46 protein-coding genes and 2 pseudogenes (2 of these 48 only partly in view) are annotated in these 57,671 nt (G+C 69.9%); 26 read left to right on the top strand and 22 right to left on the bottom strand.

The features are described from left to right. Together ACYQ78_RS37455 and ACYQ78_RS37450 are read left to right on the top strand one after the other, a co-directional pair. Window positions 1–7,031 carry the final stretch of a non-ribosomal peptide synthetase gene (locus ACYQ78_RS37455; protein WP_459805736.1) on the top strand. Its footprint begins 13,159 nt before the window's first position, so the window shows 7,031 of its 20,190 coding nt (coding positions 13,160–20,190); its start codon lies beyond the left edge, outside the window; it ends in the stop codon at window positions 7,029–7,031. Beyond that, window positions 7,028–7,225: an MbtH family protein gene (locus ACYQ78_RS37450; protein WP_459805735.1), complete on the top strand. Its 198-nt coding sequence runs from the start codon at window positions 7,028–7,030 to the stop codon at window positions 7,223–7,225. Before ACYQ78_RS37455 ends, ACYQ78_RS37450 begins: the two co-directional genes overlap by 4 nt. Here ACYQ78_RS37450 and ACYQ78_RS37445 read toward each other — a convergent pair. Continuing rightward, the gene (locus ACYQ78_RS37445) at window positions 7,222–8,022 is read right to left on the bottom strand and encodes a DinB family protein (protein WP_459805734.1); all 801 of its coding nucleotides are present in this window, start codon (window positions 8,020–8,022) and stop codon (window positions 7,222–7,224) included. The two genes, ACYQ78_RS37450 and ACYQ78_RS37445, sit on opposite strands and share 4 nt — an antisense overlap. Window positions 8,023–8,080: 58 nt before the next feature. Here ACYQ78_RS37445 and ACYQ78_RS37440 point away from each other — a divergent pair, with 58 nt between their 5' ends. Next, entirely contained in the window at window positions 8,081–11,401 is a 3,321-nt protein-coding gene (locus ACYQ78_RS37440) for a DUF4132 domain-containing protein (protein ID WP_459805733.1), read from the top strand. Window positions 11,402–11,404: 3 nt separating this feature from the next. On the opposite strand, the gene ACYQ78_RS37435 is transcribed toward ACYQ78_RS37440, so the two are convergent. Then, a complete protein-coding gene (locus ACYQ78_RS37435; RefSeq protein WP_459805732.1) occupies window positions 11,405–12,814 on the bottom strand; it encodes an MFS transporter in 1,410 nt (469 codons plus the stop codon). A gap of 171 nt (window positions 12,815–12,985) precedes the next feature. Here ACYQ78_RS37435 and ACYQ78_RS37430 point away from each other — a divergent pair, with 171 nt between their 5' ends. Both ACYQ78_RS37430 and ACYQ78_RS37425 read left to right on the top strand, forming a co-directional pair. After that, entirely contained in the window at window positions 12,986–13,627 is a 642-nt protein-coding gene (locus ACYQ78_RS37430; RefSeq protein ID WP_459805731.1) for a TetR/AcrR family transcriptional regulator, read from the top strand. A gap of 18 nt (window positions 13,628–13,645) precedes the next feature. After that, window positions 13,646–15,391 (top strand): hypothetical protein, encoded by a 1,746-nt coding sequence (locus tag ACYQ78_RS37425; RefSeq protein ID WP_459805730.1) that lies wholly within the window; start codon window positions 13,646–13,648, stop codon window positions 15,389–15,391. 11 nt (window positions 15,392–15,402) lie between these two features. Here the strand turns inward: ACYQ78_RS37425 and ACYQ78_RS37420 are convergent, their stop codons facing one another. After that, complete coding sequence (locus ACYQ78_RS37420) at window positions 15,403–15,759, bottom strand: hypothetical protein (protein WP_459805729.1); 357 nt, start codon at window positions 15,757–15,759, stop codon at window positions 15,403–15,405. Between the two features lie 150 nt (window positions 15,760–15,909). Between ACYQ78_RS37420 and ACYQ78_RS37415 the strand changes: the two genes are divergently transcribed. Continuing rightward, window positions 15,910–17,295, top strand: coding sequence for an Ig-like domain-containing protein (locus ACYQ78_RS37415; protein WP_459805728.1), 1,386 nt, complete (start codon window positions 15,910–15,912; stop codon window positions 17,293–17,295). Window positions 17,296–17,321: 26 nt separating this feature from the next. Here ACYQ78_RS37415 and ACYQ78_RS37410 read toward each other — a convergent pair whose 3' ends face one another. Genes ACYQ78_RS37410 through ACYQ78_RS37400 form a run of 3 tightly spaced genes read right to left on the bottom strand, consistent with a single transcriptional unit; the run spans window position 17,322 to window position 21,499 of the window. Beyond that, window positions 17,322–20,012 (bottom strand): aKG-HExxH-type peptide beta-hydroxylase, encoded by a 2,691-nt coding sequence (locus ACYQ78_RS37410; protein ID WP_459805727.1) that lies wholly within the window; start codon window positions 20,010–20,012, stop codon window positions 17,322–17,324. Then, complete coding sequence (locus ACYQ78_RS37405; protein WP_459805726.1) at window positions 20,012–21,187, bottom strand: FxsB family cyclophane-forming radical SAM/SPASM peptide maturase; 1,176 nt, start codon at window positions 21,185–21,187, stop codon at window positions 20,012–20,014. The genes ACYQ78_RS37410 and ACYQ78_RS37405 overlap by 1 nt, the downstream gene beginning before the upstream one ends. A gap of 3 nt (window positions 21,188–21,190) precedes the next feature. After that, on the bottom strand, window positions 21,191–21,499 hold the full coding sequence (locus ACYQ78_RS37400; RefSeq protein WP_459805725.1) for a hypothetical protein: 309 nt from the start codon (window positions 21,497–21,499) through the stop codon (window positions 21,191–21,193). Window positions 21,500–22,274: 775 nt separating this feature from the next. Between ACYQ78_RS37400 and ACYQ78_RS37395 the strand changes: the two genes are divergently transcribed. Then, the gene (locus ACYQ78_RS37395; protein WP_459805724.1) at window positions 22,275–23,315 is read left to right on the top strand and encodes a DUF4365 domain-containing protein; all 1,041 of its coding nucleotides are present in this window, start codon (window positions 22,275–22,277) and stop codon (window positions 23,313–23,315) included. Here ACYQ78_RS37395 and ACYQ78_RS37390 read toward each other — a convergent pair. Beyond that, window positions 23,286–23,750 carry a hypothetical protein gene (locus tag ACYQ78_RS37390; protein WP_459805723.1) on the bottom strand — a complete coding sequence of 155 codons (465 nt, stop codon included), beginning with the start codon at window positions 23,748–23,750 and terminating at the stop codon, window positions 23,286–23,288. The genes ACYQ78_RS37395 and ACYQ78_RS37390 overlap by 30 nt on opposite strands. Before the next feature lie 281 nt (window positions 23,751–24,031). On the opposite strand from ACYQ78_RS37390, the gene ACYQ78_RS37385 reads away from it, so the two are divergent. Then, the gene (locus ACYQ78_RS37385) at window positions 24,032–24,187 is read left to right on the top strand and encodes a hypothetical protein (protein ID WP_459805722.1); all 156 of its coding nucleotides are present in this window, start codon (window positions 24,032–24,034) and stop codon (window positions 24,185–24,187) included. 537 nt (window positions 24,188–24,724) lie between these two features. On the opposite strand, the gene ACYQ78_RS37380 is transcribed toward ACYQ78_RS37385, so the two are convergent. Further along, a complete protein-coding gene (locus tag ACYQ78_RS37380) occupies window positions 24,725–26,362 on the bottom strand; it encodes an ABC-F family ATP-binding cassette domain-containing protein (RefSeq protein WP_459805721.1) in 1,638 nt (545 codons plus the stop codon). A 369-nt stretch (window positions 26,363–26,731) separates the two neighbouring features. Here ACYQ78_RS37380 and ACYQ78_RS37375 point away from each other — a divergent pair, with 369 nt between their 5' ends. From ACYQ78_RS37375 to ACYQ78_RS37365, 3 genes are all read left to right on the top strand, one after another. Then, window positions 26,732–27,049, top strand: a complete 318-nt coding sequence (locus ACYQ78_RS37375; RefSeq protein ID WP_459805720.1) for an ArsR/SmtB family transcription factor — start codon at window positions 26,732–26,734, stop codon at window positions 27,047–27,049. Continuing rightward, on the top strand, window positions 27,046–27,273 hold the full coding sequence (locus ACYQ78_RS37370; protein WP_459805719.1) for a hypothetical protein: 228 nt from the start codon (window positions 27,046–27,048) through the stop codon (window positions 27,271–27,273). Before ACYQ78_RS37375 ends, ACYQ78_RS37370 begins: the two co-directional genes overlap by 4 nt. A 113-nt stretch (window positions 27,274–27,386) precedes the next feature. Further along, the gene (locus tag ACYQ78_RS37365) at window positions 27,387–29,249 is read left to right on the top strand and encodes a serine hydrolase domain-containing protein (RefSeq protein ID WP_459805718.1); all 1,863 of its coding nucleotides are present in this window, start codon (window positions 27,387–27,389) and stop codon (window positions 29,247–29,249) included. Between the two features lie 70 nt (window positions 29,250–29,319). On the opposite strand, the gene ACYQ78_RS37360 is transcribed toward ACYQ78_RS37365, so the two are convergent. From ACYQ78_RS37360 to ACYQ78_RS37350, 3 genes are read right to left on the bottom strand one after another with little or no spacing between them, the layout of a single operon-like run. After that, complete coding sequence (locus ACYQ78_RS37360) at window positions 29,320–30,432, bottom strand: tetratricopeptide repeat protein (protein ID WP_459805717.1); 1,113 nt, start codon at window positions 30,430–30,432, stop codon at window positions 29,320–29,322. Then, on the bottom strand, window positions 30,422–31,663 hold the full coding sequence (locus ACYQ78_RS37355) for an MFS transporter (protein ID WP_459805716.1): 1,242 nt from the start codon (window positions 31,661–31,663) through the stop codon (window positions 30,422–30,424). The genes ACYQ78_RS37360 and ACYQ78_RS37355 overlap by 11 nt, the downstream gene beginning before the upstream one ends. Next, window positions 31,663–33,120 (bottom strand): NAD(P)/FAD-dependent oxidoreductase, encoded by a 1,458-nt coding sequence (locus tag ACYQ78_RS37350; protein WP_459805715.1) that lies wholly within the window; start codon window positions 33,118–33,120, stop codon window positions 31,663–31,665. Before ACYQ78_RS37350 ends, ACYQ78_RS37355 begins: the two co-directional genes overlap by 1 nt. Window positions 33,121–33,253: 133 nt before the next feature. Between ACYQ78_RS37350 and ACYQ78_RS37345 the strand changes: the two genes are divergently transcribed. The 7 genes from ACYQ78_RS37345 (at window position 33,254) to ACYQ78_RS37315 (ending at window position 41,109) form a co-directional block, all read left to right on the top strand. Continuing rightward, on the top strand, window positions 33,254–33,382 hold the full coding sequence (locus ACYQ78_RS37345) for a hypothetical protein (protein ID WP_459805714.1): 129 nt from the start codon (window positions 33,254–33,256) through the stop codon (window positions 33,380–33,382). A 78-nt stretch (window positions 33,383–33,460) separates the two neighbouring features. Further along, the gene (locus ACYQ78_RS37340) at window positions 33,461–34,411 is read left to right on the top strand and encodes a cupin-like domain-containing protein (protein WP_459805713.1); all 951 of its coding nucleotides are present in this window, start codon (window positions 33,461–33,463) and stop codon (window positions 34,409–34,411) included. Then, the gene (locus ACYQ78_RS37335) at window positions 34,401–35,735 is read left to right on the top strand and encodes an ABC transporter substrate-binding protein (protein ID WP_459805712.1); all 1,335 of its coding nucleotides are present in this window, start codon (window positions 34,401–34,403) and stop codon (window positions 35,733–35,735) included. The genes ACYQ78_RS37340 and ACYQ78_RS37335 overlap by 11 nt, the downstream gene beginning before the upstream one ends. Then, window positions 35,720–36,733 (top strand): HesA/MoeB/ThiF family protein, encoded by a 1,014-nt coding sequence (locus ACYQ78_RS37330; RefSeq protein ID WP_459805711.1) that lies wholly within the window; start codon window positions 35,720–35,722, stop codon window positions 36,731–36,733. Before ACYQ78_RS37335 ends, ACYQ78_RS37330 begins: the two co-directional genes overlap by 16 nt. Then, on the top strand, window positions 36,730–38,109 hold the full coding sequence (locus ACYQ78_RS37325; protein WP_459805710.1) for a hypothetical protein: 1,380 nt from the start codon (window positions 36,730–36,732) through the stop codon (window positions 38,107–38,109). Before ACYQ78_RS37330 ends, ACYQ78_RS37325 begins: the two co-directional genes overlap by 4 nt. Continuing rightward, window positions 38,106–39,449, top strand: a complete 1,344-nt coding sequence (locus ACYQ78_RS37320) for a TldD/PmbA family protein (protein WP_459805709.1) — start codon at window positions 38,106–38,108, stop codon at window positions 39,447–39,449. Before ACYQ78_RS37325 ends, ACYQ78_RS37320 begins: the two co-directional genes overlap by 4 nt. Window positions 39,450–39,489: 40 nt before the next feature. After that, window positions 39,490–41,109: an ABC-F family ATP-binding cassette domain-containing protein gene (locus ACYQ78_RS37315; RefSeq protein ID WP_459805708.1), complete on the top strand. Its 1,620-nt coding sequence runs from the start codon at window positions 39,490–39,492 to the stop codon at window positions 41,107–41,109. 239 nt (window positions 41,110–41,348) lie between these two features. Here the strand turns inward: ACYQ78_RS37315 and ACYQ78_RS37310 are convergent, their stop codons facing one another. Continuing rightward, the gene (locus tag ACYQ78_RS37310; protein WP_459805707.1) at window positions 41,349–42,026 is read right to left on the bottom strand and encodes a TetR/AcrR family transcriptional regulator C-terminal domain-containing protein; all 678 of its coding nucleotides are present in this window, start codon (window positions 42,024–42,026) and stop codon (window positions 41,349–41,351) included. 319 nt (window positions 42,027–42,345) lie between these two features. On the opposite strand from ACYQ78_RS37310, the gene ACYQ78_RS37305 reads away from it, so the two are divergent. Beyond that, window positions 42,346–42,822 carry a DUF6326 family protein gene (locus ACYQ78_RS37305; RefSeq protein WP_459805706.1) on the top strand — a complete coding sequence of 159 codons (477 nt, stop codon included), beginning with the start codon at window positions 42,346–42,348 and terminating at the stop codon, window positions 42,820–42,822. Between the two features lie 445 nt (window positions 42,823–43,267). Here ACYQ78_RS37305 and ACYQ78_RS37300 read toward each other — a convergent pair whose 3' ends face one another. Then, the gene (locus ACYQ78_RS37300; protein ID WP_459805705.1) at window positions 43,268–44,683 is read right to left on the bottom strand and encodes a xylulokinase; all 1,416 of its coding nucleotides are present in this window, start codon (window positions 44,681–44,683) and stop codon (window positions 43,268–43,270) included. Window positions 44,684–45,122: 439 nt separating this feature from the next. On the opposite strand from ACYQ78_RS37300, the gene ACYQ78_RS37295 reads away from it, so the two are divergent. Together ACYQ78_RS37295 and ACYQ78_RS37290 are read left to right on the top strand one after the other, a co-directional pair. Continuing rightward, window positions 45,123–45,353, top strand: coding sequence for a hypothetical protein (locus ACYQ78_RS37295; RefSeq protein ID WP_459805704.1), 231 nt, complete (start codon window positions 45,123–45,125; stop codon window positions 45,351–45,353). Then, a complete protein-coding gene (locus ACYQ78_RS37290; protein WP_459805703.1) occupies window positions 45,334–46,041 on the top strand; it encodes a site-specific integrase in 708 nt (235 codons plus the stop codon). The genes ACYQ78_RS37295 and ACYQ78_RS37290 overlap by 20 nt, the downstream gene beginning before the upstream one ends. A 135-nt stretch (window positions 46,042–46,176) precedes the next feature. Here the strand turns inward: ACYQ78_RS37290 and ACYQ78_RS37285 are convergent. Together ACYQ78_RS37285 and ACYQ78_RS37280 are read right to left on the bottom strand one after the other, a co-directional pair. Then, window positions 46,177–46,344: pseudogene (locus ACYQ78_RS37285) on the bottom strand (STAS domain-containing protein); the annotation flags it as partial. 365 nt (window positions 46,345–46,709) lie between these two features. Then, window positions 46,710–47,570, bottom strand: coding sequence for a DUF4394 domain-containing protein (locus ACYQ78_RS37280; RefSeq protein ID WP_459805702.1), 861 nt, complete (start codon window positions 47,568–47,570; stop codon window positions 46,710–46,712). Window positions 47,571–47,738: 168 nt separating this feature from the next. Between ACYQ78_RS37280 and ACYQ78_RS37275 the strand changes: the two genes are divergently transcribed. Continuing rightward, window positions 47,739–48,059 (top strand): hypothetical protein, encoded by a 321-nt coding sequence (locus ACYQ78_RS37275; RefSeq protein ID WP_459805701.1) that lies wholly within the window; start codon window positions 47,739–47,741, stop codon window positions 48,057–48,059. On the opposite strand, the gene ACYQ78_RS37270 is transcribed toward ACYQ78_RS37275, so the two are convergent. Then, on the bottom strand, window positions 48,056–48,559 hold the full coding sequence (locus ACYQ78_RS37270) for a DUF421 domain-containing protein (protein WP_459805700.1): 504 nt from the start codon (window positions 48,557–48,559) through the stop codon (window positions 48,056–48,058). The two genes, ACYQ78_RS37275 and ACYQ78_RS37270, sit on opposite strands and share 4 nt — an antisense overlap. A gap of 287 nt (window positions 48,560–48,846) precedes the next feature. On the opposite strand from ACYQ78_RS37270, the gene ACYQ78_RS37265 reads away from it, so the two are divergent. Next, on the top strand, window positions 48,847–48,978 hold the full coding sequence (locus ACYQ78_RS37265; protein ID WP_459805699.1) for a hypothetical protein: 132 nt from the start codon (window positions 48,847–48,849) through the stop codon (window positions 48,976–48,978). Here ACYQ78_RS37265 and ACYQ78_RS37260 read toward each other — a convergent pair. Both ACYQ78_RS37260 and ACYQ78_RS37255 read right to left on the bottom strand, forming a co-directional pair. After that, window positions 48,975–49,463 carry a MarR family winged helix-turn-helix transcriptional regulator gene (locus tag ACYQ78_RS37260; RefSeq protein ID WP_459805698.1) on the bottom strand — a complete coding sequence of 163 codons (489 nt, stop codon included), beginning with the start codon at window positions 49,461–49,463 and terminating at the stop codon, window positions 48,975–48,977. The genes ACYQ78_RS37265 and ACYQ78_RS37260 overlap by 4 nt on opposite strands. 46 nt (window positions 49,464–49,509) lie before the next feature. Further along, complete coding sequence (locus ACYQ78_RS37255) at window positions 49,510–49,902, bottom strand: STAS domain-containing protein (protein ID WP_459805697.1); 393 nt, start codon at window positions 49,900–49,902, stop codon at window positions 49,510–49,512. A gap of 198 nt (window positions 49,903–50,100) precedes the next feature. Here ACYQ78_RS37255 and ACYQ78_RS37250 point away from each other — a divergent pair, with 198 nt between their 5' ends. Beyond that, on the top strand, window positions 50,101–50,997 hold the full coding sequence (locus tag ACYQ78_RS37250) for an ABC transporter ATP-binding protein (RefSeq protein ID WP_459805696.1): 897 nt from the start codon (window positions 50,101–50,103) through the stop codon (window positions 50,995–50,997). Continuing rightward, window positions 50,994–52,583 (top strand): ABC transporter permease, encoded by a 1,590-nt coding sequence (locus tag ACYQ78_RS37245; RefSeq protein ID WP_459805695.1) that lies wholly within the window; start codon window positions 50,994–50,996, stop codon window positions 52,581–52,583. The genes ACYQ78_RS37250 and ACYQ78_RS37245 overlap by 4 nt, the downstream gene beginning before the upstream one ends. Here the strand turns inward: ACYQ78_RS37245 and ACYQ78_RS37240 are convergent. Then, on the bottom strand, window positions 52,555–53,838 hold the full coding sequence (locus tag ACYQ78_RS37240; RefSeq protein ID WP_459805694.1) for a glycosyltransferase: 1,284 nt from the start codon (window positions 53,836–53,838) through the stop codon (window positions 52,555–52,557). The genes ACYQ78_RS37245 and ACYQ78_RS37240 overlap by 29 nt on opposite strands. Beyond that, window positions 53,835–54,449: a TetR family transcriptional regulator gene (locus ACYQ78_RS37235; protein ID WP_459805693.1), complete on the bottom strand. Its 615-nt coding sequence runs from the start codon at window positions 54,447–54,449 to the stop codon at window positions 53,835–53,837. Before ACYQ78_RS37235 ends, ACYQ78_RS37240 begins: the two co-directional genes overlap by 4 nt. Before the next feature lie 149 nt (window positions 54,450–54,598). Here ACYQ78_RS37235 and nhaA point away from each other — a divergent pair, with 149 nt between their 5' ends. Continuing rightward, window positions 54,599–56,011 (top strand): Na+/H+ antiporter NhaA, encoded by a 1,413-nt coding sequence (gene nhaA / locus ACYQ78_RS37230; RefSeq protein ID WP_459805692.1) that lies wholly within the window; start codon window positions 54,599–54,601, stop codon window positions 56,009–56,011. Window positions 56,012–56,041: 30 nt separating this feature from the next. Here the strand turns inward: nhaA and ACYQ78_RS37225 are convergent. Then, a pseudogene (locus ACYQ78_RS37225) lies at window positions 56,042–56,413 on the bottom strand (class I SAM-dependent methyltransferase); the annotation flags it as partial. An 89-nt stretch (window positions 56,414–56,502) separates the two neighbouring features. Further along, a protein-coding gene (locus ACYQ78_RS37220) for an ArsB/NhaD family transporter (RefSeq protein WP_459805691.1) crosses the window boundary here: on the bottom strand, window positions 56,503–57,671 show its 3' portion. Its footprint extends 124 nt past the window's final position; only the last 1,169 of its 1,293 coding nucleotides appear in the window; its start codon lies off the right edge, out of view; the stop codon is at window positions 56,503–56,505.

Genomic DNA, 57,671 nt, shown 5'->3' with positions numbered 1-57,671 from the left:
CCGAGGGCGACCTGCGGCGGCACGTCGCCGCCCAGGTGCCCGACCACATGGTCCCTGCGGCGTTCGTCGCGATGGACCACCTGCCGAAGTCGGTCGCCGGCAAGCTCGACCGCCGCGCGCTCCCGGCCCCCGAGCGGAAGGTCTCCGAGTCGCGCAGGCCGCGCGACGCCCGCGAGGAGGTGCTCTGCGCGGTGTTCGCCGACGTGCTCGGCACCGACGTCGGCCCCGACGACGACTTCTTCGCCTTCGGCGGCCACTCGCTGCTCGGCATGCGCCTGGTCAGCCGGATCCGCGCGGTGCTGGGCGCCGAGGTGTCGCTCCGGGCGGTCTTCGACGCCCCGACCCCCGCGCGCCTGGCTCTTCGGCTGGGTGATGGGGTGCGCCCCGGCCCTGTTCCCGTGGATCGGCCGGAGTTCACGAAGCTCTCCTACGCGCAGCGCCGCATGTGGCTGCTCGACCAGATCGACGCCACGAGCGCCTACGAGATCGTCACGGCCTGGCGCCTGGAGGGCGCGCTGAACGTCGAAGCCCTCCAGCAGGCGCTCGACGATGTCGTCGAACGGCACGAGGCGCTGCGGACCGTCTTCCCCGCCAGGGACGGCGAGCCCTACCAGCTCGTCCTCGACAACGTGACCGTGCCGCTCGTGCACGGCCCGGTGACCAGCGGTTTCGCGCTCGACCGCGAGATCCCGATCCGCGCCCACCTGAACGACGGCGTGTTGACGCTGGTCGTCCACCACATCGCCACCGACGAGTGGTCGGACGCGCCGTTCAAGCGCGACCTGGCCCTCGCCTACAACGCGCGGCTCAAGGGCGAGGCTCCGCACTGGACGCCCCTCAAGGTCCAGTACGCCGACTACACCCTCTGGGCCCCCGAAGGCGACACCGCCTACTGGGCCGAGACCCTGCGCGACCTGCCCGACGAGCTCACCCTCCCGGCCGACCGGCCGCGTCCGCTGGAGAGCTCGCATCGGGGAGGACTGGCGGGCTTCACCCTCGACGCCGACCTCGAAGCGAGGATGCGGGAGGTCGCGCGGGCGCAGGGGGTCAGCATGTTCATGCTGGCCCAGGCCGCCGTGGCCGCCCTGCTCCACCGGATGGGGGCGGGGGACGACATCCCGCTCGGCACGCCGATCTCGGGACGTACCGACGAAAGCCTCGAAGACCTCGTCGGGTTCTTCGTGAACTCGCTCGTCCTCCGGACCGACCTGAGCGGCGACCCGACCTTCGCCGACCTGCTCGGCAGGGTGCGGAACACCGCGCTGGCCGCCTACGAACACCAGGACGTGCCGTTCGAGCGGCTCGTCGAGGTGCTCGACCCGCCGAGGTCGCTGGCCCGGCACCCGTTGTTCCAGGTCATGGTCGTCTACCTGACCGGCCAGGCCGGGGCGCCCGCGCTCGACGGCCTCACCGTCACCGAGGTCGAGGTGGCCCAGGACACCGCGAAGTTCGACCTGAGCGTCGACTTCATCGAGCGCGAGAGCGGCATCGAGGGTTGGATCGAGTACAGCGCCGACCTGTTCGACCAGATCACCGCCGACCTCCTCGCCGCCCGCCTCGTGCGGCTCCTGCGCCAGGTGGCCGACGAGCCTTCGATCCTTGTACGTCACCTCGACGTCCACCTCGAAGAACCCCCGGCCTTCACGAGTGTCGAGCTGCCCGCTGTCGGTTTGCCGGAGATGTTCCGTGAGCAGGTCTCCCGCACCCCCGACGCACTCGCCCTGGTCTTCGAGGACACCCGCCTCACCTACGCCGAGTTCGACGCCCGCGTCGAAGAGACGGCCAGGGTGCTGGCCGGGCTGGGCGCGGGCCCGGAGACCGTCGTCGCGGTGGCGCTACCGCGTTCGATCGAACTGGTCACGGCCCTGTACGCCATCCAGCGCGCCGGAGCCGCCTACCTCCCGCTCGACCCCGACCTGCCGGAGGAGCGCAAGCGGTTCATGCTGGCCGAGGCGGACCCGGTGGTCGTCATCGACGGCCCGCTCCCGACCGGCCCGCACGGCGACCTGCCGACGTCCTACCCGGGGCAGAGCCCGGCCTACGTGATCTACACCTCGGGTTCGACGGGCCGCCCGAAGGGCGTCGTCGTCCCGCACGACGGCATCGCGAACCGGCTCCGGTGGATGCAGGCCGAATACGGGCTGACCTCGGAGGATCGCGTCCTGCAGAAGACCCCGGCGAGCTTCGACGTGTCGGTCTGGGAGTTCTTCTGGCCGCTGACCACCGGCGCCGCGCTCGTCGTGGCCCGGCCCGACGGCCACCGCGACCCGGCCTACCTGGCCTCGTTGATCGAACGGGAGGGCGTGACGACGGTCCACTTCGTGCCGTCGATGCTGCGCGCGTTCCTCGACGTCTTCCCGGATGCCGGGGCGCCTGGCCTGAAGCGGGTGCTCTGCTCGGGCGAGGCCCTGCCCGCCGACCTGGCCGCGCGTTTCCGCGAGCGTTCTCCGGCCGAACTGCACAACCTCTACGGCCCCACCGAGGCGTCGGTCGACGTCACGGCGGTGGAGGTCACCCAAGATGAGGTCACCATCGGCCGTCCGATCTGGAACACCCGCACCTACGTGCTCGACCGCTGGCTCCGGCCGGTGCCGCCCGGGGTCGCCGGGGAGCTCTACCTGGCGGGCGTGCAGCTCGCGCGCGGCTATCTCGACCGGCCCGGCCTGACGGCGGAGCGGTTCACCGCCGACCCGTTCACGCCGGGGGAGCGCATGTACCGTACCGGCGACCTGGCCCGCTGGAACCGCGACGGCACGCTCTCCTACCTGGGCCGCACCGACCACCAGGTCAAGATCCGCGGCTTCCGCATCGAGCTGGGCGAGATCGAGGCGGCCATCGGCGGCACCAACGTCGTCGTCGCCCGGGACGACCGCCTGGTCGCCTACGTCGTCGGCGAGCCCCGTGAGCTCGACCTGGCGCGGGTGCTGCCCGAGTACATGGTCCCGGCGGCGGTCGTCTTCCTCGACGCCCTCCCGCTGACCACCAGCGGCAAACTCGACCGCAACGCCCTGCCCGAACCCTCCTTCACCGCGGGTGACGCCCTCCCGGCGACCCCGCGCGAGGAGCTCCTCGCCGGGGTGTTCGCCGACGTGCTCGGCCTGGAGAGGGTCGGCGCCGAAGACGACTTCTTCGCCCTCGGCGGCGACAGCATCGTCGCGATGCGCCTGGTCAGCCGGGCCCGCGCCGCCGGTCTCGCACTGACCCCGCGCGACGTCTTCCGCTTCCGCTCGGTACGCGGCCTCGCCGGCACCGCCTCCTCGGTGGAGTCGGACGAGCGGGCCGTCACCTTCTTCACCCCGGAGGAGCGCGCCGAGTTCGGCCCGGCCATCCTCCCGGTGACCCCGCTCCAGGCCGGCCTGCTCTTCCACGCCTCCTACGACGACGAGGACGTCTACACCGTCCAGGTCGTGTACGAGATCGAAGGCGAGGTCGACGCCGCGCGGCTGCGGATGGCCGGCCAGGCCCTGCTCGACCGCCACGAGAACCTGCGCGCGGGATTCGGCCACCTGGCTTCGGGCCGCCCGGTCGCGGTCATCCCGGAGCGGGTGGACCTGCCGTGGCGGGAGATCGCCCCGGAGGACCTCGACGCGGAACTCGTGGTCGAGCGGAGCCGCTTCCCGGTCGGCGAGCCGCCGCTGCTGCGCCTGATGCTGGCCGGGAACCGCCTGGTCCTCTCCCACCAGCACGTCCTGCTCGACGGCTGGTCGCTCCCCGCGCTGATGGCGGAGTTCACCGCCCTCTACGAGGGCCGCCCGCTGCCGGAGGCCCGCCCGTTCCGCGAGCACCTGGAATGGCTGGCCCGCCAGAACGTGGCCGCTGCCTCCGCCGCGTGGGCCGAGGCCCTCGACGGTGCCGAACCGACCATGCTCGAAGAAGGGGTCCACCGCCCGGCGCCGCCGCAGCTCCACGAGGTGCGCCTCTCCGTGGAGGAGACCGCCAGGTTGACCGCCTACGCGCGGGCCAACGGGCTCACCCTCAACACCGTCGCCCAGGGCGCGTGGGGTCTGCTGCTGGCCCGGGTCACCGGCCGGGACGACGTCGTCTTCGGCGCCACCGTCTCCGGCCGCGACATGCCGGGCTCGGACGCGATGGTCGGCCTGTTCATCACCACCGTCCCCGTGCGGGCCACCCCGCGCGAGGGGGAGCGGATGACGTCGTACCTGACGAGACTCCAGGACCGGCAGGCCGGGCTCATCGAGCACCAGCACCTGGGCCTGGCCGGAATCCAGAAGGCGGCGGGCACCGGCGACCTGTTCGACACCCTGATGGTCTTCGAGTCCTACCCCGACGCCGGAGGCCACGACCGCTTCACCCCGATCGCCCACCACGACGCCACCCACTACCCGCTGACCTGGGCCATCGAGCCCAGCGAGTCGGGCCTGGTGCTGACGGCCGAGTTCCACGGCGACCGCGCCAGAGCCGAACGCATCACCGACGCCCTGGTAGAGATCCTCCGTCAGGCGGCCGACGACCCGATCGTCGGCACCCTCGACGGCCTGGCCCCCGGCGAGCGCTCCCGGCTCCTGGAGCAGGGAACCGGCGCCCGCCTGGAGACCGGCGGCACGATTCCCGAACTGTTCGCCGCCCAGGCCGAGGCGACACCGGGCGAACTCGCCCTGGTCGCGGGCGACCGCTCGTGGACCTTCGCCGAACTCGCCGAGGCCGTCGACACGACCGCGAGGGCGCTGGTCGCCCACGGCGCGGGCCCCGAGAAGATCGTGGCCCTGTCACTCCCGCGCACCGCCGACCACATCATCGCCATCCTGGCGGTGCTGCGCTCGGGCGCCGCCTACCTGCCCATCGACCCCGATCTGCCGCGGGCCCGCGTCGCCGACATGCTCGCCGACGCGTCCCCGGTGCTGGTCCTGGGTTCTCTGGAGGGCCTCGACGGCTCAGGCGAACTTCCGGTCGTGTACGACCCCCGCCACCCCGCCTACGTCATCTACACCTCCGGCTCGACCGGCCGCCCGAAGGGTGTCGTGGTCACCCACGCCAGCCTGGCGAACCTGTTCCACAGCCACAGAGCCGACCTCTACGACCGGACCAAGGCCACGACCGGCCGCGACCGCCTGAGGGTGGGCCACGCCTGGTCGTTCTCCTTCGACGCCTCCTGGCAGCCGCAGCTCTGGCTCATCGACGGCCACGCCCTGTACGTCGCCGACGACGAGACCAGGCGCGACCCGGTCCTGCTGGAGGCGTTCGTCCGCGAGCACGAGATCGACTTCATCGAGGTGACGCCGTCGTTCCTGGCCCAGATGCCGGGCCTGGTCGACGACGGCCCGCTCGCGCTGGTCGGCGTCGGCGGCGAGGCGGTCGCCGACGGCCTGTGGGCCAGGATGCGCAACGGCGTGAACCTCTACGGCCCGACCGAGGCGACGGTCGACGCCCTGGTCGCCCACACCGGCGACAGCGCGACACCTCTGGTCGGCCGCCCCGTGGCCAACACCAGGGCCTACGTCCTGGACGCGGGCCTGCGCCCGGTCGCCCCCCGCGTGACGGGCGAGCTCTACCTGTCGGGCGCGGGCCTGGCGCGCGGCTACCTGAACCGCCCCGCGCTGACCGCCGAACGGTTCGTGGCCGACCCGTTCGCGGCGGGGGAGCGCATGTACCGTACCGGCGACCTGGCCCGCTGGACCCCCGACGGCCGGCTCGACTACCAGGGCCGCGCCGACGACCAGGTCAAGGTCCGCGGCCACCGCGTGGAACCCGGCGAGATCGAGGCGGTGCTGAGCCGCTGGGTCCCGCAGGTGACCGTGCAGGTCCGCGACGGCCGCCTGATCGCCTACGTCGTCGGCGCGACCGAGGGCCTGCGGGAACGGGTGGCCGGGGAACTCCCCGACTACATGGTCCCCAGCGCCTTCGTCCTGCTCGACCGCCTGCCGGTCCTGCCGAACGGCAAGCTGGACCGGACCGCCCTCCCCGCCCCCTCGCTCACGCCGTCGCCGAGCCGCGCGCCGTCGGGCCCCGCCGAGGTCGCCCTGCTCGGCGTGTTCGCGGACGTGCTCAACGTTCCGGGCATCGGCGTCGACGACGACTTCTTCGCCTTCGGCGGGGACAGCCTGGTCGCGATGCGCGTCATCGCCCAGGCCCGCGCCTCCGGCTGGACGGTCACCGCCCGCCAGATCTTCCAGTCGCGCACCGTCGCGGCCCTGGCGGCGGTGGCCCGGCGGGAGGCGATCCCGCTGACCCCGATCATGCGCCGCCTGGTCGACCGGCCGTTCATGGAGTCGTTCTGCCAGTCGGCGGTGATCCGCGTTCCTTCCGGTCTGACGTCTGCGGAGTTCGACAGCCTGCTGCGGAAGGTGGCCGACCACCACCCGATGCTCCGCTCCCACCTGGCCGACGACGGCCTCCACGTCGGCGACTTCGTCACCGGAGACCTGGATCCGCGCGCGGGCCGCATGGTCAAGGTCGACTGGCTGGGCGACCGGGTGCGGTTGTCCATCCACCACCTGGCCGTCGACGCGGTCTCGTGGGGCGTCATCCTCGACGACCTCGCGGCCGTTTGGCGTGGCGAGGCACTGGTGCCGGTCCCGGTCCAGTTCCGTCAGTGGGCCTCGCCCGGCGATGACCTCCCTGCCGTGGGTGTCCATGGCAGGGTCGGTGAGGCGATGCAGTCCGTCACCGTCGTCCCGGCCTTCGACGTCACCGACGCGGTGCTGCTGGACACGCTGCGGACGGCCTTCGGCCGCGACGTGACGATCGAGGTCGAAGGCCACGGCCGCGACGGCGACCGCGACCTGTCGCGTACGGTCGGCTGGTTCACCAGCGTCACCGTCCACGGAGAAGGCGAACCGGAGGTCCTCCTGAACTACCTCGGCCGCTCGTCGGCGGAGGAGGGAGACTGGACCGTCGTCGCCTCGGAGGAAGAGGCCGCCGACCACCCGGACGCCCCCCTGACCCACCCGTACACCATCGACGCCGTCACCATGGACGGCGTGTTCACCGCGACCTGGACGCGCGCCCCCTGGGCGCCCGACCTGGCCGACACATGGCGCGACGCGCTCACCGAGAAGGGAAAAACCGCATGAGCAGCAACCCGTTCGAGAACCCCGACGGCGTGTACATCGTCCTGGTGAACGACGAGGGCCAGCACAGCCTGTGGCCCGAGTTCGCCGACGTGCCCGCGGGCTGGACGGTGAGCTTCGGCCCGGCCGCCCGCCAGGCCTGCCTCGACCACATCGAGGCGACGTGGACGGACATGCGCCCGGCCAGCCTGCGCTAGTTCTCCCTGTCGAGGCCGGGCCCACTTGCGGGCCCGGCCTTCCTTTCGAGCACCGCCAGGTCGCGCTCGGCGAAGCGGCGGTGCTCGCAGTGCTCTCTCATCACCACCCGGAGACAGTCACCGACCGAGTGCGACTCCACGTCACCCGAGGGCATCAACGCGGCGGACCGCGTCTCCCCGAGCTCGTCGTCGGTCAGCACGGCGAGGACTCCGCGCACGCGTGACCGCCGCTCGGCGTGCAGCTCCAGCACCTCGGCGTACGACGGCCGGGCGCCGACGTCGAGGCCCAGGCCCGCCGAGTCTGCGGCGGAGAAGTCCGTGGGCGGCAGGCCGAGCGGGTGATAGGGGGCCGTCTCGCGCAGCACCATGCGGCCCACCCACGTGTCGACGGCGAAGACGAGATGACGCAGCGTCTCGGCGAACGACCACTCGCCGTCGACCCGTTCACCGCGCATCGCCTCGGACAGCCGCCCCGCCCGTATGGCGGTGTCCGCCCAGAGACCTTCGAGGGTGGTCCACATCAGGCGGAGGTCGTCGGCCGTCCGGACGGCGCGCAACGACACCCGCTCCGGATATCGCCGGTCGAGCTCGGCCGCCACGAACGCGGTGACGTCGACGTCGTCGACGACGACCGTGCCCGCCTGACCGTCGAATCCGGAGATCCGCAGATCGTCCACCAGCGAGCCGACGATCCTGACCCCGGTCAGGTCGCATTCGCGGAACGTCGCACCGCGGAAGGCGCTCGTGTGGGTGTACTCCATCGCGCGATTCTCGCCCAGCGGGATTTGTCGGTCCACGTGGCTAGTTTGTCGTTGCCCTCAGCGCGATCACCCCATTCCCCTGCGAGGTACCGGCATGACCACGGAACGGAAGCCGACCTTCGTCGGCGCCGAGAAACTGCGCAAGGGCCACACCGACGACGTTCCGGAGGATGCCTTCACGATGCCGGGGGCCTGGGTGCGCGTCCTCCATCCGCGCCGGGGTGGGGTGAAAGTGCCCGCGCCCAAGGCCGACCCGGCCGCGGCGGCGACGGTCGCCGCCACGCTGGCCACGCATCGGGAGACGATCCTCGCCTGCCTCGCCCTCTGCTCCGACCCGGACATCGCCGCGGAAGGCGCGGCCTATCTGGCGGGAGACCGGGCGGCCACTCCGCTGGGGGCGGCGGCGGTCGTCGAGGTGGTGACCAAGTGTCGCGGCGGGAGCGATGCGGCGACGCTGACCGCGTTCGCCGACGTCTGGCTGGCCGAGCGCGGTCTCGCGTTCGCGGCGGTGGCGGGGGCCGAGCTGAACTCGCTGAGACTCGGGGACCGCCACCACTACCACGCCAGCGATGAATACCCCCTGCCGGTGAACCGGCTGCCCGGGGCGGAGGGCGGCAACCACTGGTGGGGCGGGAACCGGATCGAGCTCCTCCGCCGGATCCGCACCGCCGTCGCCACGGCGTCCGACGCCGACCACGCCGAAGTGGTGGCCGCGCTGGCCCGATGCCGCCGGGGCGAGCCGCAGCATCGGATCGCCGCCTCCTACCTGGCGCCGACCGAGGCCGACTGGGTGGAGGCCGACTGCGAGGAGGCGGTCGGTCTCGGTTCGGGGCTCGCGCTGGGGTTGGTCGCCGCGATCGGCACCCCCGCCCAGGCGGCCATGATCGCGGGCCGGTTCCACCTCTTCTGGGTGACCGGCTCCCTGAGCCTGCCGGCCACGGTCGTCGACGCCATGGGCGAGGAGGCCGTCCCGGTGCTGACCTCCTGGGCCGACACCCCTCAGCGCACCGACCACGAGCGGCGGCTGCTGATGATGCTCGCCGAACTGCCCTACGACACCGCGATGCGGGCGCTGATCGACCGGGTCGGCCGCAGGCACGGCCGCCCGGCGCTCCTGCGGGCGGCGGCCCGGTGGCCACGCAGGGCGATGCGGATGCTGGCCGAGGCGGGCGGCAAGGCCGTGGGCGACCTGCTCCGCGCCCATGTGCTGGCCCACCCCGAGCTGGTCGACGAGGTGGTACGCGAGGTGGGCGGCGCCGCCGCGCACCGGATCGTCGCGATCGAGACCACCGCGGCCATCCCGGCGGCGCCGGCCGCGGCCCTGCCCGAGGTGCTGGTCAATCCGCCGTGGACGCGGCCGAAGAAGGCCCGCGAGCAGGTGGTGATCGGTGATCTGACATGTGTCGACGAGCCCGCCGTGGTGTGGGGTCCGGGGGAGCGGGAGGCGTGGCGGTCCATGGCACCCGACTGGGTCATGGGCAGGGAGCTGAGGTGGAAGAAGATCGCCGCCAACCTCGCCAGGGGTGAGAACCGGAACGGCTGGGCCGACGAGCTGTCCTTCTTCCTGTGCGGGCCGGAGGACCTGGCCCGGACACTCCTCGGCACGTGGAGCCCCGCCCACCTGTACTCCGCCTCCGACTGGATGCGGGCCGTGGTCGCCCGGTTCGAACTCGCCGCCCTCCCCCTCGTGGTCCCCCTCGCCAGGCGGAAACCGGGCCTGGTCGCCCACGCGCTGCTCCCGCTGGCCACTCCCGAGATCGCCGTGCTGATGGCCGAGTGGCTGACCCGCCTGAAGTCGGTGCGGGCGACCGCGCTGGCCTGGCTGACCCGGCACCCCGACGCCGCCGCCCGCGCGCTGGTCCCTCCGGCGCTGGGCAAGCCCGGCCCGGCCCGCCGTCAGGCCGAGCAGGCGCTGTCGGCGCTGGCCACGAACGGCGACCGCGACGCCGTGACCAGGGCGGCGGCGGATCACGGTCCGGCCGCCGAGGCGGCGATCGCGGATCTCCTCGCCGTCGGCCCGCTCGACGCGCTGCCGACCAGGATGCCGGTGTTACCCGAGTGGGCCGACCCCTCGGTCCTGACACCGATCCCGTTGCGCGGTGGTGCCGGGGCGCTCCCGGTCGAGGCGGCCCGCCACGTGCTGACGATGCTGGCGATCTCCCGTCCCGGCGCCCCCTACGCCGGGCTCGCCCCGGTCAAGGCGGCCTGCGACGCACGCGGCCTCGCCGACTTCGGCTGGGCGCTGTTCCAGCGCTGGCAGGCGGCCGGTCATCCGTCCAAGGAGGGCTGGATGATGGACGCGCTCGCCCTGATCGGCGACGACGAGACCGCCCGGAGACTGGCGCCCTTGATCCGCGCCTGGCCCGGCGAGAGCGCCCACCAGCGCGCGGCCACCGGCCTGGACGTCCTGGCCGGGATCGGGAGCGAGGTCGCGCTGATGCACCTCCACGGGATCGCCGAGAAGGTCAGGTTCGCCGGGTTGAAGAACCAGGCCCGGCACCGGATGTCCGAGGTCGCCGCGCGGCTAGGCCTGTCGTCCCAGGAATTGGCCGACCGGCTCGTCCCCGACTTCGGCCTCGCCGCCGACGGCAGCCTGACCCTCGACTACGGCCCCCGGAAGTTCGTCGTCGGCTTCGACGAACGGCTCACGCCCTACGTCGCCGACTCGGCGGGCAAACGGCTGAAGAACCTCCCCAAGCCGGGCGTCAAAGACGACGCGGAGCTCGCCCCCGCCGCCCACCAGCGCTTCACCGGCCTGAAGAAGGACGTCCGCACCGTCGCCGCCGACACCATCCACCGCCTGGAGCGGGCGATGGCCCATCGGCGCCGATGGACCGTCGAGGAGTTCACCCGCCTGTTCGTCGGCCACCCCCTGCTGTGGCACATCACGCGCCGCCTGGTCTGGGGCTACTACTCCGACGACACGCTGGTGGGCACGCTCCGGGTCGCCGAAGACCGCGGTTTCGCCGACGCCGGCGACGAGACACTGACCCTCCCCGCCGGCGTGACCGTCGGGATCGTCCACCCCCTGGAACTGGGCGAGACCCTGAGCACGTGGGCCGAGGTGTTCGCCGACTACGAGATCATCCAGCCGTTCCCGCAGCTCGGCCGCGACGTCTACGACCCCGCCGCCGTCGACGGCGCCGCCTTCACCCGGATCCCGACCGGCCGGGTGATCGGCCTGGAACGGCGCGGCTGGCGGCGGGGTGCGCCTCAGGACGGCGGCTGGCAGGGGTGGATCGAACGCGACGTGCCGGGCGGCGGGGTCGTCACCATCGGCCTCGATCCGGGTGTCGCCATCGGCTACCTCGACATGGAGGAGGAACAGATCGTGATGGTCGAAGAGGGCCACTTCGACGGCCTCGACCCGATCACCGCCTCCGAGATTCTTCGCGAACTCCACTCCGTCCGATAAGGGTCATGCGCGCCGCCGGGTCGAGGGCAGCATCAGGGCGCCGACGAGTCCCAGGAGGCCGACGCCCGCGCAGACCCAGAAGCCGATGGTGAACGCGTCGTCGGTCGGCAGGCCCTGCGGGGTGCTGTTGGAGGTGATCAGGGCGGCGATGACGGCGGTGCCGACGCTGCTGCCGATCGTGCGGGCGATGGCGTTGACGCCGGTGGCCTCGCCGGTCTGCGTCGCGGGGACCGCCTCGATGATGGCGTTGGCCATCGACGCGAAGGAGAAGCCGATGCCGGCGCCGGTCAGCACACCGGAGGCGATCAGCTGCCACAGCTCACTGTGGCCGAGCGCGGGCAGCCCGAACGCGGCCGCGACGAGGACGGCACCGATGAACAGCGGCGGCTTCGGGCCGAAGCGGCGGATCAGGACGCCGGCCAGCGGGCCGAACACGACCATGGAGGCGACCGTCGGGAGCAGCAGCAGGCCGACCTGGGAGACCGACTTGCCGAAGCCGTAGCCGAGGGCCGGCGGGAGCTGCAGCAGGGTGGGCACGAGCAGGAAGGTGCCGAACATGGCGAAGCCCATGATGAGGGCGACCAGGTCGGTGGCCCAGACGCCGCGGATCCGCATCAGGCGCATGTCGACCAGGGGTTCCCGCACCCGCGCCTCGAACAGGACGAACACCACCAGCGCGACGACGCCGAGCACCAGCAGGCCGATCGTCAGGGGGTCGCCCCAGCCCCACGTCTGGCCCTTGCTGATGGCCAGCAGCAGCGAGACGAGCGACACGGCCAGGATGACGGCGCCGAGCATGTCGAGTCTGCCGGGGGTCCGTACGGGCGACTCCTTCATGCCGAAGATCGCGCCGAGCAGGGCGATGACGACCACCGCGAGGGGCAGCCAGAACAGCCAGTGCCACGACAGGTGCTCCACGATCGGCCCGGCGGCGACGATGCCGACACCGGCGCCGACACCGCTGATCGCCGACAGCATGGCGACCGTGGTCGGGACCTTCTCCCGCGGCATCTCGTCGCGGACCATGCCCAGCGACAGCGGCAGGATCGCACCCGCCGCGCCCTGCAGGACCCGGGCCGCGATGAGCACGATCAGGTTCGGCGCGAGCGCGGCCAGCAGGGTGCCGGCCGCCATGATCGACAGCACCGCGATGAGCACCCTGCGCTTGCCGACCATGTCGCCGAGGCGGCCGAGGATCGGCGTCAGCACCGACGCCGACAGCAGGTAGGCGGTGATGATCCAGCTGGCGTCGGCGGTCGTCACCTCCAGGTCGCGGCCGATGACCGTCAGCGCCGGCGACACCAGGGATTGCAGCACCGCGAAGGCCAGGCCGCCGAGCGCGAGATAGAGCACGAGCAGCCCGTTGCCCGAGCGCTCAGGCGCGTCCGGGACGGTCTCGATCGTCTGGGTCATGACATCCTCAGCCTTGGTTGTAAACGTCTGTTTACTTTTTTATTGGCTGCTCGGGCCACAAGTCAACAGTTGCTTACATCACACCCGGCGCCGCCCCGGGCACAAGTCAATGATTGTTTACATCGGGCGACACGAGAGTTACGCTGCGACGACGACCGAAGGAGCGGACGGGTGGACCACGGCCAGGAGCAGCAGGCGGATTGCGGCGAGCCCGCCGCCCCGCGCCACCGCCGCGATGCCGCCCAGACCCGCCGATGCCTGCTCGGCGAGGCGCGCCACCGGTTCGCCCGCTACGGATACTCGACGACCACCGTCCGCGACATCGCCGACGGCGCCGGGGTCAACGTCGCCCTCATCAACCGCTACTTCACCTCGAAGGAGGGCCTGTTCCAGGCCTGCCTCGACGACGCCGTCACCGACCTGCGCCACGACACCTCCGACGCCTCGCTGTCCGAGGTGGCCGCCAAGATCGCCCGCCGCCTCACCGCCCCCGCCGACGAGCCCGCCCTCCTCGACGGCATGCTCCTCCTGCTCCGCACCAGCGGCGACGAACGCGTCGACTCGGTGCGCCGCGACGCCCTGCTGGCCCTCAGCGAACGCCTCACCGTCGCCGCAGGATCGCCCCGCCCGCCCGGCGACGACGCCCTGCTGCGGGCCCAGATGGTCTTGGCCACCGCGCTCGGCATCGCGCTGGTACGCGCGTCGGTCGGCGTCGAGCCGCTCGCCACGGCGACGGAGGAGGAGATCCGGGGGCCGCTGACCGACCTGGTGCGATCCCTGCTCGCGCCCGCGGGCTCCAGGGGGCCTGCATAGCCGATCACCCTTTCTGTGGTGACTTCGGCCGTTATCGTCATGCTCATGCTGAGCGCATACGGCCGGAACGATGTGCTGCTGTCGATGATGGAGTGCCTTCTGGAAGACGGCGCCGATCTGGAACCGGTCAGAGAGGCGTTCGAATCGACGAAGGGTGACTTCACCGCCAAGTTCGCCGCCGCGATCCAGGCCCGTCTGACGCAGCTGGTCGAACCCGAGTTGTTCATCGACGTACCGGAGCGCCCGGCGGATCTTCGCAAATCCGATCTGGAAGCCATCGTGCGGCCCGCGGTCGGCGGCTTTCTCCGCTCGCAGCCGTCCAAGGACGATCTGGTGGATCAGGCGGAACTGATCCGATGGCGGCAGGAACGGCGCCCTGAATGGATTCCGCGCGTGGACCGGCACGGTGAACCGATCCCGGTGCCGCGCCCCGATCCGGCGGAGATCCGGCCTGAACGGCCGCTCACGATCAGCGCTCTCGCCGAACTCAGCGACGTAAAGGTTCTCCTGCCCGCCGAGGACGGGGAGCGGCCGGAACTGTCCATGCCGCCCGGCGGGATCGGAGAATGGGAGGCGGCCCTCTACACGTTCCTGGGCATCACCGGTGAGACGGGCCCGGGAAGAGTCGTGCTGATCGACGCCCAGGCCAACGAGGCGCTGATCCCCGAAGGCCTGGGCCGGTGGTTACCCGAGCAGGTGAAGGCGCTGTCCGCCGCCCAGGACACGGGAGTGGCCAGCGAACTCCTGGCCACCTCGGCGACCCTCGGAGGCCTGACGGTCACGGATGACGTCCACCCGCACGATGAGACGCTCGCCCTGGCCCTGGAGTCGTCGGGCGACTGGCGGTTCAGCCCTCGCTGGCGCTTGAACGCCTGGGACCCGAGCTTCGACGTGCCCATACTGGCCACCGCACGAGCAGCCGTAGCCGGCTGGGCGGGCCAGAATCAGAGCGGCTTGATCGTGTACGTCTACGGCGCCGCCCTCAACGGCATCGAAGGACTGACGGACCGCCCCAGCCCCCTGCACGGCTACCTCCTGTGCATCACCCGCGCCGCCGACGGAACGGACACGGTCGCCTCGGTGCATCGGGTGATCCTTTCGTGCCCGGGAGCAGGCTGGTGTCACGGTGACGGCTGCCCCGAGACCGAGTTCCCGGAGGCCGCCGCGCTCCTCGCCTCGATCGTCTCCATCGGCGAGGTGGCGAGCCTCGCCGACCAGGTCGGCGGTCCGGCCGGAGAGATCCACGAGCGGATGTACGGGACCCACGGCGTCGATCACTACTCCGACCCCGTCATGGACTGCCTGGAAGTCGTGCTGTCCGGCGCCGGGTGGACCGAGCTGGAGCGATCGACCTGGGAAGGCGGCATCGAAGAGCTGCTGGTGCGCCGAGGCGCACACTGCCTGAGCGCGGCCTACGATCCGGTCACCCGCCAGATCCGGCTGGCCGATGGCAAGCCCCAACTTGAGGGCCTGCTCGACAGCCTGGCGGAGGACGGCGTACTCATCGACGATCACGGCAAGGAGGCCATCGACCTGAGCGAGCACGCGGTCGAGCGGTGGGGCACGGCCGTCCTCACCGTGGCGTCCGACCACCTGCGGGGCGCCATCGACGACCTGCCGCAGCTGGCCGACCCGCTTCAGACGGCTCTGCTCGGCCTGCACCCCCACGCGGACGGGACCGTCAAAGCGCCCCAAGCGGGCGATCTCGTGGAGGAACAGCTGACGATGTCGCTGCGTGCCGCCGGGCTGCTCGGCGAAGAATGATCAGAGCCGCTCTACCGCCGCAGACGTCCCAGCCACCGATCGGCGCGCTGGACGAACAGGTGTGCCTCCCGTTCGAGTGATCGCGTCCTGACCCGTTCGAGGGCGGCCCGGACGTCCGTCTCGGTAGCGCCGCGCGCCTGGAGCAGGCGGGCGCGCAGCCCTTCCTGGTAGCGCTCACCATAGGCCTCGAAATAGTGGTCGGCCCGGTCGAGCACCTCGGCGGCCTCGTCAGGGCGGCCCGCCTCCAGCCACATCTCCGCGAGCAGGGCGGTCCAGGTGGCCAGGCCGGACAGCGGCGGGTCGGTCATCCAGGCGGCGACGGTCTCCTCGGCCCGCGCCGCCTCGCCGGCCGGATCGTGTCCCGACACCGCACGGGCCCAGCAGCGTGCCGGCCGTCCCGGTGATCATGCTTGACCCGGTGCGATACGGAGATCGCCGAGATGTCGCCAGCCGTGATTTCATGATCACTTCTAGTAGCGTCCGGGCCGAGTTGATCTATCGGAACGGAGCTTCGTGTGATGTCACAACGGCGTAAGTCCGCCCTCGCCGCAGCCTTGATCACCCTTGCGACCGCGTCGGCGACGCCGGTCATGGCCGCCACGGCGAGCCCCGGCGAGAAGAACACCGTGACCTCGTGTGTACGGCAGGGCCAGGCGAACTACCCGGTGGAGTACTACTGGAAGAACGTCATCGGCATGCGCCTGGGCAACGGCAACGTGGCGGTCGACACCACCCCCGCGTTGTGGGGCGGCCAGGTCGTGCCCGGCTCGACCTTCACCCTGCGCCTGGCCCACAGCACCGCCAGGTGGCCGGCGCTGGTGCGCAGCTACACCACCACCTGGGACGTCTCCTCGCTGGTCGCCAACGCCGACATCGTCAGCCAGTCGGGTGCGGGCACCATCAACGGCAACACCCTGACCATCCCGTCGACCGGCAGCAAGACCGACCCGGCGCCGAAGGTCATCACCTTCCGCGTCAAGCCGGGTACCGTCGGCCGGAGCATGACCATCCGCCCGAGCGGCATCAGCAGCGTCATCGCCGCCCCGGGCCAGCTCGGCGGCAACGCCCCGGCCCCGCCGATCCAGATCGTGAACGGCCAGTCGATCTCGCCGACCACGGCCGTCAACGACTCGGCCACCACCCTCCAGGACAACGCGGTCACCATCCCGGTCCTGGCCAACGACACCGGCTCCGGCGCGACGATCACCGCCGTCGGCAAGCCCGCCCACGGCACCGCGACGATCTCCGGCAACGGCGTCGTCTACACGCCGCCGGCGGGCCTGAGCGGCACCGACACCTTCACCTACACGATCACCACGCCGTGCGGCACCAGCACCGCGACCGTGACCGTCGTGGTCACCTGTGTCAGCAACCCGATCGGCCTGGCCAACAGCAGCTTCGAGTCGCCGGTTGTCGCCTCGGCCCGCTGGGACATCCCCGACGCGTCCACCAACCCGCCCGCCGGATGGCGCACCACCGCCTCCGACGGGTTCCTGGAGATCTGGCGCACCGGATTCCAGGGCGTGCCCTCGGCCGACGGCGACCAGTTCGCCGAGCTCAACGCCACCGAGCCGTCCACGCTCTACCAGGACGTGCCGACCGTGCCCGGCACCGTCATGAGCTGGTCGATCTGGCACCGGGGCCGCGCGGGCACCGACGTCATGCAGGTGCTCATCGGTGCTCCCGGCGCGACCGTGGCGCAGATCCCGACCGGCGCGGCCTCGCCGAACATCTCCACCGACAACACCGCGTGGCGTCAGTACACCGGCACCTACACGGTTCCGGCCGGTCAGACCACGACCCGGTTCTCCTTCCAGGCCGTCTCGTCCGCGGGCGGCGGCGCGTTCGGCAACTTCCTCGACGGCGTGGTCTTCCAGACCCCGCCCTGCCGGCCGATGCGGTAGCCGATCACCGGTGACCGGCCGTCCCTTCAGTGCCCGTCGAACGAGATGACGAAAGGGCACTCCGGGCCGTGCCGGTCACCCCGGGTCGGGTAGCCGCCCACGAAGTCGTCGCCCTGGTAGACGAGCAGCACCTCGCCGTCGACGACGCACCGGTCGCCCGCGCCCAGCAGGCCGAGCAGCGGGTCTTCGGCCTCGACCCGGTAGAGGGATTCGACCCCGTCGTAACGCACGCCGCCGGGCGTGACCTTCTCGCCCTCGAACCCGTACATGCGAAGTTCGGAGACGCACAGGACGGTCTTGCGCAGCGCCCGGTTCACCGCCTCCAGGTAGCCGGGGAGTTCGGCCGCGATCACCTCGCTCAGCCGGGTGGCGTAGCGGATCGTGGCCGGACAGGCGTAGGAGCAGGGCATGTACGGCACCAGGCCGAAGGCGGTGTGCCGCAGGAACGGGTTGCACAGCGGCGACGGGTCGCCCTCGGTGGCGAGCAGGGCGGCGTAGTAGGTGTTGTCGTCGTTCCAGTTGTTGCGGCGGCGGAAGAAGTCCTGACAGCACGGCGGGTAGCCGAGGGCGTCGCCGAACTTGTCGTGGTCGGCGCGGTGCTTGTTGACCACGACGCCGTCGATGATCAGCGGATACCAGCCCACGGCGACCACCCGGTCGAGGGCGTCCCGGTCACGGGCCAGGAACACGTGGGCCTCGGTGCCGGGGCGCAGGGTGGTGGCCAGCGCCGCCCGCGTGGTGGTGAGCTGGGTGGCCGGGACCTGGGCGATCTGCGGTGACGCCCGGTCGAAGCACGCGTCGACGTGGTACATCAGACCCAGATCGCCGACCGCGCGCAGGAACCTCTGCCAGCCCGCGGCCGGGACCCACACGTCCATCGCCGGTTTGAGGCCCGCCGCGACCGCGATCAGCGTGGGAAGCTGCGCGCCGCCGGTGGCGGCGACCATGTCGCGGTAGCGGCTCGTCCACAGCTCCCGGGCGGTCGCCGCGCCGACCATGGGGTGGACGAAGCCCGAGGTCGGCCCGGTCTCGGCGGGCTCGGCCGGTTCCCGTCCCGGCACGGTGATCCGTAACGTCCGGCCGGTGGCCGGCTCACCGGTCTCCATCAGGAGGGGAGTGTTGGCGAGTTCGTACAACGCCTCGTCGTAGCGGCCCAGGTGGCGCAGCGCGAAGGCGTGGCACTGCCGGAAATAGGGGGTGTGGGGGCTGCGCCGGACGCAGGCGGCGTATCCGTCGGCGGCGGCCGGATAGTCGTCGCGGACGTAGGCGAGGTGGGCGGCGGCGAGGTCGGCGACCAGGGAGTCACCCGGTGGCAGCACCAGGTCGGGAGGGGCGGCGCGGACGGCGTCCAGGAGGGAGTCTCCCGCGTACCAGCGGCCGAGGACGGCGTCCAGGGTCCAGTCGGGCGGCAGTCCCAGCGCGGCCATGGTGGCGGGGTCGCCCTCCGCCGGCGGCTCCGGGTGTGCCGTCCGGGTCCGGGTGTGGCTGGCGCGGTGGTCCGCGCAGGCGGCGTCGATCCGTTCGCGGGTCTCGCGCGGGGGGCTCGGCAGGGCGGCGCGCACCTCGTCGAGACGCGCGCGCATGGTGGCGACCAGGACCTGACCTGCGGGGGAGAAGGTGGCGGCGGTCAGGACGTCCAGGCCGGTCTCGACCTGACGTCCGACCTGGTAGGCGCGTTCGACGACGGCGTCGTGGCCGAACGGGTTGGCGTCCCCGAGCAGGGCCGCGTAGAAGTCGAGGACCTGCACGAACGTGTAGACGGCCTGCAGCAGCCCGCTCAGCGGCCGGGGGTCGGTCCGCCAGGGCGAGTAGTGCACGGCCTCGCCCGCGTCGCCCACGATCATGGGGTCGAGGATGAGCAGCGCGTAGAGCTTCTGGTGACCGTATTCGTGGACGAGCGCCTCAAGGGTGGCCATCGGCTGTCCCAGCGACAGGGCGATCAGCCCGGGGGCCTCGTGGAAACTGCCGCTGACGTGCAGCGCCGGGTCGGGCGACACGATCGGCACGATCGCGGTCAGTCCCCCGGACAGCTCCTCGGCGAGTTCGGGCCGGACCGTGCCGACCGTGTCCAGGTGCCGGTCGAGCACCGCGCGCCAGTGCCGCGCCTGTTCCGGGTCGAGATCCGCGAACGTGTACGAGGTCCGCCCGCCCAGCCGCAGATCGGCGTCGAGCCAGTTGAGCTCGGGCCCCGCCGCCAGCCTCGGCACCCGCAGCGGCGACCCCGCCACCCGGCCGCCCGCCACCCGCAGCGTCACCGGCGCGTACGGCTCCGCGCCCCCCAGACTCAGCCGCGCGCCCGGCAGGCTCACCCGCCCGGCGTGATCGGCCCGGACCGTCCCGGTGACCGACCCCGTGCCCGCGAGCACCGACCCGCCCGCCGCGAACCGGGCGAACTCCCGCAGATGAGGCAGCACATGGACCCGGGGGAACCGCTCGGCCGCCCGGCGGACGACCAGGTTCCACGCCACGTCGACCCAGAAGCCCGCGCTCGGGTGGCCCAGCACCCGCCGCTGCACGTCACCGGGCAGGTCGGCGAGCAGGTCGAGCCCCTCGGCGAAACCCGACTCGGCCAGGACGTCCGGAGCCTGCTCCCCGAGCCGCCTCCGGAGCTCCTTCAGGCCGACGAGCGTGTGGTAGTAGCGGGCGGTGAAGATCGCCCGGTTCGCCGACGTCCATCCGGTGGCGGTCACGAACGAGGCCGTCGTCTGCGCGTCCATCATGCTCCCTGTCGTTCGCCCGGGGCTCGTTCTCCCGGCGCCGCGATCCGCAGCAGGTCGTCGTGGACCCGGCCGGTCACCGTCCGGATGAGTTTCATCAGGTCGGCGCAGTAGACCGACGGGTTGGCGAAGCCGTCGGCGTGGGAGTAGCGCTGCGGGAAGTAGCCGCCGCCGCAGATCCGCACCAGGTCACAGGACCGGCAGACCCGCCCCAGCGTGTTCCAGCTCTCCTGCCGCGCCAGCACCATCGGCGAGGTGAGCGCGTCGTCGAAGCTGTGCGTGGCGATGTTCATGCCCAGGTCGCACGCCCCCGGATAGGTGACCTTCAGCGTGTCCACGGCCTGGATGTCGCCGTCGGTCTCCACGACCACGAAGTCGACCGGCTGCAGCCCCCACTCCTCCGAACTGTCGCTGGCCCCCAGATAGAGCGCGATGATGTCGCGGAAACGCCGCAGCCGAATCGGCTGCGGACGCTCGGAATACCAGACGTCGAAGACCCGCAACAGCCAGTCGGCATAAGGAGTGGCCCCCCGGTCACCCGCCTTACCCGGTGGGAGGAGGTCGTGATGGCCGAGCGGCAGCAGGAAATCGATGGACGGCGGATTGAACGACCGGAAATAGGAATACGTCTCCACCGGGTCGTTCGCCAGGTCGATGACCGCGAGAATTCCACCCCACAGATGACGGCCGTCCGGCGCGCTCAATAGTCGCAGACCGTTTTCCAGCCGATCGAACATCGACCGCCCGGCGTGATCGCGTCGATGCCGGTCGTTGGTCGCCCGCGGCCCGTCGATGCTCAGGCCGAACGACATCTCCCATTCCCGGCAGAAATCCTGAACCTCGGTCGTGTACGTGGTCCCGTTGGTCTGCCCGTTCCAGCGGATTTTCACGTCAGGGGCGTTCCGGGTCACCGTCTCACACAATTCACGCAGATATTTCACGCCGAGCATGAGCGGCTCGCCGCCGTGCAGGATGAAATCGACCTGCGGCATCGCATGGGCCACCGCATGCTCGTTGATGCGCGCCCCGAGCAGGGCCGCGGTCTCCATCGACATCCGCCTCGGCTGCCCGCGCCACGATTGGTCGGCGTGCCGGTAGACGTAGCAGTAGTCACAGTCGAGGTTGCACCGGGAGGCGACCTTGCAGATGAACGACTTGAGCGGCTCCGGGGCCACCGGTCAGCGCCCCGACCAGGAGCTGTGCCTGCTGTGCGCGCTGTGCATGCTGAACGAGCTGAAGGAACTGAACGAACTGAAAGAGAAGAAGGAGCTGTGGGAACTGAAAATCTGGCCCAGCCGGGTGCTTTCCGCCGTGGCCTCCAAATCGGCTCCGAAGAGTTCGTTGAGGATCACCCCGAGCGCGGTGCCCTCCAGTTCGTCGACCGACCGTAAATCGATTTCGGGAAGGTCCAGAGGTTCGGGTTGTCCATTACCGCCATTTTCGTCCGTGGCCATTCGTTTCACCTCGAATGCGAGCCCGACGTTCATCGCGATCGTACGGAAAAACCCAAGCCCGGGCCACCCTGAACGGACGACTCCATCGGCTGGATAGAGGCTCCGCCGCCCTTCGGTGTCCGGGTGGAAGTAGTCGCACTTGCGCACCACCGAAGGGGTGAACGGAAACGGAAAACCTCGCTGTCGCCATAACGGCAGTCCGTGCGGTATTCCACGCAGGCCTTGTGGCCTTTTCGTTGTTGTGTGAGGTCCGTCCTGAGAGTTTCTTCTTGTACCTACCGCCGGGCCACGTCTCTGATCAGACGTAGCGAAGCTGGGTCGGATGTGCAAATGTTGGCACATGGCCTGGCGGAGGCGGTCAATTTGGGTCATAAGTGGTAGGGCGCCAGGGATTCGAACCTTGAACCTAAGGATAAAAGTTCGAGGCATTACGGTCGCCCAATGCCGCAGAATGTCGATTTCCATTGGACCGCCAGATTTGCCGCTGTCGAAGTGCTGCTGATGATGTGCGGTGTCGCTCCGTATCGTGTACCAATGAGCAACCGCCGAGCATGCAATCGCTACCCGGCCTGGCTTTACGGAAATACGGCTATGTGGACATGGCTGTCTAAGCTTGAGGGCTTAGGCGCTAGCGGCAGGACCGAGCATGGGCTCGATCAATCTTAATCCGGCATGGCCAACTCTGCCGGGAAGGAGGATTTTCGGGCAATGCAAATCAATGACTTAAACCCAACCATAAACGGCAGGGGTAGAACTGTCGGTATTGCCGTGTATGGTCGGATGCATCGTTTACTTGGGGAGGGGCGACATGGCGCGAATCCGGCCGACTCGTCGCATTGAACGTGCGGGAGTCAACGCCCTTCGAACACTTCTGGAAGAGCGGGATCATCTGGTCCAGGAGATAGACGGCGGCATCGACCACGGCGAAGATCTTTATGTGATATTCACGCGCCATGGAAGAAGAACCGGGCACGTCATCGCAGTTCAGGTGAAGAGTGGCCGAAAATACAAACGGGCAAATGGTTATGCGATCCCTTTGGGGGACCACGCCCACGATTGGAGGCACAGTAAAATTCCGGTCATAGGCGTGGTTTACGATAATGACAACAAGGAGCTATATTGGGTAAATCTGACGAAATTCCTCAAGGAGTACGGGGCGGATATTACCTGGATTCCAATACCTCGCGAAAATGTAATGTCGGATTCCTCGTTGAGAGGCATCGTTGCTGAAATCGAGGCCTTTATCGATCTCGAAGGCATGAGAGTTCGCCGATCATCCGTCCCGGAAGTTCTGCAGGGCGCGGCGCAAGCCCGACGCTCGGAGTCATCGGAAAATCCAGGCGACTCGATCCCGGACGAGCCCAACCCGCTCTTTGAGCCCTTTGCGGATCTCGCCCTTAAGCACGAGAAATCGATCAAGTATGTGATCGGGCGCTCACCCAAGTATCTCCTGCTGTTAATTCTTGGGATGATCATGTCGCTGGAGTGGCCATATCAGGTCAGGTTTGTTCGAACCTACTCCGGACTTGACCCCGTCATCTGGGTAGGCAACATCTACCTGTTCACATATGTCCTCGCCTTGATAATGTTTTTCGAATTCAAGGCTAGGCGTATACCAAGATTTACCGGTTATATTTTCACACTCATCATGTGCAACTTCTATGTGAATCCATTCCTTGTCGGTGACGGCAAGCATGATCCCGACGTTTTTTGGGGTCAAATTTGGATCACTGTTGGCGTATTTCTGCCAGGCCTCGGATACAAACTTGCAATTTTTCATTATGTGCGCGCAGCTCTAGATAGACGGAGACGCAAAGCGCTAAGCCGCGCCCTTGACTCGCCACGTTAGGAGCCCGGAGAAGTTTTCGTGAGGCTTGTGCCACGCCAGATGGGCGCCGACATTGTGCCTGCCGATTATTTCATCCGTCCAGGTCACGACCTTGCAGGCGGCCTTCGATTTCTGAAGAGGAATAGTGCGGCAGGATGACCAGTCATGCTTCTTCGCCTTGCCTGCCTGGCCGTCACGAACACTTTCGCGGCGCTGCGGTTGCTGCCGTTGGGCGATCGAGACAAGGACGTCGAGATGCTCGCCCCGCGTCACCAGCTCACCAATCTCGAACGGCAACTCGGCGTCGGTGCTCGGGTGAGGTTCGCTCCTGAGGATCGAGCGTTCCTCGCCGCTCTCCTGGCGCCGCTTCCCCGCGATGTTCTGCACCGGCTGAGGCTCCTCGTCCGGCCGGATACTGTCGTGCGGTGGCATCGCGATCTGGTGAAACGGGGTCATACTCGTGCCTGCGTGCCGAAGCGGCGTGGGCGCCCGTCCACGATTCCTTCCATCCGCGCCCTCGTCCTGCGTCTGGCCCGGGGAGACTGCCACTGGGGCTATCGGAGGGTCCACGGCGGGCTCACCATGCTTGGCATCACGGTCGCGCCATCCACGATCTGGGAGATCCTCAAGCGGGAAGGTGTCGATCCGGCACCCGACCGGGGGTCGACCACCTGGGCCGACTTCCTGCGCTCCCAAGCCAGGCGCTACTGGCGTTTGACTTCATCGAGACCGTCACCTTGGATGGGCGGCGTCAGTACGTCCTGGCCGTCATCTACCACGCCACCAGACGCATCCGGGTGCTCGGCGCCACCGCACACCCGACCGCGCATTTGGTTGCGCAAGCGTTCGAGAACCTGGTCATGGATCTGGAGTACGCCGGGACCGCTACTTGATCCGCGACCGGGACGGCAAGTTCCCCGCGCTCACGGACCGGACCCTCGCTGAGGCCGGTATCCGGGTGCCACAAATGAACGCGATCATGAAACGGCGGTGCAGTCCTGCCGCCGCGAACTACTCGACCGCTGCCTACTCTGGAACGAACACCACCTGCGGCATGCCCTGCGCGGTTACGACAGTTCTACAACCGGCACCGCGCCCATCAAGCCCTCGCCCAGGCAGCCCTACTGCGTCCTGTCCCGGATCCGATCATCGATCAAGAACGGATCGCGAGCTTGACCATACGCTGGAGGGACCGGCTCAGCGGAATCCTTCACGAGTACTCACATGCCGCTTGAACTGCACGGATGGAGCTTTCGGCAGGTACAGAGCCGACCCGCCTCGGCCATAAGATCGCCGCTTCTACCGTCTGGAACATCCTGAACCGAGCCAGGATCGATCCTGCCCCGCGCCGTGACAGCCCGACGCGGAAACAGTTTCTGACCGCCCACGACGAGCAAATCGTCGCGGTCGATTTCCTGCACGTGTCGTACTCAGATCTCCGTGACCCGCCCTGCACCGACCTGCAGGCGACGGCTCACCTGCACCGCCTCGAGCATGCGCCGATCGTGCGTGACCAGCAGCAGCGTGCCTGGATAGTGCGCGAGCGCCGACTCCAGCTGCTCGATCGCGGGCAGGTCGAGATGGTTGGTCGGCTCGTCGAGCACGAGGAGGTTGACGCCCCGGGCCTGCAACAACGCCAGAGCCGCCCGGGTCCGCTCGCCAGGCGACAGGGTCGCGGCCGGTCGCATCACGTGTGCGGCCTTCAACCCGAACTTGGCCAGCAGCGTACGCACCTCGGCGGGCGGCATCGGCGAGACCAGCGCCCCGAAGGCGTCCAGCAACGGCTCGCCTCCCAGGAAGAGTCCGCGGGCCTGGTCGACCTCTCCGACCACCACGCCGGGGCCGAGCGAGGACTGCCCCTCCTCCAGCGGGAGCCGGCCGAGCAGCGCGGCCAGCAACGTGGACTTGCCCGCGCCGTTGGCCCCGGTGATGGCCACCCGCTCGGCCCAGCCGATCTCCAGATCGACAGGACCGAGTGTGAAGGAGCCACGGCGGGCCAACGCCCCGCGCAGGGTGGCGACGACCGCTCCGGCGCGGGGCGCGGCGGCGATCTCCATCCGCAGCTCCCACTCCTTGCGCGGTTCCTCCGCCACTTCGAGCCGCTCGATCAGCCTCTCCGTCTGCCGGGCCTTGGCTGCCTGCTTCTCGGTCGTCTCGGTCCGGGCGTTCCGCCCGACCTTGTCGTTGTCGTTCATCTTGCGGCGCGTGTTCTTGACGCCCTTTTCCATCCACGCACGCTGGGTACGGGCGCGCGCCTCCAACTGGGCGCGGGTGTCGGCGTACTGTTCGTACTGCTGTCTGGCGTGCGTCCGCGCGACCTCGCGCTCGGCAAGGTAGGCCTGGTAGCCGCCGCCGTACAGCCGAACCTGCTGTTGGGCCAGGTCGAGCTCGAGCACGCTGGTGACGGTCCTGGCGAGGAACTCGCGGTCGTGGCTGACCACGACCGTGCCCGGGCGCAGGCCGGTCACGAACTTCTCCAACCGGTCGAGCCCGTCGAGGTCGAGGTCGTTGGTCGGCTCGTCGAGCAGGAAGAGGTCGTAGCGGCTCAGCAGCAACGAGGCGAGCCCAGCACGGGCCGCCTGGCCTCCGGACAGCGAGGTCATCGGCTGGTCGAGGCCGATCGTGAGGCCCAGGTCGGCGGCCACCTGTGCGGCGCGCTCGTCGAGGTCCGCGCCACCCAGCGAGAGCCAGCGTTCCAGGCCCGTGCTGTAGTCGTCCTCGGCGCCCGGCAGCCCCTCCACCAGCGCCTGCGTGGCGGCGTCGAGGTCGCGCTGCGCCTGTGCGACGCCGGTACGTCGGGCCAGGAACAGGCCGACGGTCTCGCCCGGCCTGCGCTCCGGCTCCTGGGGCAGGTGGCCGACGACCGCCGTGGCCGGGGCGAGGCTGATACCGCCCTGCTCGGGTGCGTCGAGGCCGGCGAGCAGACGCAGCAGCGTCGACTTGCCCGCGCCGTTGACCCCGACCAGCCCGATGACGTCGCCGGGGGCGACGACGAAGTCGAGCCCCGAGAACAGGACCCGCTCCCCGTGCCCGGCCGCGAGATCCTTCACGACGATTGTTGCGCTCATGTCGTGAACGATGGTAGCGGCCATCCATCGGTTGACCGCCCTAGGCGGCGACTCCACCACCCAACCCCGGGGACGAAAGCAACATCAGTCAAGCCGGAGGCCGCCTTCAGCACCACAACACGACCCGGCCTCACCGCGGCATCGGACACCTGTCCCCATCGCAAGCCGATACCGGTCCGCCGACCATGATCGACCTGGCCAACCACCGAGTCCATCGCAAAGCGATCCTCGGAGGGCCCATCACCAGCTGACGCCGCCGCGAATCAGCAGGTCAAGTCTCGAATCCAATGATGGGAGCCCCACAGGTTTGACCCCCGGCGCCGCCACCTGTCATATTGAACTGACAGGTGTCAGCCAGACGTATCTAGGGTGGAAACGCTGACCAGTGAAGAGCTGCTGGCCGTGCTGGCCGCGGTCGGTCATCCGATCCGGCTGAGGATCATCGCCGAGCTCGCCCCGGGCCGCGTGCACGTCAGTGAGCTGGCACGACGGATCGGGGTGTCCCGCGCGCTGCTCTACATGCACCTCGAACGCCTGGAGAAGGCGGGCCTCGTCGAGGGACGCCTGGAGCTGGCCTCCGACGGCAAGGCGATGAAGTATCTCGAGCTCATGCCCTTCGAGCTCATCCTGACGACCGACACCGTCCTCGCGGCTCTCCGCGCGGACCAAGAGGAAGGACCGCAGTGACCGATATCGGGTCCATCGTGATCCCCATCACGGTGATGCTGATTCTGGTCGGTGGCGTCACCGGGTGCGTCGCCTTCTACTTCCGGTTCGAGAGGCATCGCACCGATGTCCTGGCCGGGGAACTGGCGAAGAACCGGGAGCTGGCCGAGCAGATGCACGCCAGGCTCGGTGAGCTGACCGACCGGGTGGCCGCGGTGGAGCAACTCCTGCGCAGCGTCGGCTGACAACCTCCGGGGGCGAGCGCCAACTCGCCCCCGGAGCCGAAGAAACCGCACGACCACGCCTGTGACGGCGTGCCTTTGACGCGTACGTGTCTCCATGGAAAGGAGAGCAGCTCATGCTGCTCGAACGCAAACCAGCCGGCTGGCTGGTCGTTCTGCTCTGCCTGGGGTTCGCCACCCCGCCCGACGCGAAGTCCTTCGTGGACGAGTTCGTCCCCCGGCAGTTGAAGGAACACCAGGTCCCCGGGGCGGCGGTCACCGTGGTCACCAGGGACGGGCCGGTCTTCGCCGCCGGATATGGCGTGGCGGACCTGTCGACCGGACGTCCCGTCGACCCCGCGCGCACCGTCTTCGCTCCCGCGTCCGTCGTCAAACTGATCACCGCGACCGCGGTGATGCAACTCGTCGAACAGGGGCGCGTCGACCTGAACGCCGACGTCAACACCTACCTCACCGACTTCAAGATCGCCGATGCCTTCCCCGGTCGACCGGTCACCATGGCCCACCTGCTCACCCACACGGCGGGCTTCGCCGCCAGTGACTTCGGCACCGGGGCGGCGAGCCCGTCGGAGGTTCACCCGCTGGGCGCCCACCTCGCCGACCACCAGCCGGTCCGGATCCGCCCACCCGGCACGCGCGCGGTCTACTCCAACTACGGAATGGGACTGGCGGGCCATATCGTCGAGCTCCGTTCGGGCCTGCCCTTTCATCGGTACGTGCAGGAGCACATCCTCGACCCGCTCGGCATGACCGACACCACCCTGGCCCAGCCCGAGCCGGAACACATCGCCGAAGCGCTGGCCCCCGGATACCTACTGGTGAATGGCCGTCAGATCCGGGCCACGGGCACGATGTATGGGCACATGCCCCCACACGGTGCCGGATTCCGCTCGACCGCGACCGATATGGCCAAGTTCATGGTGGCCCAGCTGAACGGCGGCGGGGTGATCCTCAAGCCGGAGAGCGTGCGCCTGATGCAGGGGCGGCGGTTCGGCAACGCCGAGGGCACGTCCGGCATGGGGTACGGGTTCCAGGAGTACACCAGGAACGGCCACCGCCTCCTCGTCCACCGAGGCAGCATTCCCGGATATTTCGCCATCCTCGCCCTGCTGCCCGACCAGGGCCTCGGCATCTACGCGTCTTATAACGGCAGCGGAAAGGGCGCCCCCGACTCGGCCTGGGACCTCGTGAACGCCTTCACCGACCGTTTCGCCGCCTCCACCCCGTCATCCGATCCGGTTGCGCCCGCCGCCTCGTTACCGGACCCCGCCGGTTTCGCCGGCACTTACCGATCCACTCTGATCGACGACACCACCGACCTGAGCAAGATCAGCGCCCTCATGAACGTCGTGACCGTCTCCGCGGCCAAGGACGGGACCCTGACGACCACCGGCCCGGTCACGTTCGGAGCGGCGCAGACCCGGCAGTGGACGCAGATCGCACCGGGTCTCTTCCAGGAGAAGAGCGGCCACCGGAGGATCCGGTTCGACGCCGACGGCGTGCTGGCCACCGAGAACCCCGCCGGCCCGCTGAAGCGGCTGGCCTGGTACGAACTGCCCGCCCTGCACCTCGGCGTTCTCGGCCTGAGCCTGTTCGTACTGCTGCTGTCCGCCCTGGCCTGGCCCGTCGTATCCGTCATCGGGTACGTCCGTCGCCGCCCCGCCCGCGCGCCACGCCTGGCCGGGTTGCCCGGCTGGGCCACGGCGGCGCTCGTCGTGGCCTCCGCCGGTGCACTCGCGGCGCTGTTCGCGGACTTCGACGCGAATCAGGCCGCCTACTTCCTCGGCGGGTCCCCGTTGTTCTCCGTCATCCTGACCCTGCCCGTGCTCGCGGCGGTGGCGACCGTCGCGACGGTGGTCGTCGTCGTGTTCGCCTGGCGTCAGGGCTGGTGGAGCAGGCTCGGCCGGATCCACCACACGGCCGTCGCACTCGCCGCAGTGGCCTTCCTCGCCGTGGCGGCCTCCTACAACCTCATCTGAGCCTGACAACGGGGGTTCGGTCGAAGCGGTACCCGGGACGATGTCCGAAACACACGTGGCTGCGGAACCTCTAGGCGCCGGCGCGTTGCTCGCAGTAGGCGGCGAGGTCGGCGTGGCCGGCGTTCCGGTAGGAACGCTCTGCCAGGGCGTAATAGGAGGCGGCCTCCCCGGGTTCGGCGGCGGTCTGTGCCAAACCGAGGAGGGCGTGGGATTCTCCGAGCCCGTTTCCGATCGACCGGTACAGCCGGAGTGACTCCTGGAAGGGCTCTTTCGCGTCGCGCCGGGAACCGGCCGCCAGGCGGGCACCGGCCAGGCCCAGCAGTGCGCCCGCCTGACCGAGGCGGTCGTCGAGATCCCGGTAGGTCTCGTGGGCGGTCACGTAGGCGGCCTGGGCGGCGGCGGGGTCGCCGGTCAGGCGGGCGAGATCGCCCAGGCTCTTGGCCGCGTTCGCCCGGCCGAGCCGGTATCCGATCGCCTCGCAGAGAACCATCGCCTCGTGGTATTCGCGTTCGGCGGTGCCGAAGTCGCCCAGCCGGAGTGCGACATCTCCCAGGCCGAAGGCCGTGTACGCCTGACCGAGGCGGTAGCCGGCGTCGCGGTACACGAGCCGGGCCGCGCGGTAGCCGTCGCGCGCGGCCTCGTGGTCGTCGCGCATGGCGTCGAGGTCGGCGAGCCCCTTGACGGCGTTGGCCTCGCCCAGGGAATCGCCCAGTTCCGCGAACAGGGACCGGGCCCGGCGGTAGTGATCTTCGGCCGTGTCCTTCTCTCCGCGCATCTTGGCGGAGTAGCCGAGCCCTTTGAACGCCTGGGCCTCGCCCGCGCGGTCGGACGAGATCCGGAAGAGTCCGAGGGCGTCCCGGTAGTGGCGGTCGGCGGCCTCGTAGTCGTCGTGGAGGACACAGAGGTCGCCGAGGCCGATGCCCGCGCCGGCACGTTCCGGCACGGTGTCCATGGCGGCGGCCTCGGTGTAGAGGTCACGGGCCGTGGCGTGGTCGCCGAGCATGCGGGTGACGTCGCCCAGGCCCGTGAGGACCTGGGCGAGCCGCGCCGAGACGCCGTGAGGCCGCAGGAGCGTGGCCGCCGTCGTATAGCGGGCGTGTGCCAGGTCGTAACGGCCGTGCAGGTAGTGCTTCGCGGCCTCGTCGATGAGCCCGGCCACGGGTTCGGGCGGTTCAGCGGGCACCGGTGCCGTCCTTGGCCCAGGAGCCTCTGCGCATGGCTGGCAGCCACAGGACGAAGGCCGCGGCCGGCACCAGGGCGTACCAGGCCATCCCGCCGGACGGCCCGAACCGGTCGATCAGCCATCCCATGGCCAGGTAGCCGAGCCCGATCAGCGCGGACTCGATGAAAGTGATCACCGAGAGCAGGCTGGCCCGGAATCGGGAGGGGACCGCCTCGTTGAAGACGTTGTCGATGACGACCGCCGTGATGTCGGGTACGCCGATGACCAGCAGGAAGAGACCCGCGGTGAGCCAGGGGTTGCCGGCCCCGGTCAGGGCCAGGCCGGCGGCCAGGGCCAGGACGGTCAGCGGGACCAGGGCGCGGAGCGGGATCCGCTCGTCGGCACGGACCGCGAGCAGCGGCGTGAATCCGCCGAGGAGGTACGCGGCGGAGATGACCAGCGCCACGACGGCGGTCGGAGCGCCCTGGTCGCTCAGGCTCCCCTGAGTGAAGATGAAGTAGGGAGTGGTCGTGGCGTGCATCAGCCCCGACACGACGACGAGGCTGGCCAGCTGGGGTGTGAGGATCGACAGCAGGGCCCTCCACCGCCCCGACGGTGCGGGGCCGCTCTCCTCTCCGTCTCCGGGTTCGTCGGCGTCCTCGCCACGCATTTCCGGTACGCGGGTCAGCAGGACCGTCGCGGCCAGGAGGAGCGCGCCGCCGGACACCGCGTAGACCAGTTCCCAGGAGAACCGCTGGAGGAAACCACCGGCGGCGATGGCGATCCCCATGCTGGTCGCGCCGAAGGCGGCGTACCGCGACTTGACGCGGAGGTACTCGGTCTTCAGGCCACGCTGCCTGAGCAGGTCGTAGAGAAGCGCGGTCTCGGCGCCGGAGACGCAGGCGAACGCCACGCCCTGCAGGAGGAACAGGCCGAGGAAGACCGGGAAGCCGCCCGGCAGGAGGATCTGCCCCAGGATGCAGAGACCGGAGAGCACCTGCCCGGTCACGATGCTGAACCGGCGGCCGAACCGGTCGGCCAGGAATCCGGTGGGGATCTCCGCGAGGGAACTGGACAGGTAGAGGACGGTCTGGAGCAGCGCGATCTGCGCGGCGGAGAAGCCCTGGTTCGCCAGGTAGAGCACGAAGACGCCGCGTTGCAGCAGCGTGTTGCTGAGGATCGCGTACACGTAGAAGGGCAGGGCGATCCGCCGGGAGACGGCGGCCGGATCGGTCTGAAGAGGGGTGGTCATCAGGCGCTCTGCCCCGCCTGGAGGAGCGACCTGACCCGCAGGTACGCCTCGCGTTCGGCACCGGGCTCGCCGAACGCGCCCGAGACCAGGAAGGGAACGAGGTCAGGAGAGAAACCGAATCGCACGCCGATATCGTCGTACATCCTGGCCATCCCGGGGATGAACATCGCCGGAAGCGCGTCGTGGCGCCACAGCCGGGGCAGCACGAGTGAGGCCTCGAAACCGGTGCACGCCGCCTGGTAGGAGCTCTCTCCCACGCTCTGCTCCACCGACATGGAGCTGATCGGCCGGCGTGTCGGGGCGAACGGGTGGTCGTAGCGGTCGTCGGCGCCGAGCAGGTCGTCGGAGATGATCCGGGCGATCAGCGGGGAGTTGTGGAAGCCGTCCCGGTAGGTTCCCGTGGCGATGTAGAGGCCGTCGAGCGGCCCCCATCCGAGGAGCGGGTAGGTGTCGAGCGATACCGGGCGGTTCCCGATCCGCCACTCGTCGATCTCCGCGAAGGAGAACGAGTGGTTGAGCTGGTCGATCGCGCACTGGAGGAGGAAGTGCGACAGGCCCGCGGAGGTGCGGGTGCGCGGCTCCGGGAAGATCAGGTTGGTGGCGCCCACGTAGTCGCGGCCGTCGGGCATCGGGATCGCGTGCAGGCCGCAGGACCCCGCCCGGGTGACGCTGCGGACGACGTGTTCGAACGGCCGGGCGTTCGGACGGTGGGTGACCAGGGAGATGCCGGCGCCGGCGAACACGGGCTGGACGTCGGCCGGGTCGAGCACCGTGTCGAGGATCGGCGTGGTGAACGCGCCCGCTGCCACCACCACCGTCTCCGCGCTCCAGGTCTCACCGTCGGCGGTCAGCACACCGGTCACCCGGCCGGCCGTCCGGACCAGCGCCTTCACCTCTGCGTCGACGAAGGTGACGCCCCGGGATTCGAGTGCGGCGGCCAGCGCCGAATAGAAGGTGCCGCTTTCCACCGCCCCTTCGCCGGGGAGGAACAGAGCGCGCAGGGGCCGGGCGGACGGAGTGGGATCGAGGCCGACGATCTTCCGGGGATCGACGATTTCGTGCGCCGCCCCGAAATCCTCCGCCGCGGCGATCATCGCGTCGAAGTTCTCCGAGTCGAGGTCGCCGGAAACGGTGTTCTCCAGCACGATCGTGCCGTCTCTGGTCGGCACGGGCGGCAGCTCGGCGGCGCCCCTGACCTGGTCGATCCAGTCGGGCCACAGGCCGAGGGCGGTGCGGCACATGGCGAACTTCGCCCGGGACGCCTCGCTGATCAAAGTGTATTTCGTGACCTCGGCAAAGCAGTTCAGCATTGCGCCGGAGGCGAATGTCCCGGCGCCCGTGTGATGCCTCGGACCCACAATGACAATTCGGGTCGACGGATTTCGCCGAGTTAATTCGAAGGCCGCAGAGAGCGCCAGAATACCATTTCCTGAAAACAGGACATGTGACGAGTTCACTCGTGGAACATAGGTGTCGAAAATTCTAAAGTCAACCCTTGTAGGGCATTGCACTCCCTGGTTAGTTTACTGATGCTGGAACCGTTCCAAGCCGCCACGAGGGCGCTTCTCACCTTTAAGTAAGGAGCTGGACATGGAGCAGGTAACCACCGATCAGAGCACCGTCGCCGCCGAGCAGGTGAGCGACCGCGAGAGCGTGGAGCTGCGCTTCACCGACCTGAGCAGCCCCGACATGGTGGCGGGCCTCGCCCGCCGCTGCTAGGAAAGATCGCCCCCTGCGGTGCGCCGCAGGGGGCGTTTATCCATTTGTGCCGGATGGGGGACATTAGGAGGGTTTTCCTTGGGGATCCCGGCCCGCTCCGTTAGGGTTGCCAAAGTAGGCGACGGCTCACGTTTAGCAGACTTCGACGAACCGGTTCTCTTCCACGGGCTGCAGTCAGAGTGGCCCGCGGTCTCTTCCTGGAATATCGATTTCTTTACGCGGCGTTACGGCGACGCCCTGGTCCCGGTACGCAGCTACCCGCCCGGCTCGGAATACGAATTCAGCATCGAACGAAGTAATCTGGGCGATTACCTGAAATACTGGGGCGAGACCGACCCTGATCCCGGCTTTTCTCGCCGGCGTCTCTACCTGGCCGAGTGGAACTTCACCCGCGACCATCCCGACCTGCTGGACTACTTCCAGATCCCCGAGATCTTCGCGGACGACTGGATCGACCGGCTGCCCGAGCAGGTGAGGTTCGGCCGCATGTGGCTGTTCTTCGGTGAACCGGGCTGCTCCACCGGCCTGCACACCGACACGTTCTCGACCAGCGCCTGGCTCTCCATGATCTTCGGGCGCAAGGTGCTGCGCTTCCTCCACCCCTCCCGTTCGGGCGAACTGGCCAGAGGCGACAGTCTCTGGAGCGAGGACACCCTGTCCCGGGTCCTCCCCGACGGCGACGGCGATCTGCTCTCCGAGGTCGTCCTCGGCCCCGGCGAGACGCTGTACATCCCCGGCGACTGGTACCACGAGGTGCGCAACCTCGACCGCAACCTCATGCTCACCGCCAACTTCGCCGAAGAGCGGCGGCTGCTCTCCTTTCTGGAGAAGTTCGAGTCCCGGCTCACCGAACCGCTGGCGCGTCTTCGCGACCTGCGCAACGAACACGTGCGCAGATGGCGGGAGCGGGAGTGCGGCGACAGCGAGCTCGACCTGCCTGAGTTCCGCGACCGCCAGCTCGTGTGGGTGGACCAGGTGACCTCCGGCCTGACCGACTACCACCGGACGCTGACCGGCCTTGGACACTGACCCGATCAGAGTGGCCTTCGACTCCATGCCGGCCACCCTCGACCGGCCGATGCTGGCCGACCACAGCGGCCTCCAGCTCGCCGCCCTCACGACCCTGCCCCTGATGGCCTCGGACCGGCCCGGCGACCCGCCCGTCGAGGTGGGCGCCGTCGCCCACCCCGCCGACGACGGGCTCCGCTACGGGTTCACGGTCCGTCGGGGACTCCGGGGGCGGGACGGCGGCGCGCTGACCGCCGCCGACTACCGCGACGCGCTGGTGCGCACGGCACGGGGCGGGACCGCCGCCGGATACTGGCTGAGGAACGTCCATCGGGTGGACGTGATCGGCCGGGACGTCCTAGAGATCCACCTCAGGGCCCCCGACTTCGGGTTTCCCGGCCTGCTGGCACTCCCCGGACTGACCCCGGGGCAGGGATTGGACGACGGGGCGGGACGTTACCGGCTGGCCTCGGCCGGTCCTCGCACTCTCGTACTGGAGCCGACGGGCAATCTGGCGGACGGTCGCCTCCGCCGCCGGATCGTCGTCCGCCGGATCAAGAGCCCTGACCTGAACGTGGCGCGCTTCGAGTCCGGCCGGGTCGACGTGACGTCCGACACCGCCTTTCCGTACGCCCGCCTCACGGAGTTCCGGTCGCGGCGGGAGATCCGGGTCCGGCAGATCGGGGTCTTCGTGACGCTGTCCTTCGAAGGCGACCTCGCCGGTGACTCGGGGCTGCCGGTCCGGCGGGCCGTGCTGCGGGCGCTGACGGAACCGGCGCTGGAAGAGCTGCTGCCGGGACCGCTGATGAGGGTGCCGGACTTCCTGCCGACGCCCGGCTTCGAGGCGGCGTACACGCTGGCTTCGAAACGCCGGAACGGCGTGGTGCCCGCCGCGCACCGCCGCGGCAGTGCGGGCGGGATCCACCGCCTCGTGTACGACACCTACTATCCGAACAGGGAGATCGCCATGGCGGTGGCCGGCGTCCTGCGCGAGGCGGGGATCAGGGTCCGCCTGGTGCCGGACAGGTACGAGAACCGGGCCGAGTCCGGAGAGCTCCGGCTGAACCTGTTCCGGGCGATGCGGGGAGACCTGCTGGGGGTCTATCGCGGCCTGGCGTTCCTCGGTCTCGTCCGGGCGACGGGGTTGTTCCCCGCCTTCGAGCGGGTTCTGCGGGAGTTCGACGCGCGCCCGCACGGCGTCGCCGAAGCCCGGAAGGCGGCCGGTGAGCTCGACGCGATGATCGCCGACCGGGCGGTGTGCGTCCCGATCGCCGAGGTACCGGGGGTCTGCCTGGCCCGCGATTCCCGCCTTCCCTGGGAGTGGGCCGGATGCTCACCGAACTGAGGGAGCGATTCCCGCTCGGGCTGATGCTCAGCGAGGAGGTCACCGTGACCTCGGACGCCGACGGCACCTTCACCTTCCACGGCGCCCGCGGGTTCCGGCTGCACGGCGCCGACCGGGGCCTCGCGAGCTGGATCAGGCGGCTGGTCTCCGGTGTCTCCTGGCCCGCCCTCGACGCGACCCCGGATCCACGACCGGAGATCCTGGGGGAACTGGCGGTTCGCGGCATGCTCGTCGCCAAGCCGCCGTCGGTGGAGCCCGGCCAGCTCACCCGCCAGCTCCGCTGGCTCGCGCACCGCAGCCCCCTCCCGGAGGGGGCGCAGGCGATGATCTCCCGGCACCGGGCCGTGATCCTGGGCTGCGGGGGTGTCGGCTGCCTGGCGGCCGCCCATCTGGCCGCGATGGGGGTGGGCGAGCTCGTCCTCGTCGACCACGACGTCGTGGAGATCACGAACTTCAACCGGCAGCTGACCTACCGGCGCGCCGACCTGGGCAGGCCGAAGGCGGAGGCGCTCGGCGACTTCGTCACCGACCGCTATCCGGCCACGGCGGTCTCCAGCCTGAACGTCTTCGTGGACACGCGGGCGGCGCTGGAGGACCACGGCCTGGTGGGCGGTCAGGACACGACGCTGTTCTGCTGCGCCGACCGTCCGGCGGGAGCACTGTCCGCCCTGGTGGCGCGGGCCGCGCGCGAGCGGGGAACCCCTGTGCTCTTCGCGTCGGCCGGGCTCACCGAGGCGGCGGTGGGCCCGCTGCTCACCCCGGACGGCACCGCCCTGTTCGCCGAGGAGATGGACCAGGTGGCTGAGGCCGCCGACCGGTCGGTCGGCGATCCGATCATGGGCGCCTCGCTGGCCCCGGTGAACACGATGGCGGCCGCCTGGATGGTCTTCGCGTGGCTGAACGGCGTGATCCTTCGACGCCCGGAGGAGACGGCCGATCGCAGGCTCGTCCTGGATCTGGACCCTCCGGGGATGCATGAGGAGAGGACCTGGAAGTGAACTCTTTTCCGGTGGACGTACACCACCAGAGCTGGGACGCCCCACTGTCACCGAACGCCCGGGAACTGCGGGACCTCTTCGGTGTCGACACCGCGCTCAAGGGCGTCACCGTGGCCCCGGTCGACCTGCGGCTCGACGGGATCACCCTGATCACCGGTTTCAGCGGCACCGGGAAGTCGAGCCTGCTCAGGGAGCTCCGGCGGGCCGGGCGCGTGCGGACGGCCGACGACCTGCCCGCCATCGCGCCGGACGAACGGGTCATCGACCTGTTCGACGGAGAGGTCCGGCGGAACGTGGCGTGGCTGAGCCGCTTCGGCCTGGGTGAGCCCCGGTTGATGATGTCCAGGCCCGCGCACCTGTCCGAGGGGCAGTTCCACCGGCTGACCCTGGCCCGCCTCGCGCGGTCCGGCGGCGAGGTGATCGCCGTCGACGAGTTCTGCTCGAACCTCGACCGGACGACGGCCCGGGTCATCGCGCACGGATTCCAGAAGGCGTGCCGGACGGTGGGCGTCAGCGCCGTCGTGGCCACCTCCCACGACGACCTCACGGAGTTCCTCTGCCCGGACGACCATGTGCACCTGGACTTCGAAGGCGGCGCCGAGCGGCGGAAACCGCAGGATTCGGGGCTGTCCCGGTGGCTCGCCGAGGAGTTCACGGAAGGACCCGGAACCCGCGCCGACTACGACCGTCTCGCCGCCTACCACTACCGGTCCGACGACGAGCGGTGGATCGACTGGGAGAACCTGGTCACCGAGGTCCGCACGGTCACGGCCGGGGGCAGGATCGCCGCGGTGAAGGTCTTCTGCAGGCCGTTCCCCCTGGCGTTCGAGGTCCTGCCGACCCTCAGGGCGATCAACGACCGGCTGCTCAGCCAGGAGCGGGTGATCGTCCATCCGGCCTTCCGGGGGCTCTCGCTCAACGCCCTGATGTGGCCGGGCGAAGACGGCGCGAAGACGCTGGTGGCGCAGTCGGCGCTGGGGGCGTTCTTCCCCTTCAACCTCCGCGTCGGCTACCGGCGGGTGGACCACCCGTCGGAATCCCCGGCCCCCTCCCAGCTCGCCATGGTGGCCGCCCTGCGGGAGTTCGACCCGGACGCCAACCCCAACTCGGTCGAAGCGATCCGCAAACTGCTCGCGGGTGTCGACGGCGGCCAGGTCGAGAGGCTCCGCGCCCTGGTGACCGAGGCCCTGGTCGACTGCACCTGCCGGCAGATCGAGTTCCTGGCGGGCCTGGCGGATCTCGAAGCCCTGCCCGCCGACCTCGAAGCGGTGCGCGAGATCGTCGGCAGGGCGGTGCGGACGGCCGACCGCGACGGCCTGGCCCTGTTCGTGGAGACCGCGGCGCCGTTCCGGATGGCGGGCTTCGTCCGCCCGTGAAGGCCGAGGCTGACGAATTGTGCCAGTGGCTCGACCGGCTCAGGGACCGGGACGGCGTGACGGTCGAGATCTTCGCCGAGGTCGTCGCGGAGCGCCGGCACCGCCTGTCCGGCGGTGTTCTCACGCGGGACGCGGAAGCGGCCACGGAGGGCTTCGCGATCACGACCGATCGTCGTGGCGAGGTCTCCGGGATCGGCGTCAACGGCCTGTCCGCCGCGCACGTGCGGGGCGGGCTCACGACGGTGTCCGCCAAGAGCGGGGTCGGGGCGCTGGCCTCCCCGGCGGTCATCGGCCTGCTCCGGAACGTCCTCGCCGAATGGAGCGCCGCTCTCGGCGGATTCCCGGCGAGCGAGGAGAAGGCGTGCGCCGACCTGCTGCGCGCGGCGGAGGGCGCGGCCGGATCGGCCCTGAGCGGGTTCGAGGCCGGATACTCCGGATCGCTGAGGCATTTCCTGGTCCTCGGACCGCACGGCTGGCACCGCTCCTGCCCGCAGGAACACCACCTGCTCGAATTCCGGGCCACGGCGGGAGAGGCCCAGGGCTACCGGCGGGTGGGAACGCGCGACGGTTCCCGATGGGGTGACTGGGCCGAGCGCGCCCTGCCGCACGCGGCCGAGGCGGGCGGTATCGCCAGGGCCAAACGCGGCGCTCCCGAGGTGCGGGAACACGTCATGCCGGTCGTGGCGGCGCGAGGCGCCAGCGGAGTGCTCGCCCACGAGCTTCTCGGCCATCCACTGGAGGCCGACGTCGCGTCGAGCGGGGCGGCGGGCGTGACGTGGTCGGCGGGGGACCGGATCTGCCCACTCTCCCTCAACGTGGTCGACGACCCTTTCGTACCGGACGGATGGGGTGGTTTCCCCCACGACGACACCGGTCACCCGGCCACCCGGAGAAGGGTGGTCCACGACGGCGTGGTCGCCGGTCACATCGACGGAGCGGGCAGCCGGAGACGGCAGTCCTTCCAATGGCGCCCCCTCCCGCGGATGAGCAACCTCCGCGTGGAGGCCGGGCCCGACCGCGCCGCCGACCTCCTCGCCGGGGCGGACGGCGGGCTCTACCTGGTCAGGCTCGGCGCGGGCAAGGTGTCCGACGACGGCCGGTTCGCCGTCGGCGTCGCCGAGGCGTTCCGGATCCGCGACGGCGCACCGGCGGAACCGGTGGCCGAGTGCGTGGTCGAGGGCCAGGTGGCCGAGGCGATCGCGCGCATCGAGGGGATCGGCGACGACCCGGCCATGGGGAGCCCCGCGGCGTGCGGGAAGTTCGGCCAGGACGTCCCCGTGGGTGACGGCGGGCCGACACTGCTGATCACGGGACTGACGGTCCGGCCGGGCTCCCTGTGATGTTGCCGCTCTTTCTGAGACTAGGTAAGGATCTCGAGTCATGGGACACCTTGAGGCCTCGCACATCGAGTACTACCTCCCCGACGGGCGCCTGCTGCTGGACGACGTGTCGTTCCGGCTCGGCGAGGGTGCGGTGGCGGCGATGGTCGGAGCCAACGGCGCGGGCAAGACGACGCTGCTGCGGATGCTGTCCGGCGAGCTCCAACCGCACGGCGGCACCATCACCTCAAGCGGCGGCGTGGGGGTGATGCCCCAGTTCGTCGGCTCGGTGCGGGACGAACGGACGGTCCGCGACCTCCTCGTGTCGGTGGCACCGCCGCGCATCCAGGAGGCCGCGGCCGCGGTGGACGACGCGGAACACCGGGTCATGACCGTGGACGACGAGCCCGCGCAGATGGCCTATGCCCAAGCGCTGAGCGACTGGGCCGCGATCCAGGGCTACGAGGTGGAGACGGTCTGGGACATCTGCACCATGGCCGCCTGCGGGATGCCCTACGACAAGGCGCAGTACCGCTCGGTCCGCACCCTGTCGGGCGGAGAGCAGAAGCGGCTGGTGCTGGAGTCCCTGCTGCGCGGCCCCGACAGCGTCCTGCTGCTCGACGAGCCCGACAACTACCTCGACGTACCGGGCAAGCGGTGGCTGGAGGAGCAGCTGACGGCGACCCGCAAGACCGTGCTGTTCATCTCGCACGACCGCGAGCTGCTGGCCCGCGCGGCGCAGCGGATCGTGGCCGTGGAACCGGCGCCCTCCGGCTCCAGCGCCTGGGTGCACGGCGGCGGGTTCGGCACCTTCCACGAGGCGAGAGAGGCCAGGTTCGCCCGTTTCGAGGAGTTGCGCCGCCGCTGGGACGAGAAGCACGCCCAGCTCAAGCGTCTCGTGGTGGACATGCAGCAGTACGCCTCCCGCAGCGAGGAGATGGCCTCCCGCTACCAGGCGGCCAAGACCCGGCTGCGCAAGTTCCAGGAGGCGGGCCCGCCCCCCGAACCGCCCCGCAAGCAGGAGATCCGGATGCGCCTGCGGGGCGGCCGCACCGGCGTGTGCGCCCTCGTGTGCAAGGACCTCGAACTCTCCCGGCTGATGAAGCCGTTCTCGCTGGAGGTGTTCTACGGGGAGCGGGTCGCCGTCCTGGGCTCCAACGGTTCGGGCAAGTCACACTTCCTGCGCCTGCTGGCCGGTGAGGACGTCGCTCACACCGGGACCTGGAAACTCGGAGCCCGCGTGAACCCCGGCCACTTCGCGCAGACCCACGCCCACCCCGAACTGGTGGGCCGCACCCTGACCGGCATCCTGTGGGATGAACACGCCAAGGACCGCGGCGCGGCGATGTCCGCCCTGCGCCGCTACGGCCTCGACCGCCAGGGCGACCAGGCCTTCGAGAAGCTCTCGGGCGGCCAGCAGGCGCGTTTCCAGATCCTGCTCCTGGAACTGGCCGGCACGACCGCTCTCCTCCTGGACGAGCCCACCGACAACCTCGACCTGGAATCGGCCGAGGCCCTTCAGGAGGGCCTGGAATCCTACGAGGGCACCGTGCTGGCGGTCACCCACGACCGCTGGTTCGCCCGCTCCTTCGACAGATACCTCGTCTTCGGCTCGGACGGCCTGGTCCGCGAGACCTCCGAACCCGTCTGGGACGAACGCCGCGTGGAACGCACCCGCTGAACCGCTTGTGGTCGCGCCGGGAGACTTGATCACCGACTGTCGCGGTGCCCGGCTCCGCGGAGAGTCCGAGGAACGGATTCCCGAGACCTACGGGCATCGCGACGGCTGACCACAAGCCTCCGGGCTGTCGCGATGATCTCTATTGCGACAACGGTTCCACCGGCCGGGGTGTCGGTGGGCGTAGGTGGCGGTGTTGTCGAGCCGGTCGCCACGGCCGACGCTCGTGGGCGAATCCGCGCTCACGTAGGCACGCGCAGGGACTCGAGGGCGGCCAGGACGAGGTCCAGGCAGAAGGTGAACTCCTCCGCCGGGTCGTAGCCGGCAGCGGCGAGCTCCGCGGCGGACTCGTTGAGGTAGGGGAACTCGTCGGCAGGGAGCTGGGGCAGGTAGACGCCCTCGGTCATGTCCGCGAACTCATCGGCGGTGTCGAAGGGCAGGCCGGCTTCCTGCAGGGCGAAACCGTAGACGTAGCTGTCGATCAGCCAGTTGGCGTGCGTCGCCATCAGGACCGGGAAGCCGGCCTTCCGCAGGCAGGCGGTGACCGCTTCGCGGTGACGGAGGTTCGCGGGCCCCGGCGACGTCCGCGACTCCATCAGGCCGATCGCCCACGGATGGCGTGCGAGAACCTGCCGGGCGGACACCGCCCGACGTCGCATCGCCGACTGCCAGTCGGTCTCTTCGGGCGGGAGCTCGATCTCCTCGAACACGACGTCGATCATGGCGTCCAGCAGCTCTTCCTTGTTCGCCACGTAGTAGTAGAGCGACATCGCGCCCGCGTCGAGCGCGCCGGCCAGCCGGCGCATGCTCAGCCCGCCGACCCCCTCGTGATCGGCGAGCCGGACCGCCTCGGCCACCACCCGCTCCTTGGTCAGCGCCGCGTCCGACGCCACCTGGCGCTGTCGCTGCCTCGCAGGCATGGGTCTCCTCTTGCTCGCTCGAGCGGCTTGACAATCGTCCAACGCACGGTCATGGTACAGCGTACGAAGTTAGTACAGTGTACGACGTACGCTGTACGAAACAGCCGGAGCCGTGGCTCGGACGTGAGGAGGCTTCTGTGGGAGCTCAAGCGCCGGAGCGCGCCTGGCGACGACGATGCGGGCCGCCGGCCAGCACCGCTACGGCCTGTCTTCAGCGCTCGAGTCGTCCGAGGCGAGGTGCTCGTCCAGGTGGGCGCGGCCTCGGTACATCCCTTACGCCATCCCGGCGGAGAGAACGCTCGTCTAGAAAGAAGAACCGATGACCGTCCGAACGGAAACTCTGAGACCGCTCGACAACCCGCCGGTCCCCGTGCAGGCCAAGCTCGCCGCCGCATGGACCAGCTTCATGTTCCTCTACATCTACGTCGACTACTTCCACCTTCACAAGCCCGGCGTCATCGACAACCTCCGCGCCGGCATCGTCTTCGAGTTCGACATCAGCTCGACGTTGTTGACCATGATGCTCGCGTCCGTGGCGATCCCGGCCCTGATGGTGATGCTCTCGATGACACTGCCCGCCCGGGTGAACCGCACCACGAACCTCGTCGTCGCATCGGTCTACATCCCCTACTCGGTGATCAACGCGGCAGGGGAGACCTGGGACTGGGCCGCCTTCTACGGCCTCTCCATCGGAATCGAGGTGCTGCTCATGGCCTTCATCCTGCGCTCCGCCTGGACATGGCCTCGAACCCCCGCCGTCCCGGCCGGTCCCGCGACGATCGACCTTCGCCAGTAGGTGTCCGTGTAAAGCCCTACGGCGCGAAGCCCGTCGCCGCGGACACCGAGCCGCGCCCGTAGGCCGAACGGCGCCTGACCGACCAGCAGATCTCATCCGACCAACCGCAACGACGAAAAGGGGCACTAGCTCGCCTGACGCACTCTAAGGGGGTGCGCTGTCGAGCTTGTGTCTACCATCGCTGAGGCCGGCTGGCGTGCTCGAGTGGCTGGGGCGCATCCATGCCGAAGTCTCGCCCGGTCGTGAGGGACATTTCCGGGTCGTCACGGGAAAGATCGGCGAGTTGCCTGCGGGCGATTGGCCTCGTACACAGAAGGAGACCTGAAGAGCGTCACTCTCGTGATGGTCGGTCACGAGGAGGCGCGACTCGAACGTCCTCTCAACGCCAAGGTCATGTCCGACGCGGTACAGGAGCGCCGTGATGGTCGACCCAGGGCTGCCGCCGTCAGCTGTTGCGGTCGAGGACGTTCGCGCGGGCCACGGCGTATCTTTCGCGGATCGACGGTACGGCGTCCGCCTCGTGCGTCTCGACCTGCCCGACCGTCCATGACGGTGGTTGCGGCCCGCCCGACAGCACCCAGGCCGCCTGGCGGGCGGCGCCGTCGGCGACGGACTCGCCCAGTGGTGGCACGAGCACGGGGCGGCCGAAGACGGTGGGAGCGATCCGGCGCACCGCCTCTGAGCGGGCGCCGCCGCCGACCAGGATGACCCTGTTGACCGTCGCGCCCTGCGCGATCATCGCGTCCAGCCCGTCGGCGAGTGCGCACAGCATGCCCTCCACCGCCGCGCGGGCCAGGTGGGCGGGGGTAGAGGTCCTCAGGGTCAGGCCGTGGACGGATCCGGTGGCGTGCGGCAGGTTCGGTGTGCGTTCGCCCTCCAGGTAGGGGACCATGACCAGTCCGTCGGCGCCCGGCGGGGCGGACAGTGCCAGCGCCGACAGTTCCGCGTGGTCGACGCGCAGCATGGTCGCGGCCGCGTCCAGCACCCGGGCGGCGTTGAGCGTGCACACCAGCGGCAGGAACCGGCCGGTCATGTCGGCGTATCCGGCCACGATCCCGCTCGGGTCGGCGGCTGGCACGTCGGAGACGGTGGAGACGATGCCGGAGGTGCCGATCGAGACGATCACGTCGCCCGGTTCGGCGCCGACACCCAGTGCCGCCGCGGCGCAGTCACCGGCGCCGGGGCCCAACGGTGCGCCGTTGGGCAGGTGCCCGGCCTGACCGGTCGGCCCGAGCACCCGCGGCAGCAGCACATCGTCGCGGCCGAATGCCAACCCGAGCAGGTCCAGGCGGTATTCACCGGTCGCGGCCGACCAGTAGCCGGTCCCGCTGGCCTCGCTGCGGTCGGTGCGCAGCGCGTCGAGGCCCGGTGCGCCGGACAGCCGCCAGGTGAGCCAGTCGTGCGGCAGGCACACCGCTGCCGTACGGGCGGCGTTGTCCGGTTCCGCCGAGGCGAGCCAGCGCAGCTTGGTGACGGTGAAGCTGGCCACTGGCACCAGGCCGACCGCCTCCGCCCACGCTCGCCGTCCCGCCTCACCGCCACCGAGATCCGAGATCAGGTCGGCGGCGGCACCGGCCGAGCGGGTGTCGTTCCACAGCACGGCGTCCCGGACCACCACGCCGTCGGCATCCAGGCACACCATGCCCTGCATCTGCCCGGCGATCGAGGCGGCCGCCACATCGTCCAGCCCACCGGCCTGTTCGACCGCGTCCGACAGCGCGGCCTCCCACGCGGCCGGTGGGACGGCGGTGCCGACGGGGTGTGGCGCACGACCCTCCCGCACCAGCTCCCCGGTCTCGGCGTCGCGGATGACGACTTTGCACGACTGGGTCGACGAGTCGACCCCGGCGACGAGGGGCACCGGTCCTCCAGGGGTGTCGGGTGCGGGCCAGGTGGCGTGGTTGGTCGATGGCGAGCTGGTGGAGCTGATGAATCCGGAGCCCTCGGCGCCGACCCTGTCTGGCCGACGCTGGGCTCATTTGTTGATCGCCTGAATTATTTCTGCCGTTCCGGATGGTCTGTCAAGATCACGAAACTGTCTGAGGGGGTTCCGATCCCTGGACTCGGTCAGGGTCGCCTGCGGCCCGAGGTTTCGATCGCGGGTTCTGGACGGCTGGCGCTTCACAGGTGCTGCGGCTGACGACATCGAAGTCCGAGCTCCTACGCGAGCCATGGCGTTGCCATCTGATGTGAACCGGACGCTGTCAGTTGGCACACTGGCCGGCAGTAGGCGGACCAAGTCTTCATACGGGCATGCTTACCCGTATGAAGTCACTCCCCGGAGAAGCCGAAGCCGGGGGATGTTCGACGCGATCGAGGAGTTCAACGACGTCATCGTCGCCGAACAGGCCAGCGGCAACCCGACCTGGGTCCCGAAGGTGCGTTACCGGCGGCCGGTCAGAGCCGCCACGATGCACCGCATCCGCGCCACCCCGCGCCACGCCCTCAACGTTGCGATAAAACAGGACCGACTGCTGGACTCCCATCCATCACCCGGCCCAAACCCGTCGTATGGACCGACGAACGAGTGACCCGCCGGCGGGCCGACCACACCACTCGGACCGACCTCGCCCGACGGGCAAGGGCCAGAGTGGACATGATCGGCTGCTACATCTCCACCCTGCGACCTTCACCGGTCATGGTGTGGACACCTGCTCAGACCTCGGCTTTCTTGACCCGCGCCCTTTGCGGGGTCTTCGCCGGGGTGAGGCCGTGGGGCTGCGCCGGCAGGACGTCAATTTCGCCGGCGGCATGGTGGGTGTGCACTGGCAGATCACCCGACTCGGCTGGCAGCCGGTCCAGGGCAAGCCGAAGGCCGACGCCAGCGACCGTGTCATCGCGGTCGACGCCGAGACGATGAAGCTCCTCAAACGCCACCGGGCCAAGCAGACGGGGGAGCGGCCGGCTGCGGACGATGACTGGGTCGACAGCGGGTTCGTCTTCACCGACGAACCAGGCCGGCCACTACACCATCAGCAGGCGACGGACCAGTTCTACTGGCTGGCCTTCGAAGCCGGTCTCCCGCCCGTGCGGCTGCACGACCTTCGCCACGGTTCCGCCTCGCTGATGCTCGCCGCCGGTGTCGAAATGAAGATCGTGCAGGAGACGCTCGGTCACGTTTCCTCGACCTTCACCCGTGACACCTACACCAGCGTCTATCCAGAAGTCGCGGCAGCTCTCTTGGCTGCTCCTGCCTCCACAGTCCGTCCCCGCCGGTAACGCGGGACCGAACAGCACGCGGAGTCTCACGACTGGGTCGATTGCCTGAACGGAGTCCTCGATACAGGTCTGCCTCGAACTCGAGGCGGACCTGCTTCTATTCGGGTACGTGCTCTTCGACCGCACCAGACCGAGCCCGGAGAAGTCCCAGAATCCGACCTCTGAGACCTTCAGGATCAGAGCCGACGTCGCGGGGTCGGTGAGCGCCTCTTGGACGTCGATGTTCAGGGCGGGCGCCGTCGCCCCGTCCACGTCACCGGACAGATGCAGAATGGCCAGACGCTCGTCCGACGAGGTGAACACGATCAGTAACCCTTGCCGAGGCTGCACGGCGTCATCGCTTTCCTGGCATCTGGATCAACGATGAACGGGGTATTCACCGGACGCGAGAATGGACACATGCCCACTGAGGATCCCCGTAGTAGGAGTGGGCCGGGCGCCAGTGTCCGGGAGATCCTCACACAAGAACACGCGTGCACCATCGACCTCGGCACGGAGCTTGTCGGCCTTGTCGTCACACCAGGCCATTGTCGAAATCACCGCTGATGACGTCAGGTGGCCACCAAACCCATCGGGCGCATGCCATGGCTTGAGTCGGCCGCTCGCACGGTAGTGCGATCGGTCAAAGTTCCGGGCTCCGCCCGCCGAAGCCCGGAATCAAGAAGAACTCAGCCCTGGTTCAGCGGGATTGCGATGTCGACGACCTGCCGGGAATTGGGGAACGTTCCAATCCCCTTTGCCGCCCCGGTGAGCAGATCCACGCCGTAGAACCGGTATCCACCGGTGGTCCTGATCGTCGCGTACGCCTGGTTGGACACCGCGACGCCCCCGCGCAGCGCGCTGTAGACGTCGAACCCGGCCCCGTCCTCCGCCATCACCCCGAGGTTCCCGGTCGGCGCGAGGTTGCCCGCGTTGGCCGGCGACTGGACACTCACCCGGTCGGCGGCCGTGTCCAGGTCGAACAGCGTCGTGGCCGTAGAAGCGGACAGGTCGTTGTTCGTGTACGCCGCCCCGCTGACCCCCGTCGCGGTCACCCCTGACGTGGCGGGCGGCACCGGCGGATTCGTCAGTGTGCCGTCGGCGACGGTCACACCGGCGGCCGGGGCGCCCATCGCGTCGTCGATGTTGTGGCGCAGGTTCTGCCCGGTGTCGCTGATCACGCGCAGCCGGTTGGCGGCCGGGTTGAAGTCGACACCGAACTTCGCGCCCTTGAGCTCGACGGTGAGCTGGGACACCTTCACCGCCTTGGCGGTCCGCCCGACGGTGTAGACGCCGCCCTTGTCGCCGACCCCGTACAACTTCCCGTCCTGGACCCGGAAGTCGATGCCGACGAGCGCGGTGTCGCCGCTCAGCCCGGCGATCCTCCCCATGTCCCGGGTCCGCCACGGCGCGTTGGCGTGGAACGACACGAGCCGCCCGCTCGCCGTCAGCCCCACGACGTCGAGCCCGGCGGGGGAATCGGCCACGGCGGGTGCCGTCACGGCCCCGGCCGCCAGCACGAGCGCCCCGACGATCACTGCTTTTCGCATGCGTCTCTCCGATCACGACTACCGATCGCTGCTTTCCGTCGGAGTTCGGAGGCCCGGCCTTACCGGATTGGCATGAACTGCGATCTACTCCGCGTATTTTCTACGAACCTTGTCGACCGCCGGACTTTTGGTGAATGAAATTACTGCATAAGCGGACAAGGCATCAGAATGTACGGAATCAGTGGATTCCCGTCCCGCATTGGTGTGCCGGGAAGCCTGGTCGGCGATGTCCTAGCCGATCGGCTCAGGTCACAGGCGCTGACGGTATGCGCGCGTGAGCAGAAAGGGGGCACGGCCGGCAGACACCCCTTCGCGGCGGCGATCTCCGCCGACGACTGGGAGCCGTTGGCGCCGGGCGACACGTTCCCCATCGTGACCATGCTCGTCCCCGACGACGAGGCCGCCGAATACCTGCGCCCCGGTGAGCGCTTCGACCTGTGGTGCGGACACGACGTCGGCACCGGCATCGTGTCACGCCGGGTCGTCTAAGCCGACGGTCTCGCGTCTTCCGTACGTGTGACGAGGGAGATCGCGCCGTTCGGCTCGAACACCGCGAGGCGGACGGCATCGAGCTCGGTGACGCCATGCCGACGCAGGACGATGTCCAGATCCGACCGCGTCAGTCCGCAGCGGCGCAGGGCATGGTGAATCACCTTCCCGTCGTGGACCAGCAGGTGCGGCGACGGGTCGGCCACGCGGCGAACCCCGGGCATGAACCGCAGGTGGACGACCGCCAGGTGGGCCAGCAGGAGAGTGATCAGGGCGACGGCTCCGTCCAGCCAGGAGGCGTCGGTCGCCGTGGCGGTCCGCCCGATCAGCGCGCCGACCGCCACGGCGGTGACAAAGTCGAACGGCGCGAGTTCGGTCAGGGCGCGACGCCCGGTGAGCCGGAAGGCCACCACGGCGGTGACGAACAGCGCAAGGATCTTGACTGCGGCCAGCAAGGCCCGTTCCGGAGCGCCGACCAGGGCGTCGATCACCTCGTTCACGGGGTGCCCAAGGTGCTGCCGTGTTCCACGTTGCGTCCCCCGACCTCACGCGCCATCACCGAAACAGCAGAACGCGGGGGATCGCTGGTCCATCTGGTGAGTCTGACTACCCCCGCACCTGGACGGGAAAACGCGGGCTGGGATTCACCGTCGCACCAGCAGCATCGCCGCGTCGTCGGGCAGCGGGCCGCCGACATGGTCCAGCAGGTCAGCCCGTAGATCGTCCAGTGCTTTTTGGAGAAGGGCGAGGCGGTCGGTCAACGGGTAGAACGCCCCGCCTCCGTCGCATGCTCGTCGCGGGCGCCACCGACCTCGTCCGGGTGGAACTGCGCAGGCGGGGCCTGGAGGATCTGCTCACGCTCCGGCGGACGGTGAGCGAGGCCATCGTGGAGCTGCGGATGTCTCCGCCGGACGGTTAGTGGGAGGGCCAGCCGAGAGGATGGGCGGCCACCGGCGGCTCGCCGCCGGCCTCGTTGAACGCGGCCATCGCCGTCACGAGCGCCTGCATCTGGTCGCGGGTGAGCCGGGAGACGATCTTCTCGATCTCGGCGCTCCGGCGGGCGGTGACCTCGTCGACGATGCGCCTGCCCCCGGGGGTGAGCCTGATCAGGCTCTCCCGCCGGTTGCCCGGGTTGGTCGCCCGCACGATCAGGTTCGCGCCGGCCAGCCGGTCGGCCATCCGCATCGCCGTGGACGGGTTCACGTCCAAGGTCTCGGCCAGGGTCACCAGCTTGGCCTCATCACGCCCGGCCAGGACCACCAGCATCCGGAACTGAGGCAGCGTGACCGCCTCGTCGACCGAGCCGAGGGAGCGCGCTGCGATCGACACCAGCAGCCGCGACCCGGTCAGCACAGCGGAGACGACGGCGTCGAGATCGCCGTCGTCGGTGTGCCCATCAGTCATGAGGAGTTTCTACACGCATGCCCGCACTGCGGCGTACAGGACGCCGCTACTGCGTTCCCGGGGCGGAGAAGTCGGCTGCTTCCGTGACGGCGTCGGTGATATCGGCCCGGATGCGGAACCGCCGGTCCAGCCTGGTCACGCTCAGGAGCTGGGCCAGCTGCCAGTTGGGGGTGCTCAGCACCAAGACGCCACCCAGTTCGACGGCCCGGCGATTCGCGCCGATCAGCACGCCGAGTCCGGCCGGGTCGCAGGAGACCAGGTTCTCCAGACTGATGACGAGCCGGGGTGGAGAGAACAGGGCGAGCGCCTCCCAGGTGGACTCCCGGAATCGGCGGGTGACCGTCAGGTCGAGGTGGCCGTTCGCCCAAATGATCATGACCTGGTCGTGGAGCCCGAGAGTGCAGGAGAAGAGGCCGATCTCTCCCTCGTTCGCATCCATCCGCACTCCCGTAGCCGCCGCCGTCCAATCATTGCACTATGCAATAGTTTTAAGTCAAGCAGTGCGCGTCGGCCGGGCTCGTGCTCGATCGCCCGCTGATTCCCTCTGGCGTCAGCCAATACGCGGGCGTATCGTCTCGATCGGTGCGCCGGGAAGTCTGGTCGGCAATTTCTGTCCGATCGACTTCAGGAGCCTCCCGTGCCGGAAGACACCGCCGTTCTCGTTGACGGCCTGGCCAAACGCTTCGGCCACGTCCGCGCCCTCGACGGGTTCGATCTCCAGGTGCGTACCGGAGAGGTCCACGGCTTCCTCGGCCCCAACGGCGCCGGGAAGACCACCGCCCTGCGGATCATGCTCGGCCTCCTCCACGGCGACGGCGGCCACGTCGAGGTCCTGGGCGGGCACCCCTTCCGTGACGCGGTGGCCCTGCACCGGCGGCTGGCCTACGTCCCCGGCGACGTCACGTTGTGGCCTACGCTGTCCGGCGGAGAGGCCATCGACCTGCTCGGACGCCTGCGCGGCGGCCTCGACCCCCGCCGCAGGAAGAGCCTGGTCGACCGGTTCGACTTCGACCCGACCAAGAAGGGCCACGCCTACTCCAAGGGCAACCGGCAGAAGGCCGCGCTGATCGCCGCCCTTGCCTCGGGCGTGGAGCTGCTGCTGCTCGACGAGCCGACCTCGGGCCTCGACCCGCTCATGGAGGCCGTCTTCCGCGAGTGCGTCGCCGAGGAGCACGCGGCCGGCCGGACCGTCCTGCTGTCGAGCCATCTCCTGGCCGAGGTCGAGGCCCTGTGCGACCGGGTCACGATCATCCGCGACGGACGCGCGGTGGAGACCGGGACCCTGGCTCAGCTCCGCCACCTGACCCGCTCGTCCGTGACCGCCGACCTGGCCACCGTGCCCGCCGGGCTCGGGGAAACGCCGGGCGTCCACGACCTGGTCGTCACCGGCACCAGGGTCGCCATGGAGGTCGATGCCGAGCACCTCGAAGCGGTGCTGCGGCGGCTCACCGACGCCGGGTTGCGTGGCCTGACCTGTCAGCCGCCGTCCCTGGAGCAGCTCTTCCTGCGCCACTACCAGACCCCCGCGTCATGACCGGGACCGCTGTCCTGCTGCGGTTCGCGCTGCGCCGCGACCGCCTGATGCTCCCGTTGTGGACGCTGGTGATCGTCGCGCTGCCGGTCGGCACCGCCTCCGCCCTCGCCGAGCTGTACGCCGACGCCGCGCAGCGGATCTCCCTCGGCATGACGATCATGGCCAACCCGGCGCTCCAGGCACTGACCGGCCCGGTGTACGACGGCACCTCCATCGGCGGCCTGACCGCGTGGCGCGCCACGAACATCGCCGCCGTCCTGGCCGCCCTGATGAGCACGTTCATCGTCATCCGTCACACCCGCGCCGAGGAGGAGAGCGGGCGCGCGGAGCTGATCGGCGCAGCTCCCGTCGGCCGCTACGCGCTGCCCGCCGCCGCCGTGCTGACCTCGGTCATCGCCAATCTGACGATCGCCGTGCTGACCACCGTGGGGCTGGCCGGGCAAGGACTGCCGGCGGAAGGGTCGGCCGCCTTCGCCGCCTCGGTCGCCGGGGTGGGACTGCTGTTCACCGGCATCGCCGCCGTGGCCGCGCAACTGACCGTGGGCGCCCGCGCGGCCACCAGCATCGCGGTCGCCGCCCTCGGGCTGTTCTTCGCGATCCGGGCGGCCGGGGACGCGGCCGGGGGCGACGCCCTCTCGTGGGCGTCGCCGCTGGGGTGGGCTCAGCGCACCCGCGCCTTCGCGGGAGAACGCTGGTGGGTCCCCGCACTGTTCGTCGCGGTGGCGGTCGCCCTGCTGGTGGCTGCGGACGCGCTGGCCCGGCGGCGTGATCTCGGTGGCGGGCTGCTGGCCGCGCGCCGGGGCCCGGCCGCCGCCGCGCCGTCGCTTCGATCGGCGTTCGCGCTGGCCCGGCGGCTGCACCGTGACTCGGTGGCCTCCTGGGCGGTTTCCTTCGCCGTGGTCGGCGCGGTGTTCGGCGGGCTGGCCGAGACCGTGGGCGAACTGGCCGGCGGCAGCCCACAGATCGCCGAGCTGCTCGCTCAGATGGGCGGGGCGGGTGCCCTCGTCGACACTTTCTTCGCCACCGAGCTCGACCTGTTCGCCTTGGTGGCCGGGGGATACGCCGTCCAGGCGGCACTGCGCCCCCGGGTGGAGGAGGTCACCGGCCGGGCCGAGCCGGTGCTGGCTTCCGCGGTGCCGCGCGGGCGCTGGCTGCTGGGCCACGTCGCCTGCTCGCTGGCGGGGTCGGCCCTGATCCTGACGGTCGCCGGGGTGGCCGCCGGGCTCGCCCATGGCGTGCGCGTCGGGGAACCGGTGCACCAGGTGGTCCGGATCGCCGGGGCCGCCGTCGCGCAGGTTCCGGCCGTGTGGGTGATGGCGGGGATCGCGGTCCTGCTGTTCGGCCTGCTGCCTCGCGCCACCGCCGCCGCGTGGGCGTTCCTGGTCGCCTTCGCGGTGCTCGACCTGTTCGGCCAGCTGCTCCAGATCGACGAGCGGGTTCGCTTCCTCTCCCCGTACGCCCACCTCCCGGCCCTGCCCGGTGGAGAGGCCACCGTATGGCCCTACCTGTGGCTGGGCCTGATCGCGGCGGCGCTGATCGGAGCGGGGGTGGCGGGGTTCACGCGGCGGGACCTGGAGGCCGGTTGAGCGATTCCAGCACCGTGATCGCGGCGGCGACGCCGTTCTCGGCCCGAACCTTCTCTCCCAGGGCGGCGGCGCGTGCGGCCATGAAGGAGTCGGAGACCGCCTGCCTGATCGCCCCGGCCAGCCCCTCGGCTGTCAGCCGCCGCTGCGGTTGAGGCGCCGGCGCGACCCCCGCCGCGTGGACGCGAGCCGCCCAGAACGGCTGGTCGGCCACGAACGGGCAGACCACCTGCGGGCGGCCGGAGGCGAGCGCGGCCCCGGTCGTGCCGCCTCCGCCGTGGTGCACGACGGTCGCCATACGGGGGAACAGCCAGTCGTGCGGGACCTGGTCGACCAGCATGACGTTCTCCGGCAGGTCGTCGAGCGCCATCCCGCCCCACCCGGAGACCAGGACCGCGCGGACCCCGGCCAGCCGGATCGCCTCGGCCACGATGCGGCCGACCCGGCCGGGGTCGGTGCCGGCCATGCTGCCGAACCCGATCGAAACCGGCGGCGGCCCGTCGTCGAGGAAGGCGGCCAACTCCGGTGCCGGGGTCCAGTCGCGGGCCGCCGGGAGGTACCAGAAACCGGTGGTGTGCACCTCTTCCGGATAGCCGGGGTCGGCGGGGAGAAGCCCGGGGCTGAAAGCCTGGAGCACGGTGGCCGGGCCGCCGTCGGCCCGGCGCAGAGGGTCATGCCGCCCGCGCCGTCGCGGCAGTTCAAGATCTCTTTTCCGTACGTCGTCCGCCACGCCCGCGAAGGATCGCAACATCAGCTTGATGGGCAGGTAGCTGGCCCGGTTCAACGCCCTGGGCATCCGGACGGGCAACATCGGGTTGGGAAACGCCCCTGTCGGCACCCAGACGGGCTGGAGGGCGACCGGCACCGACGGCACGCCCAGCTTCTCCGCGACGTGGTGACCGGGGATGCCGACGATGTGCACCACCAGGTCGGCGCCCTCGGCCGCCGTACCGGCGATGTCCTTGATGACCCGCCCCATGAGGGGCTTGCTGCGCCGCATCATCTGAAGGGCGAGCTTCTTGCCGCGCAGTCCGCGGTAGTTGGAGTCGATGGCCTCCCGGATCTCCGGTTCGTCCATCAGCGTGTTCGGGCCGTCGTGCAGCGGCAGAAACGGCAGGTCGTGGTGCGCGGCGAGGGAGGCGGACGCGGCCGGGGCGGCGAGGACCGCCTCGTGGCCCGCCTGCCGTAACGCCAGGCCGAGCGCGGCGAAGGGCTGCACGTCGCCTCTGGTGCCGTGGGTGATGATCAGTACCTTCACCGGTCGCTCCCCATGGTGTCCCAGGCGGTCAGGGCGCGGTCGTCGGCGAAGACGCCGCGGGTGAACATCTCGACGGCGGCACCCGAGTAGCGCAGGGTGGCGTCGGCGCCGTGCAGGTCGTCGACGTCGAGCGCGCGGGCCAGATGGCTCTCCAGCACCAACGGGGCCAGCAGCCAGGACACGTAAACGGCGGCGCGGGCGTGTGGATCACGCGCCGGATGGGCCCAGCCCTCCTGCGTGCCGTCGGCCAGCCACGCCTCGGTCAGCGTGACGATCTCGTCGAACAGCGCCGCCGCGTCGGCCGAGCCGTCGAGCAGCGCGCGGGCCAGGTAGCGGCGGACGGGGGTGGCCGCCTCCAGCATCGTGGCCAGGCCCGAGGTATCGGAGAGCACTTCGGAGCCGGTGCCCCGGATGGCCTCCACGACGTAGCCGTCGCAGGCCCGTCGAAGTCCTTCTTTGGAGCCGAAGTGGTGCAGCACCAGCGCGGGGGAGACCCCGGCCGCCGCCGCGACCGCCCGGACGCTCACCCCGCCGACGCCGTCGGCTCCGAACAACTCCAGCGCGGCGTCCCGGATCCGGGCTCGCGCTGTCAGGTCATCGACTGAACGCATGCACAGAATACTAAACGTTTGTTCAGTCGGTAGGGCATGGGGAGAGCGTCAAGAAACCGGGCGGGGGCGTATTGATATCGTTTGGAGCGGTGTGCCGGGAAGTCTGGTCGGCGGTTCTTGATCGTTTTCTGTCGACCGAACGGAGCTTCATGCCCAGCCGCCTGTTCAGCCGTGGCACCTGGCCCGAGACCCGCCGCATCGCCGACATCCTGCGCAAGGAGACCATCGGCGGCGCCCTCCTCCTGACCGCCGCGCTGGCCGCGCTGCTCTGGGCCAATTCACCTTTGGCGCAGACGTACCAGGACCTCGGCGCGGTAGAGGTCGGGCCGGCGGCGCTGCACCTCGATCTCGACCTGGCCACCTGGGCCGCCGACGGCCTGCTGGCGATCTTCTTCTTCGTCGCCGGGCTGGAGCTCAAGCGCGAGTTCGTCGCCGGTGACCTGCGCGAGTTCCGCCGCGCGGCGGTCCCGGTGGCCGCCGCAGTCGGTGGTGTGGTGGTGCCAGCGCTGGTCTATCTGGCCATCGCCGGGGGCACCGGTCCGCAGGGCTGGGCGATCCCGACCGCGACCGACATCGCCTTCGCGCTCGCCGTTCTCGCCGTCGTGGGGCGGAACCTGCCCGACGGGCTGCGGACCTTCCTGCTGACGCTCGCCGTCGTCGACGACCTGATCGCGATCGTCATCATCGCGATCTTCTACACCTCCCATCTCGCGGTGCTGCCGCTGCTGGGGGCGCTGGTCCCGCTCATGGTCTTCTGGCTGCTCGTACGTCGCGGAGTGCGCGCCTGGTGGCTGCTGCTGCCCCTGGCCTTCGCGGCCTGGACGCTGGTCCACGCCTCGGGGGTGCACGCCACGGTCGCCGGGGTGCTGCTGGCGCTGACCGTGCCCGTCCACAAGGGCAACCTGGCCGAGCACTTCGAGCACCGCTTCCGGCCGATCTCCGCCGGGGTCGCCGTGCCGGTCTTCGCGTTCTTCTCCGCCGGGGTGGCGCTCGGCGGGCCCGGGGTGTCGTTCGGCGACCCCATCGTGCTGGGCATCGTGGCCGGACTCCTCATCGGCAAGCCGGTCGGCATCCTGGCCGCCACCTGGCTGGTCGCCAGGTTCACCCGGGCCACCCTCGACGAGGGGCTGGCCTGGATCGACATGGTCGGCCTGGCGATCCTGGGCGGGATCGGCTTCACCGTCTCCCTGCTGATCGGCGACCTCGCCTTCGGCGCTTCCGCCGGGGTGAAGGTGGCGGTGCTGGCGGGTTCGCTGGCCGCCGCGCTGATCGCGTCGGTGATCCTGCTGATGCGGGCCCGGGTCTACCGGCGCATCCACGAGGCCGAGGTGCGCGACTCCGACCACGACGGCATCCCGGACGCCTACGACGACCTACCGGGGGACGGCGGTGCCGATCACGTGGTCGATCTGCCGGAAGGTGCACCGGTGGAGATCGTCGATGGCGAACCCGGCCTGCTCGATGGTCGCGACCGTGTCTCTGGCGGGGTGACAGCCGCCGGCGGCGCGCGACCAGATCGGGGTGACGAGGGTCTGGGCCATCGCGACGATCGGTCGCGCTGACCGCTGGTGCTCGTAGAAGCGCAGCCGCCCGCCCGGACGCAGGACCCGGCGGATCTCGTCGAGGGTCTGCCGAGGGCGGCGCGAGCAGCACAGGATCAGCGAGCAGACCACCGCGTCGCAGGAGGCGTCCGCGACCGGCAGGCGGCCGGGGTCGCCGTCGAGGATGCGCAGCGGGGTCGTGATCCGCGTGTTGGTCGCGGCGGCGCGCAGGAAGCCGTCGGGCTCGACCAGGATGATCTCGTCGACTCCGGGCGGGTAGCAGGCGAGCTTCACCCCGTCGCCCGCGCCGATCTCCAGGACGGTGCCCGACAGGCCGTCGAGCAGCCGTGCCCGCTCCGGGGTCGGCCGGAGCGTCTCGTGGTGTCCCGTGCCGACCGGCCGGGGATGGTGGAACTGCTCCATTCCGCGTTGACTCACACCCTCATGGTGCGGTCGTGCGCCGTCTCCGGGACCGATCGCTACGCGATTCCTACGGTCCGGCTACGCGATCCCTACATCAGGTAGCGCAGCCACAGATAGGGCGTGACCAAGGCGACCGTCACCACCGTCACGACCAGGCCGTATTTGGTGAAGGTCCAGAAGCTGATCGGCTGGCCGTTGCGGGCGGCGATACCGACGACCACCACGTTGGCGGCGGCCCCGACGGCGGTGGCGTTGCCGCCGAGGTCGGCGCCGAAGGCCAGCGCCCACCACAACACCTGGGCGTGCTCGTTGCCGCCGTTGGCCGCCACCAGGTCGGCGGCGATCGGGCTCATGGTGGCGACGTAGGGGATGTTGTCGACGATGGCCGACAGCCCGGCCGAACCCCACAGCATGACCATGGTCGTCACGCCGAGCTGCCCTTCGGTCGCCTCCACCACGAACCGCGAGACCTGACCGATGACGCCGGTCTCGACCAGAGCGCCGACCATGACGAACAGGCCGACGAAGAACACCAGGGTCGGCCACTCGACCTCGGCGATGGCCTCCTCGGTGGTCACCTTCGTGGCGGCCACCAGGATCCCGGCCCCGAGGATCGCGACGACCGAGGGCTCATAGTGGAGCACCGGGTGGAGCACGAACGCCACCAGCACGAGGCCGAGCACGGCCAGGCTCTGCCAGAGCAGGCGGGGGTTGGAGATCGCCTCCCGCTCGTCGAGTTGCATGATCTCGGCGGCGCGGCGTTCGTCGTACACGAACGACTTTCTGAACAGCACCCGGCACAGGCCGAGGAAGACGACGACCAGCACCACCACCATCGGCGCCATGTGGACCAGGAAGTCGTTGAACGACAGGCCGCCCCGGCTGGCGATGATGATGTTCGGCGGATCGCCGACCAGCGTCGAGGCGCCACCGATGTTGGAGGCCAGCGCCTCCGCGATCAGATAAGGGACCGCCGACAGGCCCAATCTGGCGCAGACCAGTAGCGTCACCGGCGCGATCAGCAGCACCGTCGTCACGTTGTCGAGCAGCGCGGAGGCTCCGGCGGTGATCAGCACCAGCAGCACCATCAGCCGGTAGGGGCGGCCCTTGGCGCGTTTGGCCGCCCAGATGGCCAGGTATTCGAAGACGCCCGTCTGTTTCAGCACGCCGACGATGACCATCATGCCGAGCAGCAGGAACACGACGTTCCAGTCGATGCCCGACTCCTGCGAGAAGAACGCGGCCCCGGCGTCGGTGG

Source organism: Herbidospora sp. RD11066 (genome assembly GCF_054661255.1).
The sequence above is the reverse complement of the archived record's forward strand: the minus strand, read 5'-3'. Positions and strand labels throughout refer to the sequence as shown.

Coding starts and splice junctions, on each gene's coding strand:
- ACYQ78_RS37235 (WP_459805693.1), bottom strand. CDS start 54,449: ATGCGTTCAGTCGATGACCTGACAGCGCGAGCCCGGATCCGGGACGCC.
- ACYQ78_RS37365 (WP_459805718.1), top strand. CDS start 27,387: ATGCTGCTCGAACGCAAACCAGCCGGCTGGCTGGTCGTTCTGCTCTGC.
- ACYQ78_RS37395 (WP_459805724.1), top strand. CDS start 22,275: ATGGCGCGAATCCGGCCGACTCGTCGCATTGAACGTGCGGGAGTCAAC.
- ACYQ78_RS37290 (WP_459805703.1), top strand. CDS start 45,334: ATGGACCGACGAACGAGTGACCCGCCGGCGGGCCGACCACACCACTCG.
- ACYQ78_RS37390 (WP_459805723.1), bottom strand. CDS start 23,750: ATGACCCCGTTTCACCAGATCGCGATGCCACCGCACGACAGTATCCGG.
- ACYQ78_RS37330 (WP_459805711.1), top strand. CDS start 35,720: ATGCTCACCGAACTGAGGGAGCGATTCCCGCTCGGGCTGATGCTCAGC.
- ACYQ78_RS37315 (WP_459805708.1), top strand. CDS start 39,490: ATGGGACACCTTGAGGCCTCGCACATCGAGTACTACCTCCCCGACGGG.
- ACYQ78_RS37295 (WP_459805704.1), top strand. CDS start 45,123: ATGTTCGACGCGATCGAGGAGTTCAACGACGTCATCGTCGCCGAACAG.
- ACYQ78_RS37355 (WP_459805716.1), bottom strand. CDS start 31,663: ATGACCACCCCTCTTCAGACCGATCCGGCCGCCGTCTCCCGGCGGATC.
- ACYQ78_RS37260 (WP_459805698.1), bottom strand. CDS start 49,463: ATGACTGATGGGCACACCGACGACGGCGATCTCGACGCCGTCGTCTCC.
- ACYQ78_RS37435 (WP_459805732.1), bottom strand. CDS start 12,814: ATGACCCAGACGATCGAGACCGTCCCGGACGCGCCTGAGCGCTCGGGC.
- ACYQ78_RS37245 (WP_459805695.1), top strand. CDS start 50,994: ATGACCGGGACCGCTGTCCTGCTGCGGTTCGCGCTGCGCCGCGACCGC.
- ACYQ78_RS37345 (WP_459805714.1), top strand. CDS start 33,254: ATGGAGCAGGTAACCACCGATCAGAGCACCGTCGCCGCCGAGCAGGTG.
- ACYQ78_RS37305 (WP_459805706.1), top strand. CDS start 42,346: ATGACCGTCCGAACGGAAACTCTGAGACCGCTCGACAACCCGCCGGTC.
- ACYQ78_RS37280 (WP_459805702.1), bottom strand. CDS start 47,570: ATGCGAAAAGCAGTGATCGTCGGGGCGCTCGTGCTGGCGGCCGGGGCC.
- ACYQ78_RS37400 (WP_459805725.1), bottom strand. CDS start 21,499: ATGAACGTCGGGCTCGCATTCGAGGTGAAACGAATGGCCACGGACGAA.
- ACYQ78_RS37415 (WP_459805728.1), top strand. CDS start 15,910: ATGTCACAACGGCGTAAGTCCGCCCTCGCCGCAGCCTTGATCACCCTT.
- ACYQ78_RS37440 (WP_459805733.1), top strand. CDS start 8,081: ATGACCACGGAACGGAAGCCGACCTTCGTCGGCGCCGAGAAACTGCGC.
- nhaA (WP_459805692.1), top strand. CDS start 54,599: ATGCCCAGCCGCCTGTTCAGCCGTGGCACCTGGCCCGAGACCCGCCGC.
- ACYQ78_RS37255 (WP_459805697.1), bottom strand. CDS start 49,902: ATGGATGCGAACGAGGGAGAGATCGGCCTCTTCTCCTGCACTCTCGGG.
- ACYQ78_RS37265 (WP_459805699.1), top strand. CDS start 48,847: ATGCTCGTCGCGGGCGCCACCGACCTCGTCCGGGTGGAACTGCGCAGG.
- ACYQ78_RS37450 (WP_459805735.1), top strand. CDS start 7,028: ATGAGCAGCAACCCGTTCGAGAACCCCGACGGCGTGTACATCGTCCTG.
- ACYQ78_RS37380 (WP_459805721.1), bottom strand. CDS start 26,362: ATGAGCGCAACAATCGTCGTGAAGGATCTCGCGGCCGGGCACGGGGAG.
- ACYQ78_RS37310 (WP_459805707.1), bottom strand. CDS start 42,026: ATGCCTGCGAGGCAGCGACAGCGCCAGGTGGCGTCGGACGCGGCGCTG.
- ACYQ78_RS37275 (WP_459805701.1), top strand. CDS start 47,739: ATGTACGGAATCAGTGGATTCCCGTCCCGCATTGGTGTGCCGGGAAGC.
- ACYQ78_RS37410 (WP_459805727.1), bottom strand. CDS start 20,012: ATGGACGCGCAGACGACGGCCTCGTTCGTGACCGCCACCGGATGGACG.